Annotated in this window: 52 protein-coding genes (1 of these 52 cut by a window edge); 40 read left to right on the top strand and 12 right to left on the bottom strand. The window is 72.8% G+C overall.

Translation table 11 applies throughout. From position 1 onward, the window contains the following. Positions 1-248, top strand: the end of a protein-coding gene (thiL, locus tag EDF20_RS03875) for a thiamine-phosphate kinase (protein ID WP_133737747.1). The gene continues 811 nt to the left of window position 1, outside the view; the window shows 248 of its 1,059 coding nt (coding positions 812-1,059); its start codon lies off the left edge, out of view; the stop codon is at positions 246-248. Between the two features lie 45 nt (positions 249-293). Here the strand turns inward: thiL and rsmD are convergent, their stop codons facing one another. After that, the gene (gene rsmD, locus EDF20_RS03870) at positions 294-863 is read right to left on the bottom strand and encodes a 16S rRNA (guanine(966)-N(2))-methyltransferase RsmD (protein ID WP_123546454.1); all 570 of its coding nucleotides are present in this window, start codon (positions 861-863) and stop codon (positions 294-296) included. 131 nt (positions 864-994) lie between these two features. Between rsmD and EDF20_RS03865 the strand changes: the two genes are divergently transcribed. The 11 genes from EDF20_RS03865 (at position 995) to smc (ending at position 16,807) form a co-directional block, all read left to right on the top strand. Beyond that, entirely contained in the window at positions 995-2,701 is a 1,707-nt protein-coding gene (locus tag EDF20_RS03865; protein ID WP_133737746.1) for an acyl-CoA dehydrogenase family protein, read from the top strand. Between the two features lie 61 nt (positions 2,702-2,762). After that, on the top strand, positions 2,763-5,006 hold the full coding sequence (locus EDF20_RS03860; protein WP_279586164.1) for an ATP-dependent DNA helicase RecG: 2,244 nt from the start codon (positions 2,763-2,765) through the stop codon (positions 5,004-5,006). Positions 5,007-5,040: 34 nt separating this feature from the next. Next, positions 5,041-5,523, top strand: a complete 483-nt coding sequence (coaD, locus tag EDF20_RS03855) for a pantetheine-phosphate adenylyltransferase (protein WP_133737745.1) — start codon at positions 5,041-5,043, stop codon at positions 5,521-5,523. Between the two features lie 197 nt (positions 5,524-5,720). Further along, positions 5,721-6,686, top strand: coding sequence for a MoxR family ATPase (locus tag EDF20_RS03850; protein ID WP_133738103.1), 966 nt, complete (start codon positions 5,721-5,723; stop codon positions 6,684-6,686). Between the two features lie 2 nt (positions 6,687-6,688). Beyond that, on the top strand, positions 6,689-7,954 hold the full coding sequence (locus EDF20_RS03845) for a DUF58 domain-containing protein (protein ID WP_133737744.1): 1,266 nt from the start codon (positions 6,689-6,691) through the stop codon (positions 7,952-7,954). After that, positions 7,947-10,286: a transglutaminaseTgpA domain-containing protein gene (locus tag EDF20_RS03840; RefSeq protein WP_133737743.1), complete on the top strand. Its 2,340-nt coding sequence runs from the start codon at positions 7,947-7,949 to the stop codon at positions 10,284-10,286. Before EDF20_RS03845 ends, EDF20_RS03840 begins: the two co-directional genes overlap by 8 nt. An 11-nt stretch (positions 10,287-10,297) precedes the next feature. Further along, positions 10,298-10,888, top strand: coding sequence for a DUF177 domain-containing protein (locus EDF20_RS03835; RefSeq protein WP_133737742.1), 591 nt, complete (start codon positions 10,298-10,300; stop codon positions 10,886-10,888). Positions 10,889-10,957: 69 nt separating this feature from the next. Beyond that, positions 10,958-11,161, top strand: a complete 204-nt coding sequence (gene rpmF, locus EDF20_RS03830) for a 50S ribosomal protein L32 (RefSeq protein ID WP_043593937.1) — start codon at positions 10,958-10,960, stop codon at positions 11,159-11,161. A 53-nt stretch (positions 11,162-11,214) separates the two neighbouring features. Then, positions 11,215-11,919 (top strand): ribonuclease III, encoded by a 705-nt coding sequence (gene rnc, locus EDF20_RS03825; protein ID WP_133738102.1) that lies wholly within the window; start codon positions 11,215-11,217, stop codon positions 11,917-11,919. A 3-nt stretch (positions 11,920-11,922) separates the two neighbouring features. Continuing rightward, on the top strand, positions 11,923-12,933 hold the full coding sequence (locus EDF20_RS03820) for an Fpg/Nei family DNA glycosylase (RefSeq protein WP_133737741.1): 1,011 nt from the start codon (positions 11,923-11,925) through the stop codon (positions 12,931-12,933). A gap of 151 nt (positions 12,934-13,084) precedes the next feature. Next, positions 13,085-16,807: a chromosome segregation protein SMC gene (gene smc, locus EDF20_RS03815; protein WP_133737740.1), complete on the top strand. Its 3,723-nt coding sequence runs from the start codon at positions 13,085-13,087 to the stop codon at positions 16,805-16,807. A gap of 33 nt (positions 16,808-16,840) precedes the next feature. Here smc and EDF20_RS03810 read toward each other — a convergent pair whose 3' ends face one another. Further along, positions 16,841-17,407 carry a histidine phosphatase family protein gene (locus EDF20_RS03810; protein WP_123546445.1) on the bottom strand — a complete coding sequence of 189 codons (567 nt, stop codon included), beginning with the start codon at positions 17,405-17,407 and terminating at the stop codon, positions 16,841-16,843. Positions 17,408-17,538: 131 nt separating this feature from the next. Further along, entirely contained in the window at positions 17,539-18,558 is a 1,020-nt protein-coding gene (locus EDF20_RS03805) for a TerC family protein (RefSeq protein ID WP_133737739.1), read from the bottom strand. Between the two features lie 250 nt (positions 18,559-18,808). Here EDF20_RS03805 and ftsY point away from each other — a divergent pair, with 250 nt between their 5' ends. After that, positions 18,809-19,678, top strand: a complete 870-nt coding sequence (ftsY, locus tag EDF20_RS03800; protein WP_123546443.1) for a signal recognition particle-docking protein FtsY — start codon at positions 18,809-18,811, stop codon at positions 19,676-19,678. Positions 19,679-19,721: 43 nt separating this feature from the next. Next, positions 19,722-21,293 carry a signal recognition particle protein gene (gene ffh / locus EDF20_RS03795; protein ID WP_133737738.1) on the top strand — a complete coding sequence of 524 codons (1,572 nt, stop codon included), beginning with the start codon at positions 19,722-19,724 and terminating at the stop codon, positions 21,291-21,293. Between the two features lie 70 nt (positions 21,294-21,363). Here ffh and EDF20_RS03790 read toward each other — a convergent pair whose 3' ends face one another. Further along, positions 21,364-22,509 (bottom strand): glutamate--cysteine ligase, encoded by a 1,146-nt coding sequence (locus EDF20_RS03790; protein ID WP_123546441.1) that lies wholly within the window; start codon positions 22,507-22,509, stop codon positions 21,364-21,366. Positions 22,510-22,761: 252 nt separating this feature from the next. On the opposite strand from EDF20_RS03790, the gene rpsP reads away from it, so the two are divergent. From rpsP to EDF20_RS03720, 13 genes are all read left to right on the top strand, one after another. Further along, entirely contained in the window at positions 22,762-23,184 is a 423-nt protein-coding gene (rpsP, locus tag EDF20_RS03785) for a 30S ribosomal protein S16 (RefSeq protein ID WP_133737737.1), read from the top strand. A 3-nt stretch (positions 23,185-23,187) separates the two neighbouring features. Beyond that, a complete protein-coding gene (locus EDF20_RS03780) occupies positions 23,188-23,424 on the top strand; it encodes an RNA-binding protein (RefSeq protein ID WP_123546439.1) in 237 nt (78 codons plus the stop codon). Between the two features lie 3 nt (positions 23,425-23,427). Next, positions 23,428-24,138 (top strand): ribosome maturation factor RimM, encoded by a 711-nt coding sequence (gene rimM, locus EDF20_RS03775; RefSeq protein WP_243833358.1) that lies wholly within the window; start codon positions 23,428-23,430, stop codon positions 24,136-24,138. Positions 24,139-24,148: 10 nt separating this feature from the next. Beyond that, positions 24,149-24,841: a tRNA (guanosine(37)-N1)-methyltransferase TrmD gene (gene trmD / locus EDF20_RS03770; RefSeq protein WP_123546438.1), complete on the top strand. Its 693-nt coding sequence runs from the start codon at positions 24,149-24,151 to the stop codon at positions 24,839-24,841. Between the two features lie 588 nt (positions 24,842-25,429). Further along, on the top strand, positions 25,430-25,999 hold the full coding sequence (locus EDF20_RS03760) for a hypothetical protein (protein ID WP_133737735.1): 570 nt from the start codon (positions 25,430-25,432) through the stop codon (positions 25,997-25,999). A 230-nt stretch (positions 26,000-26,229) separates the two neighbouring features. Further along, positions 26,230-26,577: a 50S ribosomal protein L19 gene (gene rplS, locus EDF20_RS03755; protein ID WP_043596315.1), complete on the top strand. Its 348-nt coding sequence runs from the start codon at positions 26,230-26,232 to the stop codon at positions 26,575-26,577. 92 nt (positions 26,578-26,669) lie between these two features. Next, positions 26,670-27,395: a signal peptidase I gene (lepB, locus tag EDF20_RS03750; protein ID WP_243833407.1), complete on the top strand. Its 726-nt coding sequence runs from the start codon at positions 26,670-26,672 to the stop codon at positions 27,393-27,395. Continuing rightward, on the top strand, positions 27,395-28,030 hold the full coding sequence (locus EDF20_RS03745; protein WP_123546436.1) for a ribonuclease HII: 636 nt from the start codon (positions 27,395-27,397) through the stop codon (positions 28,028-28,030). The genes lepB and EDF20_RS03745 overlap by 1 nt, the downstream gene beginning before the upstream one ends. A 69-nt stretch (positions 28,031-28,099) precedes the next feature. Then, positions 28,100-28,423: a DUF2469 domain-containing protein gene (locus EDF20_RS03740; RefSeq protein WP_123546435.1), complete on the top strand. Its 324-nt coding sequence runs from the start codon at positions 28,100-28,102 to the stop codon at positions 28,421-28,423. Between the two features lie 105 nt (positions 28,424-28,528). Then, positions 28,529-28,891 (top strand): YraN family protein, encoded by a 363-nt coding sequence (locus EDF20_RS03735; protein WP_123547272.1) that lies wholly within the window; start codon positions 28,529-28,531, stop codon positions 28,889-28,891. Beyond that, complete coding sequence (locus EDF20_RS03730; protein WP_133737734.1) at positions 28,888-30,417, top strand: YifB family Mg chelatase-like AAA ATPase; 1,530 nt, start codon at positions 28,888-28,890, stop codon at positions 30,415-30,417. The genes EDF20_RS03735 and EDF20_RS03730 overlap by 4 nt, the downstream gene beginning before the upstream one ends. Further along, a complete protein-coding gene (gene dprA / locus EDF20_RS03725; protein ID WP_133737733.1) occupies positions 30,414-31,664 on the top strand; it encodes a DNA-processing protein DprA in 1,251 nt (416 codons plus the stop codon). Before EDF20_RS03730 ends, dprA begins: the two co-directional genes overlap by 4 nt. An 83-nt stretch (positions 31,665-31,747) precedes the next feature. Beyond that, positions 31,748-32,689, top strand: a complete 942-nt coding sequence (locus tag EDF20_RS03720) for a tyrosine recombinase XerC (RefSeq protein ID WP_243833357.1) — start codon at positions 31,748-31,750, stop codon at positions 32,687-32,689. A gap of 93 nt (positions 32,690-32,782) precedes the next feature. Here the strand turns inward: EDF20_RS03720 and EDF20_RS03715 are convergent, their stop codons facing one another. Next, a complete protein-coding gene (locus tag EDF20_RS03715; protein ID WP_133737732.1) occupies positions 32,783-33,379 on the bottom strand; it encodes a M23 family metallopeptidase in 597 nt (198 codons plus the stop codon). Between the two features lie 132 nt (positions 33,380-33,511). Between EDF20_RS03715 and EDF20_RS03710 the strand changes: the two genes are divergently transcribed. From EDF20_RS03710 to EDF20_RS03665, 10 genes are all read left to right on the top strand, one after another. Then, positions 33,512-34,978, top strand: coding sequence for a sugar porter family MFS transporter (locus EDF20_RS03710; protein ID WP_233568968.1), 1,467 nt, complete (start codon positions 33,512-33,514; stop codon positions 34,976-34,978). 363 nt (positions 34,979-35,341) lie between these two features. Further along, positions 35,342-36,307: a 30S ribosomal protein S2 gene (gene rpsB, locus EDF20_RS03705; RefSeq protein WP_123546430.1), complete on the top strand. Its 966-nt coding sequence runs from the start codon at positions 35,342-35,344 to the stop codon at positions 36,305-36,307. Between the two features lie 45 nt (positions 36,308-36,352). Continuing rightward, positions 36,353-37,180 carry a translation elongation factor Ts gene (tsf, locus tag EDF20_RS03700; protein ID WP_133737731.1) on the top strand — a complete coding sequence of 276 codons (828 nt, stop codon included), beginning with the start codon at positions 36,353-36,355 and terminating at the stop codon, positions 37,178-37,180. A gap of 169 nt (positions 37,181-37,349) precedes the next feature. Next, positions 37,350-38,069 carry a UMP kinase gene (pyrH, locus tag EDF20_RS03695; protein WP_123546428.1) on the top strand — a complete coding sequence of 240 codons (720 nt, stop codon included), beginning with the start codon at positions 37,350-37,352 and terminating at the stop codon, positions 38,067-38,069. 72 nt (positions 38,070-38,141) lie between these two features. Beyond that, on the top strand, positions 38,142-38,660 hold the full coding sequence (gene frr / locus EDF20_RS03690; protein WP_197980542.1) for a ribosome recycling factor: 519 nt from the start codon (positions 38,142-38,144) through the stop codon (positions 38,658-38,660). Beyond that, a complete protein-coding gene (locus tag EDF20_RS03685) occupies positions 38,661-39,659 on the top strand; it encodes a phosphatidate cytidylyltransferase (protein ID WP_123546426.1) in 999 nt (332 codons plus the stop codon). It abuts the gene before it with no gap. Positions 39,660-39,702: 43 nt separating this feature from the next. Further along, positions 39,703-40,266, top strand: coding sequence for a DivIVA domain-containing protein (locus EDF20_RS03680; RefSeq protein ID WP_347876484.1), 564 nt, complete (start codon positions 39,703-39,705; stop codon positions 40,264-40,266). A gap of 95 nt (positions 40,267-40,361) precedes the next feature. Further along, on the top strand, positions 40,362-41,156 hold the full coding sequence (locus tag EDF20_RS16010) for a lytic transglycosylase domain-containing protein (protein ID WP_243833356.1): 795 nt from the start codon (positions 40,362-40,364) through the stop codon (positions 41,154-41,156). Positions 41,157-41,206: 50 nt separating this feature from the next. Further along, positions 41,207-41,524 (top strand): hypothetical protein, encoded by a 318-nt coding sequence (locus EDF20_RS03670; RefSeq protein WP_123546424.1) that lies wholly within the window; start codon positions 41,207-41,209, stop codon positions 41,522-41,524. Then, positions 41,521-42,291, top strand: coding sequence for an alpha/beta family hydrolase (locus tag EDF20_RS03665; RefSeq protein ID WP_133737730.1), 771 nt, complete (start codon positions 41,521-41,523; stop codon positions 42,289-42,291). The genes EDF20_RS03670 and EDF20_RS03665 overlap by 4 nt, the downstream gene beginning before the upstream one ends. Positions 42,292-42,331: 40 nt before the next feature. Here the strand turns inward: EDF20_RS03665 and EDF20_RS03660 are convergent, their stop codons facing one another. Both EDF20_RS03660 and EDF20_RS03655 read right to left on the bottom strand, forming a co-directional pair. Next, positions 42,332-43,390, bottom strand: a complete 1,059-nt coding sequence (locus tag EDF20_RS03660) for an AI-2E family transporter (RefSeq protein ID WP_123546423.1) — start codon at positions 43,388-43,390, stop codon at positions 42,332-42,334. A gap of 55 nt (positions 43,391-43,445) precedes the next feature. Further along, the gene (locus EDF20_RS03655; RefSeq protein WP_133737729.1) at positions 43,446-45,197 is read right to left on the bottom strand and encodes a hypothetical protein; all 1,752 of its coding nucleotides are present in this window, start codon (positions 45,195-45,197) and stop codon (positions 43,446-43,448) included. Positions 45,198-45,444: 247 nt separating this feature from the next. Between EDF20_RS03655 and EDF20_RS03650 the strand changes: the two genes are divergently transcribed. Further along, the gene (locus EDF20_RS03650; RefSeq protein ID WP_123546421.1) at positions 45,445-47,253 is read left to right on the top strand and encodes a hypothetical protein; all 1,809 of its coding nucleotides are present in this window, start codon (positions 45,445-45,447) and stop codon (positions 47,251-47,253) included. Next, entirely contained in the window at positions 47,250-48,230 is a 981-nt protein-coding gene (locus EDF20_RS03645; RefSeq protein WP_133737728.1) for a tetratricopeptide repeat protein, read from the top strand. Before EDF20_RS03650 ends, EDF20_RS03645 begins: the two co-directional genes overlap by 4 nt. An 85-nt stretch (positions 48,231-48,315) precedes the next feature. On the opposite strand, the gene glgB is transcribed toward EDF20_RS03645, so the two are convergent. From glgB to glgX, 5 genes are all read right to left on the bottom strand, one after another. Next, the gene (gene glgB / locus EDF20_RS03640; RefSeq protein ID WP_133738097.1) at positions 48,316-50,523 is read right to left on the bottom strand and encodes a 1,4-alpha-glucan branching protein GlgB; all 2,208 of its coding nucleotides are present in this window, start codon (positions 50,521-50,523) and stop codon (positions 48,316-48,318) included. A 473-nt stretch (positions 50,524-50,996) separates the two neighbouring features. After that, positions 50,997-52,997, bottom strand: a complete 2,001-nt coding sequence (locus tag EDF20_RS03635; RefSeq protein WP_133737727.1) for an alpha-1,4-glucan--maltose-1-phosphate maltosyltransferase — start codon at positions 52,995-52,997, stop codon at positions 50,997-50,999. Positions 52,998-53,389: 392 nt separating this feature from the next. After that, positions 53,390-53,716 (bottom strand): DUF1294 domain-containing protein, encoded by a 327-nt coding sequence (locus tag EDF20_RS03630; RefSeq protein ID WP_199732313.1) that lies wholly within the window; start codon positions 53,714-53,716, stop codon positions 53,390-53,392. 10 nt (positions 53,717-53,726) lie between these two features. Further along, a complete protein-coding gene (gene ybaK, locus EDF20_RS03625) occupies positions 53,727-54,254 on the bottom strand; it encodes a Cys-tRNA(Pro) deacylase (RefSeq protein WP_133737726.1) in 528 nt (175 codons plus the stop codon). Next, a complete protein-coding gene (glgX, locus tag EDF20_RS03620) occupies positions 54,251-56,305 on the bottom strand; it encodes a glycogen debranching protein GlgX (RefSeq protein WP_133737725.1) in 2,055 nt (684 codons plus the stop codon). Before glgX ends, ybaK begins: the two co-directional genes overlap by 4 nt. 95 nt (positions 56,306-56,400) lie before the next feature. Between glgX and EDF20_RS03615 the strand changes: the two genes are divergently transcribed. Then, positions 56,401-57,567: a cysteine desulfurase family protein gene (locus tag EDF20_RS03615; protein ID WP_133738096.1), complete on the top strand. Its 1,167-nt coding sequence runs from the start codon at positions 56,401-56,403 to the stop codon at positions 57,565-57,567. The last annotated feature ends 104 nt before the right edge of the window (positions 57,568-57,671 follow it).

The raw sequence follows: 57,671 nt of genomic DNA, 5'->3' as shown, positions 1-57,671 counted from the left end.
CCGGCATCGTGCTCGACCTCGAGTCCGCGGCCCTGGGAGCCGACCCGCACGCCGCCCTGGCCGGGGGAGAGGACCACTCCCTGCTCGCGACGTTCCCGGCCGACGCGGACCTGCCCGGCGGCTTCCGCCGGCTCGGCACGGTGCGGGACCTCGCAGGAGGCGCCCCCCGCGTCGCCGTCGACGGCCGCGACCTCGGCGAGCCCGGCGGCTGGGATCCCTACCGCCTCTGGACCGGCCAGCAGGGCTGACCTGCTCCCGCCGCTGCTCGGGCGTCCGGCCTCAGGCGTCAGGCATCAGGCGTCGCGCGTCGCGAACCAGACCGTCGTGTCGCCGTACGACTTGCGGGCGTCGAGCGTGAGCCCGTCGGGCCAGCCGGGCTCCCCGTCACGGGAGGCGCGCTCGACGACGACCAGCGCCTCCTCGGCCAGCGACGGGAGCAGCGCCGCGAGGTCGGCCGCGAGCTCGGCCGCCGACAGCTCGTAGGGCGGGTCGAAGAAGACCAGGTCGACGAGGGCGGCGCCGCCGCTCAGGTACGACCGGACCGGCTGGGCGACGACGTCGACCCGGGGTGCCTTCCCGGCGGGTGCCCGGCCCACGACGGCGTCGACGTTCTTCCGCAGTGCCTTCGCGGCGGCCGGCGCCTTCTCGACGAGCACGACCGAGGCGGCCCCCCGCGACGCGGCCTCGAGCCCGAGCCCACCGGTGCCGGCGTAGAGGTCGAGCACGCGGCGCCCGGTGATCTCGTCGCGCGCGTCGAGCGACGAGAACAGCGCCTCGCGCACCCGGTCGCTCGTGGGTCGTGTGCCCGTCTTCGGCACGGCCAGGGTCAGGTTGTCGGCGAAGCCGGAGATGATGCGGGACACGACCCCATCCTGGTCCATCGCCGCAGCCGTTCGAGCAAGTCGACAACGCGGCCCCGAGGAGGCGCGCGACCGGTCGTGGGACCCGCACAAGCGAGTTGTCGGCCGGCACCCCTGCGGGCACGATCGCCCCCATGACCAGCGTCGATCGTACTGTCAGGCCCTCGTTCACCAAGTCGCTCTTCGCGGGGCGGATCGCGTCCGAGCTGGCGTTCCCGTACCCGCACATGACCACGGCCGAGGCCGCCAGGGTCGAGACGGTCTCGGCGTCGGCCCGCGAGGTGCTGGCCGACTACGACCCGCTGCGGGCCGAGCGCGAGGGCTGGATCGGTGACGACACGGTGCGGGCCCTCGGCGAGCGGGGTCTGATGGGCCTGTTCGTCTCCGAGGAGTACGGCGGGCTGGGGCTGAGCCAGAGCGCCTACTGCCGCGTCTACGAGGAGTTCGGCCGGGTCGACGGCACCCTCGCCACCGTGATGGGCGTGCACCAGTCGATCGGCACGAAGCCGCTGCACCTCTTCGGCACGGACGACCAGAAGGCCCGCTGGCTGCCCGACCTGGCGAGCGGACGGAAGCTCGCGGCCTTCGTCCTCACCGAGCCGAACGTGGGCAGCGACGCCTACGCCCTCGAGACCCGCGCCGAGCGGCAGGCCGACGGCAGCTGGCTGCTGAACGGTGAGAAGCGCTGGATCGGCAACGGCGACAAGGACGTCCTCACGGTCTTCGCGCAGAGCGACCTCGGGCACGTGGCCCTGATCGTCGAGAAGGGCATGGACGGGCTCAGCACCGGCCCCCGCTTCGAGACCCACGGCCTCAAGGCCAACCACCTCCAGCGCGTGCACTTCAAGGACGTGCGGGTGCCCGCCGAGAACCTGCTCGGCGAGCCGGGCGACGGCTTCCGCATCGCGGTGAACACGCTGAACAACGGCCGCATGTCGATGGGCACGGCCATCGCGGGCGGCATGAAGCGGTTCCTCGAGCTGAGCCTCACGCACACGGAGGCGCGTCACCAGTTCGGCAGGCCGCTCGCCGACTTCGAGATGGTCGGCGACAAGCTCGCGTGGATGACGCAGCAGATCTACGGCGTCGAGTCGATGTCGTACCTCACCACCGGGCTCGTCGACCGCGGCGACACCGACTTCGCGCTCGAGTCGGCCATGACGAAGGTCACCGCCAGCGACACCGGCTGGTACGCCCTCAACCGCGCGGTGCAGCTGCACGGCGGCGAGGCGTACATGGAGGGGCACCCGCTGTCGAAGGCCCTGCGCGACTTCCGCATCTTCCCGATCTTCGAGGGCGCGAACGACGTCCTCCGCGCTTTCGTCGCCCTCAACGGGCTCAAGGCCCTCAGCGAGGAGCTGCCCGACGTGGCCTCCCTCAGCATCGGCGACCCCGGCCGGGCGATGGGCGTGCTGGCGCCGTACGTGGCAGGTCGCGTGCAGCGTCGGATCAGGCCCGAGCGGCCGGTGGGCGTGCACCCGCAGCTCGCGCGCGCCGCGGCCCAGGTGGGCGAGCAGGTCTCCCAGCTGCGCGAGCGGGCCGAGGGCGCCCTCCGCAAGCACGGCAAGCGGGTGCAGGAGGCCCAGCTCGTACAGAAACGCCTCGCCGACGCGGCGTCCGGCATCTACGCGCAGACGGCCGTGCTGTCGCGGGCCTCGGTCGCCCTCGAGGAGGCGCGGGCCGACGCCGACGCCGAGCGTCACCTGGCGATCGGGTTCTGCAAGCAGTCCGCACGGCAGGTCGCGCGGCAGCTGCGGGCGCTCGAGGTGAACGACGACCGGCACGTGACCGCGCTCGCGGCGTCGACCCGCGCCTCCGGCGGGTACTCGTTCCGGCTCTGAGGCGCGGGGCCGGCTCCGCGGACGACCCGGCCCTGTCGGGGGCGCGCAGTAGCGTGGGGACGTGCCCGCGCCCCTGCCCGACCCGTCGCCGCTCGACGCCGCGCTCTCGAGCGCCCTCGGCGGCCGCACGGCCCAGGCGATGCAGAAGGCGTTCGGGCTGCGGACCGTCGGCGACCTGCTGTCGCACTACCCGCGGCGCTACGCCCGGCGCGGCGAGCTGACGGCGCTCGACTCGCTGCCGCTCGGCGAGTCCGTGACGATCGTGGCCGAGGTCCTCGACGTGCGCGAGCGCACCATGCGGGCCCGGCGGGGGTCGATCCTCGAGGTGCGCATCGGCGACGGCGAGGGAATCCTCACCCTGACGTTCTTCAACCAGGCCTGGCGCTCGCGCGACCTCGTGCCCGGAGCGCGCGGCATCTTCGCGGGCAAGGTGGGCGACTACCGCGGCCTCCGGCAGCTGGCGCACCCGGACTACGAGCTGTTCGACGCGTCGCACGAGGCGGTGGCCGGGGTCGGCGACGCCGAGGCGCAGGCCTTCGCCCGGCAGCCGATCCCGATCTACCCGGCCAGCGCCTCCGTGGCGTCCTGGCAGGTGCAGAAGTCGGTCGAGGTGGTGCTCGACACGCTGCCGCCGCTCGACGACCCCGTGCCGGCCGCGGTCCGGGCCGAGCTCGAGCTCGTGCCGCTCCGCGAGGCGCTCGAGCTGGTGCACCGGCCCGAGAAGGACAGGGACCACCTGAGGGGCCGCGACGCCCTGCGGTTCCAGGAGGCGTTCGTGCTGCAGAGCGCGCTCCTCCAGCAGCGGGCCCTGCTGCGCACGACGAAGGCGACGGCGCGCTCGGCACGGCCGGGCGGCCTGCTCGAGCGCCTCGACGCGGCGCTGCCGTTCGAGCGCACCTCCGACCAGGTGCTCGTCGGCTCCGAGATCGACCGCGACCTCGCGGCCGACGTCCCGATGAACCGCCTGGTGCAGGGCGAGGTCGGCTCGGGCAAGACCCTCGTGGCCCTGCGCGCGATGCTGGCGGTCGCCGAGAGCGGCGGCCAGTCGGCGCTGCTCGCCCCGACGGAGGTGCTGGCCGGCCAGCACCTCCGCTCGATCGTCCGGTCGCTCGGCCCCGACCTCGCCGCCGAGCTGCGCCCCGTGCTGCTCACCGGTCAGATGAGCACCGCCGAGCGCCGCAAGGCCACCCATGCCGTGGTGAGCGGGCAGTCCCGGATCGTCGTCGGCACCCACGCGCTGATCAGCGACGCCGTCGAGTTCTGGGACCTCGGCCTCGTCGTCGTCGACGAGCAGCACCGGTTCGGCGTCGAGCAGCGCGAGGCGCTCCGCCGCAAGGGCGCGGCACCGCCCCACGTGCTCGTGCTCACGGCGACGCCGATCCCGCGCACCGTCGCGATGACGGTCTTCGGCGACCTCGACGTGTCGACGATCACCGAGCTGCCGGCCGGCCGACAGCCGATCGAGTCGTTCGTCGTGCCCCTCGCCGACCGCCCCGGCTGGGCCGACCGCATCTGGCAGCGCTCCGCAGAGGAGATCGCGAAGGGGCGCCAGGTCTTCGTCGTCTGCCCGGCCATCGACGCCGCGACGGTCGAGCAGGGCGAGCCGGCCGCCGGGGCCGGGGGGCCGGAGGCAGGCAGCGCTAGCTCCGCCGCGACCGACGGGACCGCAGGAGGCGCGCCTCCTTCCCCCGAGCGCGCCAGCGTCGAGGCCGTCACGGCCCTCGCCCGCTCGCTGCCCGTGCTCGCGGGCGCCCGGGTCGAGCCGCTGCACGGCCGCATGTCGGCCGACGAGAAGGACGACGTCATGCAGCGCTTCGCCCGCGGCGAGATCGACCTGCTGGTGGCGACCACCGTGATCGAGGTCGGCGTCGACGTCCCCAACGCCTCGACGATGGTGGTGCTCGACGCCGACCGGTTCGGCATCTCGCAGCTGCACCAGCTGCGCGGCAGGGTCGGCCGGGGCGGTCACCCCGGCCTCTGCCTCCTGGTGACGCACGCGCCCGTCGACTCCACGGCACGCGAGCGCGTCGACGCCGTCGCCGCCACCCTCGACGGGTTCGAGCTCGCGCAGGTCGACCTCGAGCTGCGGCGCGAGGGCGACGTCCTCAGCAGCCTCCAGTCGGGCGGCCGGTCGTCACTGCGCCTGCTGCGGGTGACGACCGACGGCGACCTGATCGGCATCGCCCGCGAGCACGCCGCCGAGCTGCTCGACGCCGATCCGTCGCTGGGGGAGCACCCCGCGCTCGCGGCGGCCATCGCGCGCCGGCTCGACGACTCGAGCCGCGACTTCATGGCGGCGGGCTGAGGGTCTCTCCGGAGCCACCGGCTAGGGTGACGGGATGAGCAGGATCGCCGTCGTCCCGGGGTCGTTCGACCCGGTCACCCTCGGCCACGTCGACGTCATCGCGAGGGCTGCGGGCATCTTCGACGAGGTCCACGTCCTGGTCGTGCACAACCCCGACAAGACGGCCCTCCTTCCTCTCCCGAAGCGGGTGTCGCTGCTCGAGCGGTCCCTCCGCGACGCGGGTCTGCCGAGCAGCGTCTCGGTGCACAGCTGGAGCGTCGGGCTGCTGGTCGACTACTGCACCGAGGTCGGCGCGTCCGTCCTCGTCAAGGGCATCCGCTCCCAGGTCGACGTGGCCTACGAGACGCCGATGGCCATCATGAACCGCAGCCTGGCCGGCGTCGAGACGGTCTTCCTGCTGCCCGACCCGGCCCACGCCCACGTCTCGAGCTCGCTCGTGCGCCAGGTCGCGTCGCTCGGCGGCGACGTGCGGCCCTACGTCCCGACGGCCGTCGCCGACTACCTCGCGACGAGCTGATCGACCCGGCCCACCTGGCACACCGACCCACCTCAGCCGCACCGCACTCCGAACACGACACGACGCACCACGGACCGATCCAGATCACGCCCGGCACCCGAGAGACGACGACGATGACGACGACCACGACCAGCACCCCCGGCAGCGATGCTCGACGCGACCGCCGCAGGCCCGAGGTCGCGGTCGCGGGCCCGCCGATGTCGCTCGACGAGGTCCAGCAGAAGGCGCGCGGCGTCCTCGAGGCCGTGGCCACGGTGATCGACGGCAAGGACGGGGCCATCAGCACGGCCCTCACCGTCCTGCTGGCGGAGGGGCACCTCCTGATCGAGGACGTGCCGGGGGTCGGCAAGACGCAGCTCGCACGCGCTCTCGCGAAGGCTGTCGACGCGACCGTCACCCGCATCCAGTTCACGCCCGACCTGCTGCCGAGCGACATCACGGGCGTCTCGGTCTACGACCGGGAGCGGGGCGGCTTCCAGTTCGTCCCCGGCCCCGTGTTCGCGAACGTCGTGATCGGCGACGAGATCAACCGGGCCTCGCCCAAGACCCAGTCGGCCCTGCTCGAGAGCCTGGAGGAGCGGCAGGTCACCGTCGACGGCATCACGCACCCGCTGCCGCAGCCGTTCCTCGTCGTCGCGACGCAGAACCCCGTCGAGATGGAGGGCACCTACGCGCTGCCCGAGGCTCAGCGCGACCGGTTCATGGCCCGCATCTCGCTCGGCTACCCCGACGCCGAGAGCGAGCTGCGGATGCTCCGCCAGCGCGAGCGGACGAGCCCCCTCGACGTGCTGCAGCCCCTCATCTCGCTCGACGACCTGACCCGCATGATCGCCGCGGTCCGTGGCGTCTACGCCGCCGAGGCGGTCGAGCGGTACGCGGTCCGGATCGTGCAGGCGACCCGGGTGCACCCCGACGTGCGGCTCGGGGCGAGCCCCCGTGCGACGCTCCAGCTGATGCGAGCCGCGAAGTCGTGGGCGGCCCTCAACGGCCGCTCGTTCGTGGTGCCCGACGACGTCGACGCCCTGAGCGGGCCCGTCCTCGGCCACCGCATCATCCTCGCCGGCCGTGCGGGGGCGGGGGCCGTCACGGCGGCGTACGACCTCGTCGCCGACGTGGTCGAGGCCACCGACGTGCCGCTCGGCGACCCCGCCGACGCGCGCTGACCGTGGCTCTCGGGCAGGCGCCGCGCCCCACGGCGCGGGGAGCGGGCGTGGTCGCCGCCGGCGGCGTCGTCGTCGTGTCGGGCGTGCTGCTCGACTCGACGCCCCTCGTCTTCGCGGGGCTCGTGCTCGTGCTCCTGGTCGTCGTCGTGCTCGTCTCCCTCGTCGTCCGCCGCCCCGACCTCGACGTGGCCCGGCGCTTCAGCCCCGGCCGCGGCGTCGCCGGGTGGTCGGTCGTCGAGACGCTCTCCCTCACGCCCCGGGGCAGGAGCCAGGTCGTGGTGCTGCGCGAGGGCCTGCCGTGGAGGGGCGGTCCGTCAGCCGAGTCCGCGACCGTCGCGCTCGAGCCGGGTCGCGCCTCCACCGCCGTGTTCCGCCACGTCGACCTCGTCCGGGGCCGGCACCGGGTGGGCCCGCTGACCGTCGACCTCGTCGAGTCGTTCGGCGTCGGACGGCGCCGGACGACCGTCCCCGGCACGCACGAGCTCGTCGTCGTGCCCGAGGTGCTCGATCTCGGGCTCGCGCGCGAGTCGCGGGCCCTCGGCGACGGGGCCCGCCGCCAGCGCGGGCAGAGCCTCACGGGCGCCGAGGACGACCCCGTGACCCGCGAGTACCGTCGCGGCGACCCGATGCGCCGCGTGCACTGGAAGGCCTCCGCGCGGCACGACGACCTGATGGTCCGCCAGGAGGAACAGCACGGCCTGCCGCACGTGCGCCTCGTCCTGCCGACCTCGCTCGGGTCGTGGGACGACGCGACGACGGGGCCGGGAGGCGCGGGCCGGCACAGCGACGCGTTCGAGTGGGCGCTGTCGGTCGTCGCCACGCTCGCGGTCGAGTGGGGCCACGCGGGGTCCGTCGCCCTCCTGACGACGCCGGACGGCGACCTCGTCGCCCGGCACGACCCCGAGACGACGACCGCGTTCCTCGACGCGCTCGCCGACGTCGTCCTCGACGACCCGGCCGGGCCGCCCGCACCGCCCGCCGCGGCTCGGGAGCCGGTCGTCGCCGTCGTGTCCAGCCTCCGGCGCCGCGACCTCGACGTCCTGCTCCGGTCACGCGCGGTCGGCGCGTCCGCCGTCGCCGTCGTGGTCTCCCCGACCCTCGGCTTCACCCACACGGGGCGGCCGGCCACGGGCGACGCCCGCGACGCGCCGCTCGGCCCCGACGAGGTCGCGGCCGCGCTGCGGAGCTCCCGGTGGCGGGTCGTCGAGGCAGGGGCGGGCGACGCCGTCGCGGACGTCGTCCGAGGGGCAGGTCTGCTCGATGGTTGACGGCACGCGCAACGGAGGCACGGCGACCGGCGGCCGTGCCGGCTCTCCGGCACCCCGGACGTCGAGTCCGCGCCCGCCCGACCGGGTCTCGTCGGCTCGTGGACGCCCGACCTCCCCGCCGACGGGCTGGCTCACCAGCCTGCTCGTCTGGCTCACCCTCGCGGCGTCGCTGGCGAGCCTTTCCTCGCTGTTCCAGGGGGCAGGCTGGTGGTTCACGGGCGCCGGGGTCGCCGCGGTCGTGCTGGGCGCCTCCCTCGGAGCCAGGGCACTCGGGGCCGGGCCGGTGCTCGGTTGGGTCGCCGGGCTCGTCTCGGGCGTCCTCGTCACGTCGGCGCTGGTCTCCGGCGGCACCGCCGTCCTCGGCGTCGTGCCGACGGCCGCGACCCTGCAGCGCCTCCGCGACCTCGGCGACCAGGCGACGACGACGATCGTCGAGGGCACCGCGCCCGTCGAGGTGCAGGACGGCCTCCTCGCCGTCGTCGTGGCCGCCGTGCTCGGCGTGGCCGTGGTGAGCGACCTCGTGTCGACCGTGGGCCGGATGCCCGGCCTCACGGGCGCCTTCCCCGCCGTCGTCCTCGCCGTGCCCTCGTTCGTCCCCGGCACGGCCGTCCGCTGGCCCTGGGTCGTCATCGCCGTGCTCTGCTGGATCGCACTCCTGGCCGTCTCGACCGGGCGGCGCCCCACCCGGGCGACGGCCGTCGGGGGAGTCGCGGCCGTCGGCGTCGCCGCCCTGCTCACGGCGGTGGTGCCCTTCGGCGGCGTCGCCCCGCTGACCGGCGTCGGCACCGGCACCGGGCTCGCGACCGGGGTCAACCCCGTGGTCGACCTGGGCGACGACCTCCGTCGCGGCGCCCCGTTGACGGTCCTCACCTACCGCTCGTCGGACGCCGACGGCACCTACCTGAAGCTGGTCGACCTCGTCGACTTCAGCGGCCGCACCTGGAGCCCCGCCGACGCCGAGATCGACCCCGCCGACGGCCTCGAGGCGATCCCGGACGCGCCGGGCATCGCCGACGGCACCTCGCGTCGCGTCGTCAGCACGGAGGTGCAGATCGGTGCGCTCCGCAGCCCCTACCTGCCGGTGCCCGTGCCGCCGCAGACCATCACGGGCCTCGACGACGGCTGGTCGTTCGTCGACCAGTCGGGCGTGACGGTGCGCAGCACCAGCGAGAGCACCCAGGGCCTCGAGTACACCGTCGAGAGCCGCCCCGTCGACCCGAGCCCTGAGCAGGTCGTCGCCGCGCTGAGCGACCAGGGCACCGACATGTCGACGTACCTCTCGGTCGACGGCGTGCCCCAGACCGTCACCGACCTCGCGGCCGAGGTCACGGCCGACGCCGCGAACCCCTTCGACGCCGCGGTCGCCCTGCAGGACTGGTTCCGCGACGGCGACTTCACCTACTCGGAGGACACCCCGGTCGACGAGGGCTACGACGGCAACGGCCTCGACGCCGTCGAGCGGTTCCTCGAGGTGAAGAGCGGGTACTGCGTGCACTTCGCCTCCGCCATGGCGGTCATGGCGCGAACGCTGGGCATCCCGTCGCGGATGGCCGTGGGATTCCTGCCGGGCACGCCCACGGGCTTCGGCGACGAGACCGCCCGGGCCGTCAGCAGCGACGACCTGCACACCTGGCCCGAGCTGTACTTCGAGGGCCTCGGCTGGGTGCCCTTCGAGCCGACCGTCGGGCTCGGCACGCCGCAGTCGTACCTGCAGGAGACTGGCGTCGAGCCGACGGCCGCGCCCAGCGCGCCCGACGAGGCGACCCCCGAGCCCTCGGCAGACGAGCCCTCCGCCGTGCCGAGCGCGGCCGGCCCGACGCCCGGCGCGGAGGAGACGCAGGGCGCGTCCGCTCAGTCGGGTGCCTCGAGCCCTGTCGCCGTGGCCGGCGGCGCCCTGGGCCTCGCCGTCCTCGCCGCCCTGCTCGTCGTTCCCTCCGGCATGCGCCTGGCCCGTCGTCGACGACGGCTCACGGCGAGTCCGCCCGACCGGGCGCTCGGCGCGTGGCGGGAGGTGCTCGACACCGCCCTCGACCTCGGCGTGGCGCCGCCGGCCGGCGCGACGCCCTCCACGGCCGCAGCCGCGCTCGACGGCGTCCTCCGCTCGGCGACCCGTCCCGACGAGGAGGCGCGGCGCGCCCTGGCCTCGCTGGCGGCGGCGCTCGAGGCGGAGCGGTTCGGCGGCGACCCCGCGGGGGCCGTTGTCGCGGACGACGCTCGACGGGTGCTGCGGGCCCTCCGCGCCTCCTCGCCTCCCGGCCGCCGCGTGGCGGCGACCCTGGCCCCGCGCTCGCTCGTGAGGCCGTCGGAGGCGAGATCGGGCGTGGGCGCGTAGAGTCTTCCCTCGTGCCTCACTACACCAAGACCCCCTGGACGCTGTCGGTCTACGACCTCCTGCACCGAGCGGGCGAGATGCGCGAGCACTCGATCGAGGTCGTCGTCCCCGAGCGACTGGGCGAGGGCCAGGTCGCCGTGCAGGCGGGCGCCGTGCTCGATCTCGACGTGCGGCTCGAGGGCCTGCACGACGGCATCCTCGTGTCCGCGACCGTCAGCGGCACCGCGACCGGCGAGTGCAGCCGCTGCCTCAAGCCCATCGCCGAGCCTGTCGAAGTCGATATCGCCGAGCTTTTCGCGTACGATGTCGACGAAGCTTTTGACTACCAGGTTCACGAAGACCACGTCGATCTTGAACCTGTCGTCAGAGACGCAGTGGTCCTGTCACTGCCCTTCCAGCCGGTCTGTCGTCCGGACTGCCCTGGACTCGACCCGGTGACGGGCGAACGAGTCGAGGACATCCCCGACTACCAGCCCCGTGAAGGCGTCGATCCCCGGTGGTCGGCCCTCGCAGGGTTCCAGGCTGAACAGGCACCGGTCCTCCAAGAACCAGTTGGCAGGGCAGTCACCGACAACGAGTCGAAGCCCGACACGTCTGCCTGAGACCACCCGCGTCACCCACCCACGTCAGACCCAGGCCCCCGCGGGGGCCGCAACAGAGAAGAGAACCTCATGGCCGTTCCCAAGAGGAAGCAGTCACGCTCGAACACCCACGCACGTCGGTCGCAGTGGAAGGCCACTCCCGTCCAGCTGGTGAAGACCATCGAGAACGGCAAGGTCACCTACAGCCTCCCGCACCGTGCCAAGGTCGTCGAGGACAGCGCCGGCACCGCCCTGTACATGGAGTACAAGGGCCGCAAGGTCGCCGACGTCTGAACCCGTCTCCCGTGACCACGTCACCCGTGACACCGTCACACCCCGATCAGCCCGTGTCGAGCCTCCGTGCCGACCGGGCTGATCTGTTGGTGCAGCTGGGCATCGAGGTGCGCCCCGACCTGATCGAGCTCGCCCTCACCCACCGGTCGTACGCCTACGAGCACGGCGGCATCGCCAACAACGAGCGGCTCGAGTTCCTCGGCGACTCGATCCTCGGGCAGGCCGTCACGGTCATGCTCTTCACCGAGAACCCCGACCTCGACGAGGGCGAGCTGGCCAAGCGCCGCGCGAGCCTCGTGAGCACGGTCGCCCTCGCCGAGATCGCCCGCAACATCGGGCTCGGCGCACACCTGCGCCTCGGCCGCGGCGAAGAGCTGACCGGCGGGCGCGACAAGCCGTCCATCCTCGCTGACACGGTCGAGGCCATCATCGGCGCGACCTACCTCGACGCCGGCGGAGAGGTCGCGACCGCCTTCGTGCTGCGCCTGGTGGCGCCGCTCCTCGTCGACCCCGCGCGCTTCGGCGCCGCGATGGACCCGAAGACGAGCCTGCAAGAACTCAGCGCCGCCCGCGGCCGGGGGATGCCGTCGTACCACGTGACCGACAGCGGGCCCGATCACGACAAGCGGTTCCACGCCGCCGTGCGGCTCGGCGACTCGCCGGACGACGTCGCCCACGGCACCGGCAGCAGCAAGAAGCAGGCCGAGATGGCCGCGGCGCTCGAGGCCTGGACACGGCTCTCGAGCACCGACCGCTAGCCCGTGCCCGAGCTCCCCGAGGTCGAGGTCGTCCGTGCGGGCCTCGCGCCCGTCGTGGCCGGCTCCGTCGTCACGGGCGTCACCGTGCTCGACGAGCGCTCGCTCAAGCGGCACCGGGGCCCGTCCGTCGACTTCGTCGACCGCCTCGTCGGCGGCACCCTCGACTCGGCCGTCCGCCGCGGCAAGTTCCTCTGGTTCCCGTTCGAGCCAGCTGAGCGGCACGACCATCCCCTCGCCCTCGTCGCCCACCTCGGCATGAGCGGCCAGGTGCTGCTCCGCAGCTCCGACCACCCGGCCGACCGGTTGATGCGCATCCGGCTCGACGTCGACAGCCCGAGCCTCGGTCGCGTGCGGCTCGCGTTCGTCGACCAGCGGATCTTCGGGTCGATGGCCCTCGACGAGACCGTCCCCACGCCCGACGGCCGTCCGGCCGGCTACGCGGGGACGCACCTGCTCGGGTCGCCGGAGGCGGCAGCCGAGGGCGAGGCAGGAGCCGCCGCCGCAGCTGCCCCCTCGGCCTCGGCCCCCGCCGCTCCCGCGTGGGCGCTGCGGGTCCCGCAGCAGGTCGCGCACATCGCCCGCGACCCCCTCGACCCGGCCTTCGACGAGTCCGCCGTCGTGACCCGCCTCCTGGCCCGCCGCACGGGGGTCAAGCGCGCGCTGCTCGACCAGGGCCTGCTCAGCGGCGTCGGCAACATCTACGCCGACGAGAGCCTCTGGGCGGCACGCGTGCACCCCGAGCAGCCGACGGAGGCGCTCTCGCGGGCCAGGGCGCGCCTCCTGCTGTCCGAGGTCCGGGCCGTGCTGCTCAAGGCCCTCGGGGAGGGCGGCACGAGCTTCGACGCGCAGTACGTGAACGTGAACGGGCAGTCCGGGTACTTCAGCCACAGCCTCGCCGCCTACGGGCAACAGGGGCGGCCGTGCCCGCGCTGCGGCACCGCGATCGTGCGCGAGGCGTTCATGAACCGGTCGAGCCACCTCTGTCCGCGCTGCCAGCGGGTCCGCACGGCCTGAGCCTCCCGCCCTCGCGGACACCGCGCGGCAGCCGCGCCGGCGTGCGCCGCCCTGCCCGCGCCTCCCGGGGCCGGGGCCCGCGCTCGCCTATCCTCGGAGGGACGCCGCAGATCGTGTCGACACGTCACCTGGAGCAGGGGAGGAGGGGCGCGTGCACCTGAAGAGCCTCACCCTCAAGGGCTTCAAGTCGTTCGCCTCGCCCACGACGTTCGCGTTCGAGCCCGGTGTCACCTGCGTCGTCGGCCCCAACGGCTCGGGCAAGAGCAACGTCGTCGACGCGCTCGCCTGGGTGATGGGCGAGCAGGGCGTCAAGTCGCTGCGCGGCGGCACCATGGCCGACGTCATCTTCGCCGGCACGTCGACGAGGGGCCCGCTCGGCCGGGCACAGGTGGTGCTGACCATCGACAACGCCGACGGCGCTCTGCCGATCGACTACGCCGAGGTCACGATCAGCCGCACGCTCTTCCGCAACGGGGGCAGCGAGTACGCGATCAACGGCGAGGGCTGCCGGCTGCTCGACGTGCAAGAACTGCTGAGCGACTCCGGCCTCGGCCGCGAGATGCACGTGATCGTCGGCCAGGGGCAGCTCGACGCCGTGCTGCGGGCCACGCCGGAGGAGCGGCGCGGCTTCGTGGAGGAGGCGGCGGGCATCCTCAAGCACCGGCGCCGCAAGGAGAAGACGCTCCGCAAGCTCGACGCGATGCAGGCGAACCTGACGCGGCTGAGCGACCTCGCCGGCGAGATCCGACGCCAGCTCAAGCCCCTGGGCCGCCAGGCCGAGGTCGCGCGCGAGGCCCAGACGATCGCCGCGGTCGTCCGCGACGCGAAGGCGCGCCTCCTCGCCGACGAGGTCGTGGCGCTGCGCGCCGTGGTCGCCCGCCAGTCGAGCAGCGAGGCCGAGCGCCGCAGCGAGCGGAACGTGCTGCAGGAGCAGCTCGACCAGGCGAAGGCGCGTGAGCAGCGGCTCGAGCAGCAGATGGTCGGCGACGCCGTCGACGAGGCGCGCCGGGTCGCCTTCGGCCTCGAGTCGGTCGAGGAGCGGCTCCGCGGCACGTCGAGCCTCGCGCGGCAGCGCCTCCAGCTGCTCGCCGAGCAGTCCGACCAGCCCGAGCTGCCCAGCACCGTGAGCGCCGGCATGGTCGCCGACGCGCGTGACGAGGCCGAGAGGCTCCAGGGAGGCGTGGCCGAGGCGGAGCAGGCCCTCGCCGAGGCGCGGGCCGCCACGGTCGCCGCCCGGGCCGTGCTCGAGGCGCTCGACGACGAGATCGCCGCCCAGAGCGCCCTGATCTCCCGCCACGACCTCCTCCTCGGCCAGCTCCGCGGCGCCCTCGAGGTCGCGCAGTCGCGGCTGGCGGCCGTCCGTGGCGAGGTCCTCCGCCAGGGCGCGGCGCGGGAGGCGGCGGTCGCGCGCCGGGACGCGGGCCGGGCCGAGCTCGCCCAGCTCGAGGAGGAACTCGCGGGCGCGTCTGCGGGTCCCGACGACACGGACGAGGACACGAGCGACGCGGACGACACGGCCGGCGGGGTCGGCGAGGGGGCCGACGGGGCAGGCGGCGACGCCGTCGACCACGAGGCCGTCCGCGCCGAGGCCGAGCGTGCCTCCGCCGAGCTGCAGTCCGAGGTCGACGCCCTTCGCGGTCGCCTGCACGCGGCCGAGCGCGAGCGTGACGCGCTGGCCGCCCGACGCTCCGCGCTGACGATGGCCCTCGACCGTGCGGACGGCACGACGGCCCTCGTCGCCGCCGGCCGCCCGGGCGTGCGCGGCGCCGTCGCCGAGCACGTGCAGGTGCGGCCCGGCTACGAGGCCGCCGTCGCCGCGGCGCTCGGCAGCGTGGTCGATTCCGTCCTCGTCGACGACCTCGACGCGGCCTTCGCCGCCGTCGCGCACGCGACCGACGCCGAGCTGGGGCGCGTCGAGGTCGTCGTGGCGGCGCCCGAGCGGGTCCTGCCCGCGCTCGCCGTCGACCTGCCCTCGGGAGCCGTGGCCGCCTCCTCCGTCGTCGACGCGCCTCCGGGCGTCCTGGGCCTCCTCGCGAGCACCGTCGTCGCCGACGACCTGACGACGGCCCGGGCCGCCTGGGCCGCGCTCTCGGCGCACCCCCTGCCGGTCACCGTCATCACGCGCTCGGGCGAGGTACTCACCGACTTCGTCCTCCGCGGCGGCTCGGGCGCCGAGCGCTCGCGCCTCGAGCTGGTCGCCGAGCGCGACGCCGCCGCCGAGCGCCTCGGCGAGGTCGAGGCCGCGGCGAGCCGGCTCTCCGCCCTGCACACGACCGCCGAGGAGGCGCTGGCCTCGTCCCGGGCACAGGCCGCGGAGGCCGCCCGCCTGGCCCGCGAGCAGGCCGCGGAGGAGGCTCGGGCGGCCGCGGAAGCCGCCCGGGCGGCCCGCGAGCAGCAGGCGGCGGCCGCGGCCGTCGAGCAGCAGCTGGCACGCCTGCGGGCCCAGGTCGACGCGGCCGAGGCCGAGGAGGCACGCCTCGGCGAGTCCCTGGCGGCCGCCGAGCAGGGAGCCGTCGCGGCCCAGGCCGCGGTCGACGCGGCACGGGCCGAGCACGACGAGCAAGCCTCGCGTCCGCGTCCGATCCTCGACGCCGCGGCCCGCGACGGGGTGCTCGCCGAGGTCGAGCAGGCGAGGGCCGCGGAGATCGAGCGCCGGGTGCAGCTCGAGACCGTCCGCGAGCGGGTCCGTGCCGAGGCCGCCCGCGCCGTCGACCTGAAGCGTCAGCTCGACGAGCAGCGGGCCGCCGCCGACGAGCACGCCCGGCGCACCGTCGTCCGGCAGCGCGAGATGCGGCGTACCTCCGCAGTGCTCGCGGGGCTGCCCTCGGTGCTCGACGCCGTCGGTCGGTCGCTGGCCGAGGCCCGGCAGGAGCTCGCCGCGCAGGAGGCGGCACGCACGCAGCAGAACGACGAGCTCGCGGCGCTGCGACGAGACGAGCGAGCCCTCCGGGAGCGACTGCACGGCGTGACCGAGGACGTGCACGGCCTCGAGATGGAGATCTACGAGAAGAAGCTGCACCTCGGGCAGCTGCTCGAGCGCGCTGCGTCCGAGCTCGGGCTCGACGACGAGGTGCTCGTGGCCGAGTACGGCCCCGACGTGCTCGTGCCCGAGGACGTCACGTCGGGGAACGACTCCGGGGCGTTCGACGGCGACGCGGCGGCGGGTACGCCCTTCGACCGCGCCGAGCAGACCGCCCGGCTCGAGGCCGCGAGCCGCAAGCTCGCCCAGCTCGGCCGGGTCAACCCGCTCGCGCTCGAGGAGTTCTCTGCCCTCGAGCAGCGCCACGCGTTCCTCACCGAGCAGCTCGCCGACCTCACGCGGACGCGGCGCGACCTGCTCGCGATCATCGACGAGATCGACGAGAAGATGCAGACCGTCTTCGCGAGCGCGTTCGCGGACACGCAGGCCGCGTTCGACCGGGTGTTCCCGGTGCTGTTCCCCGGCGGCAGCGGGTCCTTGCTGCTCACCGACCCCGACGACCTCCTGGCCACCGGCATCGAGGTCACGGTGCGACCGGCCGGCAAGAAGATCGAGCGCCTGTCGCTGCTGTCGGGCGGGGAGCGCTCGCTCGCTGCCGTGGCGCTCCTCATCGCCATCTTCAAGGCCCGGCCGAGCCCGTTCTACATCATGGACGAGGTGGAGGCGGCACTCGACGACGCGAACCTCGGCCGCCTCCTCGCCATCTTCGAGGACCTGCGCGAGACCAGCCAGCTCATCGTCATCACGCACCAGAAGCGCACGATGGAGATCGCGGACGCGCTCTACGGCGTCACGATGCGCCAGGACGGCGTGAGCGCCGTCGTCGGCCAGCGGGTCGTCACCGACCGCACGCCGGACCAGCGGACCGCGGCCGCGACGGGCTCCGTGGCCTAGACGGCGTGCGCCGGCCTCGACGGGCTCCGCGGCCTAGACGGTGCGGTCGTTGATCGAGACGACCTTCCAGGCCGACCCGTCCCACTCGACCGTGTTGGCGGCGGCGTTCTCGATGTGCGGCACCTCGGCGCCCATGATCGCGGCCAGGGTGAAGCGGATGATCGTGCCGTGGCAGACGACGACGATGTGCGCGTCGGGGCCGTCGAGGGGCAGGCGGGTGTCGCGGATCATCTCGAGCGCGCCGAGGCCGCGCGCTGCGACCGACTCACGCGGCTCGATGTCGGGGAACGACTCGTTCGGCTCGTCCGGGATGGGGGAGTCGGGCACCCAGCCCTCGCGCGACGCGTAGTCGCGCTCGATCAGCTCGTCGTAGGCGTCGCCGAGCTCGATGCCGAGCTCGCTCGCGATGATCTGAGCCGTCTCGCGTGCGCGCATCAGCGGCGACGACACGATCGCCGACCACTCGGCGCCGGCCAGCACGCGCGCGGCCTCGAGGGCCTGCCCGCGGCCGGTGTCGTTCAGCGGGACGTCCGACGACCCCTGCAGCTTGTCCTGGCTGTTCCAGTCGGTCTGTCCGTGTCGGATGAGCTCGAGTCGCATGTGCCTGTGTTTCCGTCCTGGTGTCGCGGTCGTGGTGGTGCGGTGTCGCGGTCGTGTGGTGTGGCTGTGCTGCAGCTCAGCCGAGGAGGCGGTGCGCGCGTCCCGGGGACGCGCGCACCGCCTCCCGCGCCCTAGCGCTCGTCGGCCTCGGCCTCTGCGGTCGTCGCCGGCAGCGTGTCCGGGATGCCGTCGCGCTTCGTCTTGCGGAGGCTGAGGACCGTCGCGACGGCGATGGTCAGCAGGATGAAGCCGAGCGAGAACCAGATCGGGATCTCGGGGATCCACTCGATCGGCTGGCCGCCGTTGATGAACGGCACCTCGTTGACGTGCAGGGCGTGGAACACGAGCTTGACGCCGATGAAGGCGAGGATGACCGCGAGGCCCTGGGCCAGGTAGACGAGGCGCTCGAGCAGGCCCGAGATCAGGAAGTACAGCTGGCGGAGGCCGAGCAGCGAGAAGGCGTTGGCGGTGAAGACGATGTACGCCTCCTGCGTCAGGCCGAAGATCGCGGGGATCGAGTCGAGCGCGAACAGCACGTCGGTGAGGCCGATGGCGAGCATCACCAGGAACAGCGGCGTGAAGAGGCGCTTGCCGTTCACCTTGGTCGTCAGGCGGTCCTCGTCGTAGTCGTCCGACGTCGGGACGATGCGGCGCAGCGTGCGGATGAGCTTGCTGTCCGCCTGGTCGCCCTCGTCGTGGCCGCCGCGGACCTGGCTGTAGGCGAGCCAGAAGAGCAGGGCGCCGAAGAGGTAGAAGACCCACGAGAAGTTGTCGATGATCGCGACGCCCGCGGCGATGAAGAGGCCGCGCGAGATCAGGGCGATCGCGATGCCGACGAGCAGCACCTTCTGCTGGTAGATCCGCGGCACGGCGAAGCTCGTCATGATGATCAGGAAGACGAAGAGGTTGTCGACCGAGAGGGCCTTCTCGGTGATCCAGCCGGCGAAGTACTCGCCGCCGTAGGTCCAGTTCGAGAAGACGCCGACGCCGACGCCGAACAGGATCGCGATGCCGATGTAGACGATCGACCAGAAGGCCGATTCGCGGATGGTGGGCTCGTGCGGGGTCCTGACGTGGCTGTAGAAGTCGAAGATCAACAGCCCGAGGATGCCGGCGATGGTGATCGCCCAGGTGAGGAAGTGGACGTCCATGGTGTACCTCCAGTACGCGACGGGTACTGAAGGTCTCTTCCGCCCAGGCGACCGTCCAGCGCTGCTGGTGGGTCGAGGACCGGCGCACCGGGTCGAGATCGGTCTCTTCCGTATTGACGATGGCACCGCGAGGGAGTACTCCCCTTCAACCCGCTGAGCTTACATCCACTGCAACGGTCCGGGCGGTCGTCGGCCCGAGAACGAGTCTGCGAGGCCCGTGTGGTCCGTGCGGCTCGTTAGGCTGTGGCCCATGGCTTCCCCCTGGTCCCTCTCCGGTGCCCTCCGCGGCATGTTCGCGAAGAAGACGATCGACGACACCACCTGGGACGAGCTCGAGGAGGCGCTGATCGGCGCCGACTTCGGTCCCGACGTCACCGAGCAGGTCGTCGACGACCTCCGCGAGAAGGTGCAGCGCTACGCGACGACCGACCCGGCCGACCTCAAGCGCATGCTGCGCGAGACCCTGGAGGAGCGGCTGTCAGTGCTCGACTCGACGCTCAAGCTCAGCGCGCGTCCCGCCGTCGTGCTCATGGTCGGGGTCAACGGCGTCGGCAAGACGACCACGATCGGCAAGTTCGCCAAGTTCCTGCGCAACTTCGACCGGTCCGTGGTCGTGGGCGCGGCCGACACCTTCCGGGCCGCCGCGGTCGAGCAGGTGGCGACCTGGGCCGAGCGCGCGGGCGCGCAGATCGTCCGGCCGCAGCAGCCGGGCCAGGACCCGGCCTCCGTGGCCTTCCAGACGGTCGAGTACGCGATGCGCGAGGGCATCGAGATCGTCCTGATCGACACCGCCGGCCGCCTGCAGACCAAGTCCGGCCTGATGGACGAGCTCGGCAAGATCAAGCGCGTCGTCGAGAAGCAGACCGAGATCGCCGAGGTGCTGCTCGTGCTCGACGCGACGACCGGCCAGAACGGCCTGGCCCAGGCTCAGGCCTTCATCGAGCACGCTGGCGTCACGGGCCTCGTCCTCACGAAGCTCGACGGCTCCGCCCGCGGTGGGTTCGTCCTCGCCGTGCAGGAGCAGACCGGCATCCCGATCAAGCTCGTCGGCCAGGGCGAGGGCATCGCTGACCTCACGGGCTTCACGCCGCACGTCTTCGTCCAGAACCTGATCGGCTAGTCCGCAGGGCACCGGTCTCGCGGTCCGTTAAGCTGAGGCCACCATGGCCACATTCGGAACCCTCTCTGACCGCCTCGCGGACACGTTCAAGAACCTCCGCAACAAGGGCAAGCTCACGCCCGCCGACGTCGACGGCACCGTCCGGGAGATCCGGCGCGCCCTGCTCGACGCCGACGTCGCGTTCGAGGTAGTCAAGGCGTTCACCACCAAGATCCGCGACCGCGCCCTGGGCGACGAGGTGAACAAGGCCCTCAACCCGGCCCAGCAGGTCGTCCAGATCGTCAACGAGGAGCTCATCGAGATCCTCGGCGGCCAGCAGCGCCGCCTCGAGTTCGCCAAGAACCCGCCGACCGTCATCATGCTCGCCGGCCTCCAGGGCGCGGGCAAGACGACCCTCGCCGGCAAGCTCGCCAAGTGGCTCGCGAAGGACGGCCACACGCCGCTCCTCGTGGCCTGTGACCTGCAGCGCCCCAACGCCGTGCAGCAGCTCCAGGTCGTGGGCGAGCAAGCGGGGGCCGCCGTGTTCGCCCCCGAGCCGGGCAACGGCGTCGGCGACCCGGTGAAGGTCGCCAAGCAGGCCATCAAGTTCGCCCGCGACAAGGTCTACGACACGGTCATCGTCGACACCGCCGGCCGTCTCGGCGTCGACGCCGAGCTGATGAAGCAGGCCGCGAACATCCGCAAGGCGATCGATCCCGACGAGGTGCTCTTCGTCATCGACGCCATGATCGGACAGGACGCGGTCGCGACGGCCAAGGCCTTCCAGGCAGGCGTCGACTTCACGGGCGTCGTGCTCTCGAAGCTCGACGGCGACGCGCGGGGCGGTGCGGCGCTGAGCGTCGCCTCGGTCACGGGCCGGCCGATCATGTTCGCCTCGACGGGCGAGACGCTCGACGCGTTCGAGCCGTTCCACCCGGACCGCATGGCGAGCCGCATCCTCGACCTCGGAGACATCCTCTCCCTGATCGAGCAGGCCCAGGGCGCCTTCGACGAGGAAGAGGCCCGAGCCGTCGCGGAGAAGATCGCGACCGACAACTTCACCCTCGACGACTTCCTGAAGCAGATGCAGCAGCTGCGCAAGATGGGGTCGATCAAGGGCATGCTCGGCATGCTCCCCGGGGCGAAGGGCATGCGCGAGCAGCTCGAGAACTTCGACGAGCGTGAGATCGTGCGCACCGAGGCGATCATCCAGTCGATGACCCCTCAGGAGAGGGCGCTGCCGAAGCTCCTGAACGGCTCCCGCCGGCTGCGCATCGCGCGGGGCTCCGGCATGACCGTCACCGACGTGAACCAGCTCGTGCAGCGCTTCGAGCAGGCCTCGAAGATGATGAAGACCGTGGCGAAGGGCGGCGTGCCGCAGGTGCCCGGCATGGGCCCGATCCCCGGTGCGTCGTACGGCGGCAAGAAGCAGCAGCCGAAGAAGAAGGGCTCCAAGGCCGGCAACCCGGCCAAGCGTGCCGCGCAGAACGCTGCCCTCGCCTCCGGCGGGTCGGCAGGTGCCTCGGGCGGATCGGCGGGCGGCTCGGGCTTCGGCCTCGGCGGCGGCGCCGGTGCCGGCAAGGCGCCCACCGAGGAAGAGCTGGCGTCGCTGCAGAAGATGCTCGGTCGCGGCTAGCGGCCTGTCAGGGGCGCAGGCCCTCGAGAGCGCAGGAGGCGCGGGTCGGCCGACCCGCGCCTCCTCTCGCTCACGAGGCGGGCGCGATCCCCTCGCGGAGCTCGCGCACGAGCGACGAGACGACGGGTCGCAGGTCGCCCCCGTGCTGTGCGGAGACGGTGAGCTGGCGCTGGTAGCTCGCGCCGCGCTCGATGATCGTGTCCACCCCGCGGAGCTGGTCGAGGCAGCCGAGGCGGTCGGCGACGGGCTCGAGGTCGACGAGCAGGTCGCGGAGGTCGTCGGTCACCAGGCGCTCGTCGCCGGCAGCGTCGAGGATGACGATGGCGTCCATCCCGTAGCGGGCTGCCCGCCACTTGTTCTCGCGGACGAACCACGGCTGCATCTGGGCGGGTTCGTGTCCCTCGTCGAGCTTCGCGGACATGTCGTCGACGAGGCACTGCACCAGCGCCGCCATGGCGCCGACCTCCTCGAAGGTGGAGATGCCGTCGAAGACGCGCGTCTCGAGGGTGCCCCACTTCGGCGACGGACGGATGTCCCAGCGCAGCTCGCTGTGGTCGTCGATGACGCCGGTGTGGGTCATGTCGGCGACCATCTCCTCGTAGTTCGCCCAGGCGCCGAACTGCGGGGGGAGGCCGGCGGTGGGCAGCTGCTGGAACATGAGGGCGCGGTTCGAGGCGTAGCCCGTCTCCTCGCCCACCCAGAACGGGCTCGACGCCGTGAGCGCCTGGAAGTGGGGCAGCCACGTGAGCAGGCCGTTGAGGATCGGCAGCACCTTGTCGCGGGAGTCGATGCCGACGTGCACGTGGACGCCCCAGATCATCATCTGGCGGCCCCACCACCGGGTCCGGTCGATGAGCGTCGCGTACCGCTCCTTGTCGGGGGTGACGTCCTGGTCGGCGTACCGGCTGAACGGATGCGTGCCCGCGCACATCAGGTCGGCGCCCAGCAGGTCGGCGCTCGCCTGGACGTGGTCGATGGTCGAGCGGAGGTCGTCGACGGCGTCGGAGACCCGGCGGTGCACGCCCGTCACGACCTCGACGGTGTTGGTGAGCAGCTCTCCCGTGAGGCGCTCGGGCCCGTCGTCGTTGAGGTGGGCGAGGTCGGCCAGCACGGCCGGGGCGTACGGCGCGAGCTCGCCGCTGCCCTGGTCGACGAGGGCCAGCTCCCACTCGACGCCGAGGGTCGACGGCTCGGAGCTCGTGAAGTCGATGCGCATGGTGCCTGCTCTCTCGCCGGGGGTGCGGGTCCTCGGCTGCACCATCCTGGCAGCCGCACGTGATCGGGGTCCGCCGACACGATCTCGAGGGATTGGCAGATCGGCAGTCCGGTCTGCAACAATGGTGGGTCGAGTCTTCGGTCGTCCGACCCTCTAATCAGGTGACCGCAAGACCTCATAGAGCTTTCGAGCCGAGTGTGCCCCCACGCTCACGGCTAGCAACTCGCCCACATCACATCACACAGGAGAATTGTGGCTGTCAAGATCCGTCTCAAGCGCATGGGCAAGATCCGTGCTCCGTACTACCGCATCGTCGTCGCCGACTCGCGCACCAAGCGCGACGGTCGCGTCATCGAGGAGATCGGCAAGTACCACCCCACCGAGGAGCCCTCGTTCATCGAGGTCGACTCCGAGCGTGCGCAGTACTGGCTCGGCGTGGGCGCCCAGCCCTCCGAGCAGGTCGCCGCCATCCTCAAGCTCACGGGCGACTGGGGCCGCTTCAAGGGCGACGCCGACGCCGTCAGCACCGTCAAGACCAAGGCTCCGAAGGAGTCCTTCGTCGCCGACGAGAAGAAGAAGCCCGTGCTCGTCCCCAAGTCGGAGAAGCCCGCCAAGGCCGAGCCCGCCGAGGCCCCGGCCGAGGCTGCTGACGACGCCGAGACCACCGAGGCGTAGTCAGTGCTCGCACCTGCACTCGAACACCTCGTCCGGGGGATCGTCGATCACCCGGACGAGGTGCAGGTCGTCGAGTCGTCGTCGCCCCGCGGCGACGTGCTCGAGGTGCACGTCCACCCCGACGACCTCGGGCGTGTGATCGGCCGTTCCGGCCGGACCGCCAAGGCCCTCCGCACGCTCGTGACGGCGATCGCCGACGGCAAGCGCGTCCGGGTCGACGTCGTCGACAGCGATTCCTGAGCCGTGGCTCCCACTGACAAGACCCAGCTCCGCGTGGGGCGGCTCACCAAGGCCCACGGCCTGAAGGGCGCGCTCAAGCTCGAGCTGTTCACCGACACCCCCGAGCAGCGCTTCACGCCCGGCGCGTCGTTCACCCTGCAGGTCCCCGAGACCAGCGAGTGGAGCGGCAAGACCTTGACCCTGGGCGAGCTCCGGTGGTACAACGGCCACCCCGTGGGCTTCTTCGAGGGCGTCGACGACCGCACCGCGGCCGAGTCCCTCGTCAAGGCCATCCTCTGGGTCGACCAAGATCTCGACGAGCTCCCCGACGAGGACGACGCCTGGTACCACCACCAGCTGGTCGGCCTCCGGGTCGAGCGCGACGGCGTCGTCGTCGGCACGGTGGCCCGCGTCGACCACCTGCCCGCACAGGATCTGCTGGCCGTCGAGACGGAGCACGGCGAGGTCCTCGTGCCCTTCGTCAATGCACTCGTGCCCTCGGTCGACATCGAGGCGGGCGTCGTCACCGTGACGCCGCCTCCCGGGCTCTTCGAGGAGCTCGCAGACGACACGGCCGACGCCGACACGGCCGAGGCCGACACGGCCGACGGTGGCACGACTGAGGCCGACACGGCCGACGGTGGCACGACTGACGGTGGCACCGAGGCCGAGGCCGAGGCCGAGCCGGCGTCGAGCGAGGCCGACGACGCAGCGCGTCCCGCCGACGAGAACTGACGGCGGCGCGGTGCGCATCGACATCGTGTCGATCTTCCCGGAGTTCTTCTCCGTGCTCGACATCTCGCTCCTCGGCAAGGCCCGGCAGCAGGGCCTCCTCGACGTCGCGGTGCACGACCTCCGCGACTTCACCCACGACCGGCACCGCACCGTCGACGACACCCCGTACGGCGGCGGCGCCGGCATGGTGATGAAGCCCGAGCCGTGGGGCGAGGCGCTCGACCTCGTGCTCGGCGACGACGCCGACCCGGCGACGACGACGGTCATCGTCCCGTCGCCGGCGGGCACGCCCTTCACCCAGGCGCTGGCGCGCGAGCTCGCCGCCGTGCCGCACCTCGTCTTCACCTGCGGGCGCTACGAGGGCATCGACCAGAGGGTCGTCGAGCACGCGGCGAGTCGGGCGACCGTGCGTGAGATCAGCCTCGGGGACTACGTCCTCAACGGGGGAGAAGTGGCCGTGACCGCGATGATCGAGGCCGTCGGCCGTCTCGTCCCCGGAGTCGTCGGCAACCCCGAGAGCCTCACGGAGGAGAGCCACGAGGGCGGCCTGCTCGAGTACCCCAGCTACACGAAGCCCGCCTCGTGGCGCGGGCTCGACGTGCCCCCGGTGCTCATGGGCGGCAACCACGGAGCGATCGCCTCGTGGCGCCGCGAGCAGCAGCTCGAGCGCACGCGGCGCGTCCGGCCCGACCTGCTCGGCTGAGCCCCACCTCCTGCTGCTGCGGGTGCTGCTGCTCTCGGATGTGAGAGTGATCCGGCACCGAGCACCGAGCACCGAGCACCGAGCACCGAGTTCCGAGCACCGAGCACCGAGCTCCGAGCTCCGAGTTCCGAGCACCGAGCTCCGAGCCCCCAGCCCCGTCCCGTCCCAGCCCGTCAGCCGATCTCTCTCGCTCCGTGATGCGAGCCCGGTCCGTCCGTCCGCAAATGCCGACCGGCTGGCCTGCAATACATGGATATCCGGGTAGCAGAGGGCGTTTCGGGCCCGTTCTGTCGGGTTCTGCGGTGTCCAGCGGTGTTCGGTCCGCGCCTCCCGTGCCCGCCACTGGATCACTTTCGGATCCGAGAGCGCTCGGGCGCGCCGTGACCATCGAGCCCAGGAGGCGCGGTCGAGCTGGCCTGGATCTCTCTCGCTCTGCAGACGGGAGGGGCAGCGCCGGCAGGCGGGGCGCGGCGCGGTGATCCGGCGCAGCAGGGCAGGCGAGGTGCGAGGTCCAGGCGCAGCGCACGGCGCGCACGTGGAGCCGCCCTTCGCAGCCAGTTCTCCGCCGGCCGCCCGTACCCTCGAGGCATGGCGATCCGTCGAGTCCTGTACCGCCTCCTCTGGCCTGCCGTCTTCGTGCTGCCCCTCTGGGTGCTCTTCGGGCGCGCTTTCTTCGGCGTCCCCCTGGGGCTGCAGGTGCTCGGCCAGCTCGTGCTGGTGCCCCTGCTCTTCGTCGGGCAGGCGATGGCCGCCGGCGTCGTCACCGCCCGTCGCAGTGTCCGCCACGACCGGGCGGTCTCGTGGATCGACGCCGGCCTGCTCGCCCTCACGTGGGCGGCCCAGCTCGCCCTCGGCTTCTTCCTCGTCGACGGCTCGGCCGCCTCCTCGGCGTCGTCGGCCTTCACCCGTGTGGTGCCCGGCGGCGACCTCGACCTCTCGAGCGCGCTGTTCGGGCTGTCGGCCGTCGTGACCGTCGCCGGGGGCCTCGGCCTGCTCGCGGCGGCCGTGTGGCAGTTCCTGGCGGAGGCGCGGCGTCGGGTGGCAGCGTCGCTGGCCGATCTCGACAGGGTCGCCACGGCTGCCAGGGTCGACGCCCGCGCCGGGGGAGTCGCCGCGGGCGACCCCGCCCGTGTCATCCGCATCTCGCCGCGGGAGTAGCGCCCGGTCCGATCGCCCGGTCCCGCCGCCGGTCGCTCTGCCGGCCCGCCGGTCCGGCCGTCGCGGTGGCGACGGGGTGCGCGGCTGTGGCATGATTGACGCTTGTGCCTGGGCACGACTCTGCCTCAGGGGAGTCTGCCTCTCCAGAGCACGTCTTCTTCATCACCAGATGGTGGGCAACCCACCACGAACGGCAGTCGACCTGTGGCGGCTGCAGAGAGCGAACGACTATGCACATCCTCGACGCGGTTGACTCCGCCAACCTCCGCTCGGACGTCCCCGACTTCCGCGCCGGCGACACCGTCAAGGTGCACGTGAACATCATCGAGGGCACGCGCTCGCGCGTCCAGGTCTTCCAGGGCGTCGTCATCGGCAAGCAGAACGAGGGCATCCGCGAGACCTTCACGGTCCGCAAGGTCAGCTTCCAGGTCGGCGTCGAGCGCACCTTCCCGGTCCACTCGCCGGTCATCGACCACATCGAGGTCGTCAGCCGTGGTGCCGTCCGTCGCGCCAAGCTGTACTACCTCCGCGAGCTCCGCGGCAAGAAGGCCAAGATCAAGGAGAAGCGCGACAACTGACCCCGTCGCACGATCTTCTCCGAGCTCCCCGCCCTGTACGATGGCGGGGAGCTCGGGCGGTTAAATTGTCGAATGCATCCCTGCGGCGCCGTCTGCGCCGCCCCCGTCGTGACGACGACCGCAAGCGCGGCGTCGGCACGTTCCTGCGCGACGTGGTGGTCATCTTCCTCGCCGCGCTCCTCATCTCGTTCCTGATCAAGACGTTCCTGATCCGGTCGTTCTACATCCCCAGCGGGTCGATGGAGGACACGCTGCAGATCAACGACCGCATCATCGTCAACGAGCTCGTCCCCGACCTCGTCGACGTGAAGCGCGGCGACATCGTGGTCTTCACCGATCCCGGCGGCTGGCTCGAGGGCACGGCCCCCGTCGCGCCCGCGTCGGGCGGTCCCGTCTCCGACGGTCTCTCGTGGTTCCTCACCCAGGTGGGCCTCGGCGCACAGGACAGCAACGACCACCTGATCAAGCGGGTCATCGGGCTGCCGGGCGACACCGTCGAGTGCTGCAACGACTACGGCCAGCTGTCGGTCAACGGCGTCCCCGTCGTGGAGCCCTACGTCAAGTTCCCCCCCGGCGAGACGCGCGTGTCCGGCGACGACTTCTCCGTCACGGTGCCCGAGGGGTCCCTCTGGGTGATGGGCGACAACCGCTACAACTCGAAAGACTCCCGGTACAACCGCGAGACGCCGAGCCAGGGCTTCGTGCCGATGTCCGACGTCGTGGGCCGGGCGTTCGTGATCAGCTGGCCGTCCACGCGGTGGACGTGGCTCGGCGACTACCCCGACGTCTTCCGCGGCACCGAGCGCGACGGCGAGTGATGGCCGTCGTCGATCCCACCCTCGACGTCGAGCGCGAGCTGCACGCCCGTGGCGCCACCTGGGTGATCGGCTGCGACGAGGTCGGCCGCGGCGCCATCGCGGGCCCCGTAGCCGTCGGCCTCAGCGCCGTCCACGCCGAGTGCGGCGAGATGCCCCTCGGCCTGCGCGACAGCAAGCTGCTCAGCGAGAAGCGCCGCGAGGCGCTCTACCCCGTCGCCACCAGCTGGGTGCAGGCGCACGCGGTCGGACTGGCCGAGGCGCACGAGGTCGACCGGATCGGCATCGTGGCCGCCCTCGGCCTCGCCGGTCGGCGTGCCCTGACCGCCCTGCACGAGGCGGGGGTGGGCATCATGAGCTCGGTCGTCGTCCTCGACGGGAACCACGACTACCTGTCCCCGGCGCTGACGACGGTGCCCCGCATCACGACCCGGGTCAAGGCCGACCGTGACTGCGCCTCCGTCGCCGCCGCCTCCGTCATCGCCAAGGTCCACCGCGACCGCATGATGATCGAGGCCGACGAGGTTCATCCCGGCTACGGCTGGGCAGGCAACAAGGGCTACGGCTCGGGGGCCCACTACGCGGCCCTCGGCGAGCTCGGGCCGTCGCCCCTGCACCGCCTCACCTGGCTGCACTGAGACTCGACCGGCTGCGGTGACGAGTCCACGGCGTGCTGCCCGTCCGCAGCCGCGTAGGATGGCTTCTCGATGGACGAGGACGAGTTCGAAGACTACGACCGTGAGGTCGAGCTCGCGTTGTACCGCGAGTACCGGGACGTGGTGTCGCAGTTCCGCTACGTCGTCGAGACGGAGCGGCGCTTCTACCTGGCCAACGAGGTCGATCTCGTGCGCCGCGACACCGAGCACGACTTCTACTTCGAGCTGACGATGACCGACGTCTGGGTGTGGGACGTCTACCGCTCCGACCGCTTCGTGAAGTCGGTCCGCGTGCTCACGTTCAAGGACGTGAACGTCGAGGAGCTGACGGCGCGCGACCTCGAGCTGCCCAAGGAACTCGCACTCGACGAGTAGCTCGTCCCTCCCCAGCTGATCGGTGCTGGGGACCCGTCCCCAGCACTCTGTCCCGGAGCAGCGACCTCGACCCCGCCTCCGGCACAGTCCGTGCAGGAGGTCGAGATGGCGAAGAAGGACGAGACGGGCCGGCACGGCGAGGTGCTCGCGGCCCGGTGGCTCGAGGACCACGGGCTGAAGGTGGTCGAGCTGAACTGGCGGTGCCGCGAGGGCGAGATCGACGTCGTCGCGCTCGACGGCGACGAGGTCGTGGTCGTGGAGGTGAAGACGCGGCGCGGCATCGGCTGGGGCCATCCTCTCGAGGCGGTGACGCCCGTGAAGCTGGCCCGGCTGAGGCGCCTGGCCGGGGCGTGGCTCGAGGCGCACCCCGGCACGGGCAGGCGGGTGCGCATCGACGTCGTCGGCGTCGTCCTCGGCCGCACCCCGGCCGACGACGAGATCTCGCACGTGCGGGGAGCCGGCGCGTGAGCGTCGGCCGTACGAGGGCCGTGTCCCTGCTCGGGCTCGAGGGTGCGCTGGTCGAGGTCGAGGCGGACATCGGCCCCGGCCTGCCGGCCTTCGTCATCATCGGGCTCCCCGACGCCTCGCTCGGCGAGGCTCGTGACCGTGTGCGAGCGGCGGCCACCAACGCCGGGTGCGCCCTCCCGGCGCGCAAGCTGACGGTAAACCTGTCGCCGGCGTCGCTGCCGAAGCACGGCTCGTCGTTCGACCTGGCCATCGCGATGGCGGCACTCGCGGCCTCGGGTCTCGTCTCGGCGCAGTCGGTGGAGGAGGCGGTCCACCTCGGCGAGCTCGGGCTCGACGGTCGTGTCCGACCGGTCGACGGCGTGCTCCCCGCCGTCCTCGCCGCTCGGCGGGCGGGCGTCCGCACCGTCGTCGTGCCCGTGGACGCGGTCGACGAGGCGTCGCTCGTTCCTGGCATCACCGTGGTCGGGGTCGCGAGCCTGCGCGAGGCGGCCATCCGGCACGGCGCCGACCTCGTCCCCGAGCCCGTCGACGCGATCCGCAGGGCCCGGCTCGACGACCCGGGGCGCGCGGACGTCGACCTCGGCGACGTCATCGGCAACTCGGACGCCGTGGAGGCGTTGGTCGTCGCCGCGGCCGGCGGTCACCACCTGCTCATGGTGGGCCCGCCGGGGGCAGGCAAGAGCATGCTCGCTGCACGCCTGCCGGGCCTCCTGCCCGACCTCGACGTCGACGAGGCGCTCGAGGTCAGCTCCGTCCGCTCGTTGTCCGGCAGGCCGGTCGACGGCGAGCTCGAGCGACGCCCGCCCTTCGAGGATCCCCACCACACGTCGAGCGCCGCGGCCATGGTCGGCGGCGGCAGCAGCGTGATCCGCCCGGGCGCCGTGACCCGTGCGAGCCGCGGCGTGCTCTTCCTCGACGAGGCCCCCGAGTTCTCGCAGTCCGTCCTCGACTGCCTCCGCCAGCCCCTCGAGTCCGGGCAGGTGGTGATCCACCGATCCCGTGCCGTCGCTCGGTTCCCGGCCCGGTTCCAGCTGGTGGCCGCCGCGAACCCGTGCCCGTGCGGACAGCACGGCACCCGGGACGGCGACTGCGTCTGCACGCCGATCCAGCGGCGGCGCTACCACGCGAAGCTCTCGGGTCCGCTCGTCGACAGGATCGACATCCAGCTGCAGGTCGCCCGCATCAGCTCGGCGCAGTTCCGCCTCGCCGAGACGGCCGAGGTCGTCACGACGGCGGTGGCGCGGGCGCGGGTCGAGGAGGCGCGGCGTCGGTCTGCCGCTCGGCTCGCCGACACCCCGTGGCGGCTCACCGCCGAGGTCTCGGGCACCTGGCTGCGGTCCCCGGGCCGCCGCCTCCCGCTGTCCGCGACCCGACCGATCGACCGCGCCCTCGAGTCGGGCGCCCTCACCATGCGGGGCTACGACCGCGTGCTGAAGGTCGCGTGGACGCTCGCCGACCTCGACGGGGCAGACGTGCCGGGCCACGGGCACGTCGCTCGGGCGCTCGGCCTGCGGAGGTCGCTGTGAACGCGCTGCTCTCGGCCAGCACGGCCGATCTCGTCGACCTCGCCGCCGGGGTGCGGGCCGACGAGCCGTCCCGGTGCGATCCCGTCGACGCCTTCGGGCTCGCGGCCTGGAGCGGCGTCGCGTCCGACGGCGACGCCGCGGCGGGTGCCTGCCGCAGGGCCCTGGGCCCCGCCGTGTCGCTCCGGCTGGTGCTCGAGTCGCTCGCGGCGCGGCGCTCGGAGCTCGACCCCGGGGTCCTCGGGGCCCGGATGGTCGACGCCGGGTTCCCCGACGTCGATCGCCTCGAGCTGCACCGGGCGCTGAGCCGGTGGGCGCCACGCGTCGAGGCCGCGATGGTCCGAGGCTGGTTTCGGTCCGCGACGGCCCTGGGTGTCCGTGTCGTGGTGCCGGGCGACGCCTCGTGGCCGTCGGCTCTCGACGATCTCGGCGACCACGCGCCCGCAGCCCTCTGGCTGCGCGGCGGCGGGCAGCTGCCCGAGACGCGGACCGGCGTGGCCCTCGTCGGAGCGAGGGCGGCGACGTCCTACGGCGAGCAGGTCGCCGCCGACCTGTCGAGCGGGCTCTCCGACCGCGGGCTCGTCGTGGTCTCGGGCGGCGCGTACGGCGTCGACGGCATGGCGCACCGAGCCGCCGTCGCGTCGGGCGCCGGCACGGTCGCCGTGATGGCGGGCGGGGTGGACCGCTTCTACCCGACCGGGCACGACGACCTGCTCCGCGCCGTCCTGCGCGACGGCCTCATGGTCTCCGAGTCGCCGTGCGGCACCATGCCCCACCGGTTCCGGTTCCTCAGCCGCAACAGGCTGATCGCCGCCCTCAGCGCCGCGGTCGTCGTCGTCGAGGCCGGTCGGCGCTCGGGATCGCTCAACACGGCCGGACACGCGACCGCGCTGGGGCGTCCCGTCGGGGCCGTGCCGGGGCCGGTCACGTCGCCGCTCTCGGCCGGCTGCCACGCGCTGCTCCGCTCCGGCCTCGCGACGTGCGTCACGGGGCTGCCCGACGTCGTCGAGCTCGTGGGCGGCGAGGACGACCTCGTCGAGCAGGCCTGGCAGGCCGAGCAGCCCGTCGACATCGGCCGCGTGCAGGACGCCCTCAGCACTCGGGTCGAGCGCAGCACGGACGAGGTCGCCGCCGCCTCCGGCCTCTCGGTGGCGACGGTGCGGACCCTCCTCGCCGAGATGGAGGCCGGCGAGCTGGTCGAGAGGCGGCCCGCCGGGTGGCGCCGTCGTCCCGCCCCGCGACGTGGGTAGCCTGGCCCGGTGCGAGCGACGACGGACAGCGTGCTCGGGGCGCAGGAGGCGACCGGGGCCTCCCGCGACGGCTGGGTCAGCCCGTGACGCGCCTCCTCGGCGACGTCGAGCGGTTCCTCGCCCACCTCCGTGACGGGCGGGGGCTCAGCGAGCACACGGTCCGGGCCTACGCGTCCGACCTCGACGCCCTCGACGCCCACGCCGCCGAGCGGGCCGGCCGGCCGCCGGTCACCGCCGACCTCGACCTCGAGCTGCTGCGCGACTGGCTCTGGCGCTCGACGGAGTCGGGGCTCGCCCGGACGACCCTCGCGCGACGAGCCTCGAGCGCGCGGGCGTTCACACGCTGGCTGGAGGAGACGGACCGCACCGCCTCCGACGTGGGCGTGCGGCTCCGCGCCCCGAAGGCCGAGAGCCACCTGCCGCGCGTCCTCACGTCGCCTCAGATCGACGGCGTGCTGCGGTCGCTGGCCGTCCGCGCCGACACGGCCGACCCCGGGGCCCGACGCGACCTCGCCGTCGTCGAGTTGCTCTACGGGTCAGGCCTGCGCGTGTCCGAGCTGGTGGGCACCGACGTCGGCGACCTCGACCTCGAGCGGCGCACCGTGCTCGTGACGGGCAAGGGCGCCAAGCAGCGGGTCGTGCCCTTCGGGGTGCCGGCGGCGGAGGCGCTCGACCGCTGGCTCACGCTCGGGAGGCCGACGCTCGCCGAGGCGGCCCCCGTCGAACCGTCGGGAGCCGACGACGCGCGTCGAGCGGCGTTCCTCGGCGCGAGCGGGGCGCGGCTCGGCACCCGCGCCGTGCACCGGCTCGTCGCGGGGCTGCTCGCCGACCTGCCGGGCGGCGGCCCGGCGGGGCCGCACGCGCTGCGGCACACCGCAGCGACCCACCTGCTCGACGGCGGTGCCGACCTCCGGGCCGTGCAGGAGCTGCTCGGGCACGCGAGCCTGGGAACCACGCAGATCTACACCCACGTGTCGACCGAGCGGCTCCGCGAGAGCTACCGGACGGCCCACCCGCGGGCCTGACCCGCCGACTCGTCGTCCACCCCGACCCGTCGGTCCACCCCCGTCCACACGGCCGATCGCCCGCAGGGTAGACCGCCCGCACGGTCGGCGCGGTCACCCGGGTCGACGTGTCGGCAGCAGCACCGACGGCCGTCCGAGCCCGAGCATCATGAGCGGCGACACGTACTCACCGTCGATCCGCGCTCCGAGGTGGACGCACTCGACGTCCGGGCAGTGCCCCGCCTGGACCGTCCCGACGACCTGCCCGCGCACGACGGTCTCGCCCGCGGCCAGCTCGCTGACGACGGGCTCCAGGCTGCTGAGCAGGCCGTCGGCGTGGCGCAGCGACAGCACGGGACGATCGACGACCACGCCCGCGAAGTGCACGACGCCGTCGTCCGGTGCCGTCACGGCCGAGCCGATCGGCGTGCCGACGTCGATGCCCCGGTGCCCCGGCGACCAGCGGTGCTCGGGCGCGGTGAAGGCCCGGACGACAGGGTGCGGCGGGGCCGCCGGCCACGACCACGGCACGGCTGGCGCCGACGACGTCCCGGCCGTCGTCCCGGTCGACGTGGCGCTCGCCGTGACGTCGGTGCCCGAGACGTGCACGAGCAACAGTGCCGGCAGCGCGACCAGCAGGCCGAGGAGGCGGCGGAGGCGGGGGAGGGGGCGGCGCGGCCGGGTGCGACCCCGGCGACAGGCGGTGTCCATCGTGAGACTCTGCCGAGCGTGCACCGATCCCGCACCGGGCGTACTGTTCACGCGTGCACGAACACCTGTGCACGACGGATGTGGGGGAGCGAGGACACGAGCCCGCTCCCCGAGCAGTGGAACGGAGACCCAGTGTCGAACGCGGCGCGATCACCAGAGACGACGAAGAGCCTGAACAGACGGGTGACGGCTCTCGCGGTCGCCGCGGCCGTCGGCGGCTTCCTCTTCGGCTTCGACTCGTCAGTCATCAACGGAGCAGTCCAGAGCATCACCGACGAGTTCGGGCTCACCGAGTTCGCCTCGGGCTTCGCCGTGGCCTCGGCCCTGATCGGCTGTGCGATCGGCGCGTACGTCGCCGGCCGTCTCGCCGACAAGATGGGCCGCATCAAGGTCATGCTCATCGGCGCGGCCCTGTTCCTCATCAGCTCGATCGGTGCCGCGTTCGCCTTCGCGGTCTGGGACCTCGTCCTGTGGCGCGTCATCGGCGGCCTCGGCATCGGCATCGCCTCCGTGATCGCTCCGGCGTACATCTCGGAGGTCTCGCCGAAGGCGATCCGGGGCCGGCTCGCGTCGTTCCAGCAGCTCGCCATCACCCTCGGCATCTTCGTCGCCCTGCTCTCGGACCAGCTCTTCGCGGTCACCGCGGGAGGCGCCTCCGAGCCGTCGCTCTTCGGCCTCGCCGCGTGGCGCTGGATGTTCCTCGTCGGCATCGTCCCCTCCGTCGTCTACGGCTTCCTCGCCTGGCGACTGCCCGAGTCGCCGCGCTACCTGGCCGGTGAGGGGCGGGAGGACGAGGCGAAGGACGTGCTGAAGAGCATCGTGCCCGCCGAGACCGTGGACACGAGCCTGAAGGAGATCACGGACTCCATCGCCACCGAGGCCGCCCTCGACAAGAAGTCGAGCATCCGCGGCACGAGGTTCGGCCTGCAGCCGATCGTCTGGGTCGGCATCATCCTCGCCGTGCTGCAGCAGTTCGTCGGCATCAACGTGATCTTCTACTACTCGACGACCCTGTGGCAGGCGGTCGGCTTCCAGGAGAGCGACTCCTTCACGATCTCGACCATCACGGCCGTGGTCAACGTCGTCGTCACGTTCGTGGCGATCGGCCTGGTCGACAAGGTCGGTCGTCGCCCGCTGCTGCTGGCCGGCTCGATCGGGATGTTCGTCAGCCTCGCCGTCACGGCGATCTCGTTCAGCCAGTCGGTCGTCGACTCCAGCGGCGACCCCCAGCTGCCCGGTGCCTGGGGCCCGGTCGCTCTCGTCGCGGCCAACCTCTTCGTCGTGTCGTTCGGCGCCACGTGGGGTCCGCTCATGTGGGTCCTGCTCGGCGAGATGTTCCCGAACAGCATCCGTGCGACGGCGCTCGGCGTCGGCAGCATGGCCAACTGGATCGCCAACTTCATCGTCACGGTGTCGTTCCCGTCGCTCGCCGCCGTCAGCCTCACGCTGTCGTACGGCATCTTCGCGGCCTTCGCCCTCATCTCGTTCTTCTTCGTGCTCGCGAAGATCCCCGAGACCAAGGGCCGCAGCCTCGAGGAGATGGGCGTGTCCGCGGTCGAGTCGAGCTCCGGCAAGCCCGCCAGGGGCGCTCGCGCCTGATCTCCGGCTGCTCGGACGAACGCCCTGCCCGGCTCCGGGCGGGGCGTTCTGCACGAGCGGCTCGACGCGTCGCATCGCTCCTCCGGGGCGCGCCTCGTCGGTGGTACCATGAGCACGCAGCCTGCTCAGCAGGCTGACTTCGCGTGCCCGTGCGTCTCGACGCACCTCGCCCTCGCAGCCCAGTTGCCCCACAGCTCGGCCGCCCGTGGCGTGACACCGGCCTCCGCATCCACTCGGTCCGATCGTGCTCCGGCACGGGCGGCGGATGCGCGCCCGGGCACCAGGCAGCGGCGGCCGTCCGGCCGCCCAGACAACCGACAACAGGCTCGCGTCCGCGCGTGCCGCAGAACTAGGAGAACGACCATGGCCGTCGTCACCATCCGCCAGCTGCTCGACAGCGGCGTCCACTTCGGACACCAGACCCGCCGCTGGAACCCGAAGGTGAAGCGATTCATCCTCGCCGAGCGCTCCGGCATCCACATCATCGACCTGCAGCAGTCGCTCGGCTACATCGACCAGGCGTACGACTTCGTCAAGGAGACGGTCGCCCACGGCGGCACCGTCCTCTTCGTCGGCACCAAGAAGCAGGCCCAGGGCTCCATCGCCGAGCAGGCGAACCGCGTCGGCCAGCCCTTCGTGAACCAGCGCTGGCTCGGTGGTCTCCTGACCAACTTCCAGACGGTCTCGAAGCGCCTCGCCCGCATGAAGGAGCTCGAGGACATCGACTTCGACGACACGACGCAGGGCTTCACCAAGAAGGAGCTCCTGATCAAGAAGCGCGAGCTCGACAAGCTGCACAAGACGCTCGGCGGCATCCGCAACCTCACCAAGACGCCGTCCGCCCTCTGGGTCGTCGACACCAAGAAGGAGCACCTCGCGATCGACGAGGCCAAGAAGCTGGGCATCCCGGTCATCGGCATCCTCGACACGAACTGCGACCCCGACGAGATCACCTTCCCGATCCCCGGCAACGACGACGCCATCCGCTCCGTCGGCCTGCTGACCCGCATCGTCGCCGACGCCGCCGCCGAGGGCCTGGTGCAGCGTCACCAGAAGCCGGAAGACGCTGACGCTCCCGTCGAGCCCCTCGCCGAGTGGGAGGCCGAGCTGCTCGCACAGGGCGAGGCGAAGGCCGCCGAGTCGGCTCCCGCCGAGTCCGCGCCCGCCGCCGAGACGCCCGTCGAGGCCGTTCCCGTCGAGGAGAACGACGCCGACGCCCAGGTCGCCGCGAAGCCCCTGGGCGAGCCGGTCGTCGAGCCCGTCGCCGAGCCCCGCGACGAGACCGCTGCGGAGCCGGCCGACGCCGACGCCGCCGCGGACGCGAAGTAGAACCCCCCACCTCCCCCTTCCGACTCCACGAAAGGAAGTCAGACAATGGCGAATTTCTCCGCCGCTGACGTGAAGACCCTCCGTGACCGCCTCGGCGCGGGCATGATGGACAGCAAGAACGCGCTCGTCGAGGCCGATGGCGACATCGAGAAGGCCGTCGAGATCCTGCGCGTCAAGGGACTGAAGGGCGTCGCCAAGCGCGAGGGCCGTCAGACCACCGCGGGCCTCGTCGCCGCCAAGGCGTCGGGCGGCTACGCCACCCTGATCGAGCTCGCCAGCGAGACCGACTTCGTCGCGAAGAACGAGAAGTTCATCGCGCTGGCCGACTCCGTGCTCGAGGCCGTCGCGGCCTCCGGCGCGAAGGACGCCGCCGAGGGCAACGCCGCCGCGATCGGCGGCCAGACCGTCGAGGCCTTCGTCAACGACGAGGCTGCGCTCATGGGCGAGAAGGTCGAACTCCGCACGGTCGCCCGTATCGAGGGCGCCGAGTTCGCGATCTACCTGCACAAGACCTCGAAGGACCTGCCCCCGCAGGTCGGCGTGGTCGTGGGCTACACCGGCTCCGACGCCGAGACCGCTCGCTCGATCGCCCAGCACGTGGCCTTCGCCGCTCCGACGTACCTGTCGCGCGACGAGGTCCCCGCCGAGGACGTCGCCAAGGAGCGCGCCATCGTCGAGGAGACCGCGAAGAACGAGGGCAAGCCCGAGGCCGCCCTGCCGAAGATCATCGAGGGTCGCCTGACCGGCTTCTTCAAGGAGATCGCCCTGCTCGACCAGGCCTACGCGAAGGACAGCAAGCTGTCGGTCGCGAAGGTCGTCGAGCAGGCCGGCATCGAGATCCAGGGCTTCGCCCGGATCAAGGTCGGCGCCTAGCCAGCCACGGGACGGGGTCCGGGACGCACGCGTCCCGGACCCCGTTCGTGCGCCCGCCGCCGTCCCGGCCCGTCGAGGTCGAGGAGGTGCGCGCCGGGCACCAGACGATCGGGCACCTGCGCCGCGACTCGCTACCCTGGCTACGGCCACGACACGAGGGAGACCCCACATGACGACAGACACCACCACACGACGACGCGTCCTCCTCAAGCTCTCGGGCGAGGCCTTCGGGGGCGGGCAGCTCGGCGTCAACCCCGACGTCGTCGGAGCCATCGCCCGCGAGATCGCCGAGGCCGCGAAGGACGTCGAGATCGCCATCGTCGTGGGCGGCGGCAACTTCTTCCGCGGCGCCGAGCTGAGCCAGCGCGGCATGGACCGGGCCCGGGCCGACTACATGGGCATGCTGGGCACCGTCATGAACGCCCTCGCCCTGCAGGACTTCCTCGAGCAGGCCGGCGCCGCCACGCGCGTGCAGAGCGCCATCGAGATGACCCAGGTCGCCGAGCCGTACATCCCGCGCCGCGCGGAGCGCCACCTCGAGAAGGGCCGCGTCGTCATCTTCGGCGCGGGCGCGGGGCTGCCCTACTTCTCGACCGACACCGTCTCGGCGCAGCGCGCGCTCGAGATCGGGGCCGCCGAGGTGCTGGTCGCGAAGAACGGCGTCGACGGCGTCTACTCGGCGGACCCCCGGCACGACCCGTCCGCCGTCAAGCTCGACCGCCTCACCTACCAGGAGGCGCTGGTCCAGGGCCTCAAGGTGGTCGACTCGACCGCGTTCAGCCTCTGCATGGACAACGGCATGCCGATGCACGTCTTCGGGATGGAGGGCGAGGGCAACATCGCCCGCGCCATCCGGGGCGAGCGCATCGGGACCCTCGTCAGCAACTGACGACTAAGCTCGACGACGAACCAAGGGAGCATCGTGACGATCACTGACGTACTGACCGAGACACGCGAGAAGATGGACCGGGCACTGGAGTCGGCCAAGACGGACTTCGGGCAGGTGCGGACCGGGCGGATCAACCCCAGCCTGTTCCAGAAGATCCCGGTCGACTACTACGGGACGCCCACGCCGCTGGCGCAGCTCGCGTCGCTGCAGGTGCCCGAGGCGCGCACCATGATCGTGACGCCGTACGACAAGTCGGCCCTGAAGGAGATCGAGAGGGCCATCGCGACCTTCCCGAACCTCGGTGCCAGCCCGACCAACGACGGGACGCTCGTCCGCGTGACGATCCCCGAGCTGACGCAGGACCGCCGCAAGGAGTTCGTCAAGATCGTCCGAGGCAAGGGCGAGGACGCCAAGGTCCAGATCCGCAACGTCCGACGCAAGTCGAAGGAGTCGCTCGACGCGCTCAAGACCGAGGTCGGCGACGACGAGGTCGCACGGGGCGAGAAGGAGCTCGAGGCGGTCACGAAGGGCTACATCGACCAGATCGACGACGCCCTGAAGAAGAAGGAAGCGGAGCTGCTCGAGGTCTAGATGAGCGACGCTCCCGACGGCGCACGTCCCGACGAGTCGGTGCCGACACCCAAGACCACCCTCGGCAGCCGTCGCGCCGACTTCGACGCCAGGGCGCAGGCCGCACGGCACGACCTCGAGAACCAGATCCGCAGTCGCCGTGCCCAGCTCGGTGCCCGCAACGAGAAGCTGACGGCCCGGACGGGACGCAACCTCCCCGCAGCCATCGCGGTCGGCGTCGGGCTCGGCGCGGCGGTCCTGCTGAGCCTGATCTTCGAGCCGGCGTTCTTCATGATCGTCGCCGGCGCCCTGATCGGGTCGCTGTGCTTCGAGCTGACGAGTGCCCTCCGCTTCGCCGGGCGCGACGTGCCCCGGCTGCCGAGCGTGCTGGTGGGCCTGGCCATGGTCCCGCTCTCCTTCGTCTTCGGGGTGCAGGGCCAGTGGCTCGGCCTCGTCGGCGGGGTCCTCGTCGTGTCGCTCTGGCGCGTGGCCGAGCTGGTGCGTCCCTCGCACCGCAAGCCCGCCTCCGTCGTCTGGCGTGACATCGGCGCCGGCGCGTTCGTGCAGATCTACTGCTCGTTCCTCGGCAGCTTCATGCTCGTCCTCGCGGCCGAGCCGAACGGGGCGAACTGGACGCTGGCGACGCTCATCATCGTGATCGCCGTCGACACCGGCGCGTACGCGACCGGTCTCAACTTCGGCAAGCACCCGATGGCGCCGCGCATCAGCCCCAAGAAGACCTGGGAGGGCTTCGCCGGGTCCGTGGCCGCGAGCCTGATCGCAGCCGTGCTCACCTCGTGGCTGATGCTCGACGAGCCCTGGTGGTTCGGCTTCGTGCTCGGCGGGGTGATCATCGTCACGGCGACGATCGGCGACCTCTCCGAGTCGCTGATCAAACGCGACCTCGGCATCAAGGACATCAGCACCTGGCTGCCCGGCCACGGAGGGTTCCTCGACCGCCTCGACAGCACGTTGCCGTCCGCGGCGGCTGCCTACGCGCTGTACCTGCTGGTCACCTGACCCGGCCGAGGGTCCCACCGTGGGCCTGCGAGGTCGATGCGGCATGATGGACAGCGTGAGCTCAACTTTCCCCACGGTGCCCAAGGGCCAGCGCGGCTACGACGTGTCCGAGGTCGAGGCGTTCCTCGCCGAGGCGCGAGCCGCCTACACGGGCGGTGCCGAGGCGGCGTCGCCGGTCGACTCGGCTCGCATCCGCCGGACCGCGTTCGCGATGCGGAAGGGCGGCTACTCCCCGGCGCACGTGGACCAGGCGCTCGAGCGCCTGGAGGACGCCTTCGCGAGCCGCGAGCGTGACCGGGCAGTGACCACCGCGGGCGACGAGGGCTGGTACGGCGAGGCGCGCAGCGCGGCCGAGGAGATCGTGGCCAGGCTCGACCGCCCGGTGGGTCACCGGTTCGACCGCGTCAGCGTGCTGACCGTCGGCTACCACCCGAAGGACGTGGACCGTCTGGCGCGGCGACTGCAGGGCTACTTCACCGACGGCAAGGCCCTCAGCATCGACGACGTCCGGGGATCAGTCTTCCGCGCCCGGCGCGGGGGGTACCGCGAGGCCCAGGTGGACGTGCTCCTCGATGCCGTGGTCGACGTCATGCTCGCCGTCCGCTGACGGAGGTACCGCGGGGCTCGGCGACCTGGCCGTCCACGACGCGCCAGGGAGGGCCCTGGCCGATCCGTGACGGATCCGTTACCCTGGACGGACTCATGGGCAGGCACTCAGCGAACGCGACCACGGGCCACTCTCTCTCCGAGCAGCGGCTGGTCGTCAGTCGACCCCGCACGATCGAGAGGCGTCGCGTCCCCGCCTCGCTCGTCGCGCCTCCTGCGTCACGGCCGGCCCCTGCGCCTCGTGCCTCGGTCGGACGCCGCTATGCGCTGCCGCTGGTCGGCTTCGCCGCGACCTTCGCCTTCCTCTCCGCCTCTCTCGTGAACCCGCTGTCGGGTGCCGAGGCGGCGACGACGAGTGTGGGAGGGGCCGCCGCGTTGGTGGCACCGGGCCAGTCGTTCGTCGTGGGCGCCGGCGTCGTCCTGGCTGCTGACCGTGACCAGTACGGCGTCACCCTGCCGCCGCCCCCGCCGCCGCCCGCACCGGTGGTCGAAGAGGCCTCGGCTGACGAGCCTGCGGCCGATGCCGCCTCCGGCACCGCCAAGAAGGCACCGTCGTCCAGCGCGGCGCCCGTGGCGGGCGTCCCCGACCCGGGCACGGCGAAGGCCATCGCCGCCGAGATGGTGGCCGCACGCGGCTGGGGCACCGGCGAGTACGACTGCCTGGTCTCGTTGTGGAACAAGGAGTCGGGCTGGAACATCAACGCCCACAACAAGTCCAGCGGGGCGCACGGCATCCCGCAGGCCCTGCCGGGCAGCAAGATGGCCTCGGCCGGTGCCGACTGGCAGACCAACCCTGCCACGCAGATCACCTGGGGCCTCGGCTACATCCAGGGTCGCTACGCGACGCCGTGCGGTGCGTGGGGCCACTCGAAGTCCGTCGGCTGGTACTGAGCCAGGACCGCTGAGTCCAGGCCGCTGGCCGTCCGGCTACGCTGGAGGGCATGCCCCGCAGCAACCGACCGCGTCGTCCGCGCGACCGAGCGGAGCGGAACCGTACAGAAGAAGTCCGCGACGAGCGCGATCTCGCACGCTCCCTCTTCGGGGGACCACGGACCGAGACGCGACGCGGGCGTGAGTTCGTCGTCCAGTCGGTGTCGGCCTCCTCGGCGGTCAAGGACTACACCTGCCCCGGCTGTGCCCTGACGGTCTCCCCGGGCACGCCCCACCTCGTCGTCTGGCGTGCCGACGGGCTCTTCGGCGAGCAGGACGACCTCGCCTCGCGCCGACACTGGCACACCCACTGCTGGAGGATCTCGTGACCCTGCCCTCTGCCTCTGCCTCTGCCTCTCCCGTGGACGTCCGCGGCGGCGTCGAGCTCCCGGCCCGCCGCTCCGACGTCGAGCTCCGCACGGCGGACGGGCTCACGCTGGTGGGCGAGCTCGCACTGCCGCTCGACCGCGACCCGGTCGCCACCCTGGTCACGCTGCACCCCCTCCCGACGGCCGGCGGGTTCATGGACTCGCACGTGATCCGGAAGGCCGCGGCCCGGCTGCCGGCGCTGGCCGACGTCGCCGTCCTCCGCTTCAACTTCCGCGGCGTCTCGTCGCCCCGGGGGCGTTCCGAGGGGGCGTTCGGCGAGGGCGAGGCCGAGGCAGCCGACCTGACGGCGGCCGTCGCCCTCGTCCGGGGCGCCGGCCTGCCCACGCCGTGGCTGCTCGGCTGGTCGTTCGGCACCGAGGTCGCGCTCAAGCACGGCCGCGGCGTCGACGTCGCGGGGCTCCTCCTGCTCTCCCCGCCCCTGCACCGCACGACGGACGCCGAGCTCGCGGCCTGGAACGACTCCGAGGTGCCGATCGTCGCCGTCGTCCCCGAGCACGACGACTACCTGCAGCCCGAGGAGGCGCGGGCACGGTTCGCCGCCGTGCCCCGCGCCGAGGTCGTCGCGGTCGAGGGCGGCAAGCACCTCTGGGTGGGCGAGAAGCAGACGTCGAGGGTGCTCGACGAGATCGTGCGGCGCGTGGCGCCCGGTGCGCTCCCGCTGCCGACCACGTGGCCTCCCTCGGAGGGCCAGCAGGCCGCCTCCTAGGGGAGCCCCGCCTGCGGCTCGTCTGCGGCGGGTCCTGCCCTCAGCGGGCGTCCTGCCGGGGCACGACGACCTGCCGGATGATCAGGAGGATCGAGGCGGCGACCGGGATGGCGATCAGCGCCCCGAGCACGCCCAGCAGGGTGCCGCCGGTGAGCGCGGCGATGACGACGACGACCCCCGGGACCTTGACCGCACGGCGCATGATGCGAGGGCTGAGGACGTAGGCCTCGACCTGCATGTAGACGAGGTACCAGATGGCGGCGGTGACCCAGGTCGCGGGGGAGTCCGGCAGCAGCACGATCTGCGCGAGCACGATGACGGCCGACCCGCTGATGGTGCCGACGAGCGGGATGATCGAGCCGAGGAACGCGATGAAGGCGAAGACCGCCGGCTGCTGCGCCCCGATGGAGCTGAGGAACACGAAGCTGAGGACGCCGTTGATGGCGGCGAGCGTGAACTGGCCGATCACGTACCGGCCCACCGACTGGCTGATCTGCTCGGCGATGTCGGCGAACCGCACGCGCTTGGACGCAGGGACGAGCTGGTAGATGCCGGCCTTGAAGGTGTTGATCGACGAGGTGAAGTAGAGCACGAGGATGACCACGACGACCGTGGCGAAGACCCCGTTGCCGATGGCCACGCCGACGGCCAGCACGCCGCCGCCGATGGTGACGACGTTGTCGGGGTTCGTGAGGAAGTCCAGGACCGAGTCGAGTGCCTGCTGGACGTCGAAGAAGTTCTGGGGCACGAGTGCCTGGAGGTTGTCGACGAACTCCTGCGTGGTGACGCTCTGCAGGTACGTGACGAGGTTCGTGATCAGGGCGGTGGCCTGGCTGACGATGACGGGCACGATCGCGAAGACCACCCCGACGAAGGCGCCGATCGCGACCGTGAAGACGATGACGATGGCGAGCCAGCGCGGCACCGAGCGGTTCTCCAGCCACGACACGACGGGGTCGAGGCCCAGGGCGATGAAGATCGCGGCCCCCACGTAGGTGAGGATCGTCGACAGCTCGCTGAGGGCACCCCCGATGACGAGGGCGGCGATGACGCCGAGGCCCGCCAGCAGCCCGAGGCGGAACGGATCGTGGATCTTCACGCGGGCGGCTCCTGTCGACGACCGGTGCGCCGTTCAGCTCGACGCCACCGACTGCCTACTCTGACGCACCCTGTGCCTGCGGGGCCAACACGGCGCGCAGGTTCTCGAGGTACCCCGCGACGGCGTCGCGTTCCTCCCGGATCTCGGCGAGCCGGCGCTCGGCGTCGTCCGTGAGCTCGGCGGACCGGCGCTCGGCGTCGTCGACCAGGCTCGCGGCGCGCTGCTCTGCGTTCGTGAGGACGTCGTGGGCCGTGGCGTCGGCCTCGGACCGGACCGTGCGGGCGTGCTCCTGCGACGTGCGCTCCAGCTCGTCCGCCTCGCGTCGCGTCTCGACGGCGCGCTGCCGCGCCTCCTCGAGCTGGCCCGCGGCGTCGTCGAGGTAGCCCTGCGTCTCGGCCACCGCGGCGTGGTGCCGCTGCACCAGCTCGCGCTCGGCCTCGTCGCGTCGGGTGCGCAGCTCGACCTCCGCGTCGCTGCGGCGCTCCTCGAGCTCCCGGGCGAGCTCGGCGACGGCGGTCTCGCGGTCGGCGACGAGCCTCGCCTGCTGGGTCGCGGCCTCGGCTGCGAGGCGCACGCGCTGCGCCTCCTCGTCGTCGACGAGCTGCGCCTGGCTCTCGGCCACCTCGGCGTCGAGGTCGGCCCTCGCGTTGACCGTCTCGGCCTCGACGACAGCCCGTGCCTCGGCCGCCTCGCGCTCGAGCCGGTCCCGTTGCTGCTGCACCTCGCGCTCGAGGCGCTCGTGGGTGGCGGCGACCTCGGCGGAGAGGGCGTCGCGAGCAGTCGTGAGCTCGTGCTCGAGGTCGGCCCGGGCGGACTCGACCTCCCTCCGCACCGCGAGGCGCGCCTCCTCGACCTCGCGCTCCAGGGCGGCGCGCGTCTGCGCGACGTCCGCGTCGAGCTCTGCCCTGGTGACCGCGACGTGCTCCGCGAGCTCCGCACGGCCGGTGTCGACGTCGTCGTCGAGCTCGGCGCGGACAGCCTCGACCTCACGGGCGAGGTCGTCCCGTCGGGTGGCGACCTCGAGCTCGAGATCGGCGCGGGTGGTCTCGTCGAGGCGCGCCAGCTCGGCACGGACCGTCTCGGACTCGCGGGCGAGGTCGGCCCGCACGCGCTCGTCCTCGGCGACGAACTCGGCTCGTGCGAGCTCGGTGTCCCGTGCCAGCGCCGTGGCGCCGTCCCGGGCGTCGGCGACCTCGCGCTCGACCTGGGCCCGCAGCTCGGCGACCTCGCGCTCGGCCGTCGCGTGCAGGGCGGCGACCTCGTGCCGTGCCGTGCTGACGTTCTCGGCCGACTCGGTGGCTGCGGCGCCCCGCATGGCGGAGGAGTCGCGCTGGGCCTCCTGCAGCAGCGAACGCGCCTCGCCGCGCGCCCTGGCCACCATGCGGTCGGCCTCGCCGGTGCTCTCGGCGACCTGGGCGGCGGCTCGGCCCCGGGCGTCCTCGAGGAGGGCATCGGCGCGCTCCCGGGCGTCGGAGAGCACCCGGCGTGCCTCGCTCGTCGACGAGGTGCGGAGTTCCTCGGAGTCGATGTCGGCCTTGCTGACGAGGGCGGTCGCCTGCTCCTCCGCGAGCCGGAGGGTCTGCTCGAGCTTGCTGCCCAGGCCGGCGTAGGTGGGCGTCCCGGCCTCCTCGAGCTCCGTCTGCAGGTCGTCGAGGCGCGTCTGCAGATGCTTGACGGACCCCGCCATCTCGGCACGGTCGGCGTTGGCCTTGATCAGCTCGCGACGGAGGTCGCTCAGGGCCGCATCGACGTCGTCCTTGCGGTAGCCGCGCAGCTCGGTCCCGAATTCCGTGTCGTCAGCAGCCACTGTGTCTCCCTCGCGTCCGTGGCGGGCACTGCTCACGTGCCCGGCGCGACGATTTTAGCGGCCGGAGGAGGGCGTGACGGTCCGCGACGAAGGCCGAGGTGCGGCACTCAGGCTGGTCGGATACGCTGAGCCGTCTTAAATACCCGCCGCCGTGCCCGGCCTCCCGGCCAGGCCCGCGCGAGCTCCGTCGGCGTCTGCCGCGGCGCTCCCACCCGACCGGGATGGCGGCACGGAGGGAGAAAACAACGTGCGTTTCATCATCGCTGTCGTCGTCGTCGTGCTCGCGGCGCTGATGGTGGCCCTCGGGTTCGCCCAGCGCACGGTGTTCGCGCCTCCGTCGAGCGTCTCGTCCTCGGTGTCGACCAGCTCCTCCGAGGCGACCGTCACCGTCGTCCCCGCCAGCGCCCTGCACGGGCGCGAGGGGCGTCAGGCAGTCTCGATCGACGGAGCCGACACGGCGTTCGCGGCCACCGGCCGCACCTCCGACGTGCTCGGCTGGGTCGGCGACGCCGACTACAACCTCGTCGAGTGGGACGCGGACGCGGGCGAGCTGACGACCCGCACGGTCGCCGGCGACGAGACGGCGGTGCCCGACCCGGCCGACTCCGACCTCTGGTACGACCAGTACAGCGGCAGCCCCCTGACCTTCTCCCTGGACGCGCCAGACGACGTGTCGCTCGTCGTCGTCTCGGACGGGACCGCGCCGGCCCCTGCGGACCTCGCGGTCACCTGGCCGCTCTCCCAGGCGACCCCCACCGCCGGTCCGTTGATCGTGGGCGGCCTCCTGACGCTGCTGATCGGCGTGCTCCTCTACATCTGGGCGATCGTGCACCACCGCCGGACCCGCGGCCCCCGCCGCACCTCCAGCGACGGCTCGCGCCCGAAGCTCTCCCGGCCGTCCCGCCGCCGCGCGCTCAAGGCGGGGACCCCCGAGTCGATCGACGCCTCGGCGTCGTCCGGCGCGCGTCGCGGCCGGACGCGCCGATCGGTCGCCGTCGTGCCCGTCCTCCTCGTCGGCTCGCTGGCCCTCGCCGGCTGCTCCGCCGACTACTGGCCGGCCCCCGCCGAGGGCGCGGGCGCGAGCTCGTCCGCGACGGCGACCCCGACGGCCACCCCGACCGACGGCGCCGACGCCGAGGACGACGCCCCGAGCGTGCAGCCCCCGGTCGTCACGGTCGCCCAGGCCGAGCGGATCGTCGAGCGCATCGCGGCGGTCGCGGCGCAGGCGGACGGCGCGCTCGACGCCGCGCTGGCCGAGACGCGGTTCACCGGTCCCGCGCTCCAGCAGCGCCAGGCCGACTACGTCATCCGGGCGAAGGACGCCGCGGCCGCCGGCCCCCTGGCCATCCCCGCCGGCGACGTGACCCTCACGCTGCCCCAGCAGTCCGACACGTGGCCGCGCACCCTCTTCACGGTCGTCCAGGACGCCGACGCGACGAAGGCGCCCGTCGCCCTGACGCTGCTCCAGGAGACGGCTCGCGACCCGTACAAGGTCGAGTACGCCCAGTCGCTGGAGGCGCAGGCCACCCTGCCGACGGTCGCGCCCGCCACCATCGGGGCCGCGAGGCTCGCACCGGACGTCAAGCTCCTCACCCTGCGGCCGGACCAGCTCGCCGAGGCCTACGGCGACATCCTCCGCAACGGCGACGAGAGCCAGTGGGCACCGCAGTTCCAGGGCGAGGGCGACACGCTGCGGGACAAGATCGGCAAGGCCTACAAGGACGCGAAGCGGACGGCCCTGCCGACCACCGCCTCCATCGAGTTCTCGTCGACCCCCGTCGAGGACGACGCGGTGGCCTTCGCGACGAACGACGCCGGGGCGCTCGTCTCGGTGGCGCTGAACGAGGTCGAGACGGTCAAGCCGACCGCCGAGGGCGCGAGCGTCGAGCCGCAGGGCGTCGTCAAGTCCCTGCTCGGCCTCGACACGTCCAAGAAGGGCATCGAGGCGACCTACGGTGTCCAGTTGTTGTTCCAGGTGCCTCCCGTGGGCAGCGACGACAAGATCGTCCTGCTCGGCTTCAGCCAGGCACTCATCCAAGCGAAGGAGCTGCCGTGACCGGCCTTCCCCCCGTCCCCGCCGGCCTCCGAGGGGCGGTCGACCTGTCGTCCCTCGTCAACCGGCCCGCACCGTCCGCCGCTGGCGCTCCTGCGCAGCCGACGGCACCCGGCCAGCCTGCCGGCGCCCCGGGCGCCGCCGTCGCGGTCCCCGCGCTCGTCGTCGACGCGACCGACGCGACCTTCTCCCAGGTGCTCGAGCTGAGCAACACGGTCCCCGTGATCGTCGACCTCTGGGCCGAGTGGTGCGGGCCGTGCAAGCAGCTCTCGCCCGTCCTCGACAAGCTCGTGGCCGAGTACGCGGGCCGCCTGCTGCTCGTCAAGGTCGACGTCGACGCGAACCCCCAGCTGACCGAGGCGTTCCAGGCGCAGTCGATCCCCGCGGTGGCTGCCGTCATCGGTGGTCGGCCCGTGCAGCTGTTCGTGGGCGCGCTGCCCGAGGCTCAGGTGCGCGACGTGTTCGAGCAGGTGCTCCAGCTGGCCGCCCAGAACGGCGTCACCGGGACGGCCGTGGTCGACGGTGCCGCGGCCTCCGAGGACGGCCAGACGCCCGAGCCCGAGCCCCTGCCGCCGCACCACCAGGACGCCTACGACGCGATCGACCGGGGCGACTACGACGCGGCGATCACCGCCTACCGCACGGCCATCGCCCAGGACCCGCGCGACCAGCTGGCCGTCGCGGGCCTCGCCCAGGTGTCGCTGATCGCCCGCCTGCAGGGCGTGACGATCGCCGACGTCCGTGGCGCGGCCGCCGCGGCGCCGACCGACGTCGACGCCCAGCTGGCCGTGGCCGACCTCGACGTCAGCGGCGGCCACGTCGACGACGCCTTCGACCGCGTGCTGACGGTCTTCCCGTCGCTCGACGCGGCCGGCAAGGACGCAGCCCGCACCCGCCTCCTCGACTACTTCGAGATCGTGGGGCTGGACGACCCCCGCGTCGCCGCCGCCCGGCGTCGGTTGACGATGCTGCTGTACTGATCCGCAGCGTGCACGAAGGGCCCCGACGACCAGGTCGTCGGGGCCCTTCGCGCACGTCGCCCCGGGGGAGGAGCGACGCGGCCGCTCAGCGGCGGAGCTTCAGCCAGACGACACCGAGCGGCGGCAGCTGGACGTCCGCGGAGGCGGGACGCCCGGCCCACGGGCTGTCGACCGCCGTGACGGCGCCGAAGTTGCCGACGCCCGAGCCGCCGTAGATCGTCGCGTCGGTGTTCAGCACCTCGTCCCACGTGCCGGCCTCCGGCAGGCCGAAGCGCATGCGCTGCGGCTGGCCGGAGAAGTTCGCCAGCACGGCGAGCGAGTCGCCCGAGCCCGACTTGCGGAGGAACGCGACCACGCTCTGCTCGCCGGCACCGCCGTCGATCCACTCGAAGCCCTCGGTGTCGAAGTCATGGGCCCAGAGTGCGCTCTCGGACTTGTACACCTGGTTCAGTCGGCTGACGAGGTCGAAGACCTGCTGGTGCTGCGGTCGGTCGAGCACCGACCAGTCGAGGCCGAGCTCCTGGCTCCACTCCGTCGGCTGGCCGAACTCGGATCCCATGAAGAGCAGCTGCTTGCCAGGGTGCCCCCACATGTAGGCGAGGTACGCGCGGAGGTTCGCGCGCTTCTGCCAGTCGTCGCCGGGCATCTTCTCGAAGAGCGAGCCCTTGCCGTACACGACCTCGTCGTGGCTGATCGGCAGCATGAAGTTCTCGCTCCACGCGTAGTGGAACGAGAAGGTGATCTCGCCGTGGTGGTACGAGCGGTACAGCGGGTCCTTCTCGACGTAGTCGAGGGTGTCGTGCATCCAGCCCATGTTCCACTTGAGGCCGAAGCCGAGGCCGCCCTCGCTGGTGGGTCGCGAGACGCCGGGCCAGCTGGTCGACTCCTCGGCGATCATCACGATGCCGGGGTGTCGGCGGTAGGCCGTGGCGTTGGTCTCCTGCAGGAACGAGATCGCCTCGGTGGCCTCGCGGCCCCCGTGCTCGTTCGGCAGCCACTGGCCGTCGTCGCGGCTGTAGTCGAGGTAGAGCATCGAGGCCACGGCGTCGACGCGGAGGCCGTCGACGTGGAACTCCTCGAACCAGTACAGCGCGTTCGCGACCAGGAAGTTCCGCACCTGCGAGTCGCCGAAGTTGAAGACGTAGGTGCCCCAGTCGGGCTGCTCGCCACGACGCGGGTCGGAGTGCTCGTAGACGCTGCGGCCGTCGAAGCGGCCGAGCGCCCACTCGTCCTTCGGGAAGTGGCCGGGAACCCAGTCGACGATCACGCCGATGCCGGCCTGGTGCAGCCGGTCGATCAGGTAGCGCAGGTCGTCGGGGGAGCCCCAGGTGCTCTGCGGCGCGTAGTAGCCCGTGACCTGGTAGCCCCACGAGCCGCCGAACGGGTGCTGGGCGAGCGGCATGAACTCGACGTGCGTGAAGCCGAGCGCGGTGACGTAGTCGACGAGCGGGTCGGCCAGCTCGCGGAACCCGAGGCCGGGCTTCCACGAGCCGACGTGCAGCTCGTAGACGCTCATCGGGCCGGCGTGCTGGTCGCTCGCCGCACGGCGCTCGAGCCAGGCGTCGTCGCCCCAGTCGTGACCGGCCTCGGTGATGACGGAGGCGGTGGCCGGGGGGACCTCGGCGCGTCGGGCCATCGGGTCGGCCCGCTCGACCCACTCGCCGTCGGGCGTGAGGATCTGGTACTTGTACGAGCCCTGGTCGACGCCGGGGACGAACAGCTCCCACACGCCGTTGTCGTCCAGGCGGCGCATCGCGTGACGGTCGCCCCACCAGCCGTTCAGGTCGCCGACGACGCGGACCGCCTGCGCGTGCGGGGCCCAGACGGCGAAGGAGGTGCCGCGGACGCCCTCGTGCTCGCGCACGTGGCTGCCCAGCACGGTCCAGAGCTGCTCGTGACGGCCCTCGCCGAAGAGGTAGAGGTCGAGGTCGCCGACGGTGGGGGAGAACCGGTACGGGTCGTCGGCGACCCAGGGGGCGCCTCCGTCGTACTCGGCGGTCACCTGGTAGCCGCCGAGCGGCGCCGGGGCGACGCCCTGCCACAGCCCGTGCGCGTGGTGCTCGAGGACGACGGCCTCGCCGGAGGCGCCCGTCACGCTGACGGAGCCGGCGAGCGGACGGACGACGCGCACGACCGTGACCCCGTCGACGGTGTGCTCGCCGAGGACGGCGTGCGGGTGGGCGTGGCGGCCCTCGGCCGCGGCCAGCACCTCGGCGTCGTCGAGCACGGGGAGCTGCGGGGCCGACGCCGTGGGCTCGCGGCGCACGTCGGGAGGAGTCGGGTCCTCGTGCATGAGCGTGCGCTCATCGGCTGGCTCGGCCGGCTCGGCCGGGCTCGCCGGTCCGAGGTCGAGGACGGGGCGCTCCTCGGTCGGGACCGGGGCGGGCACGGGCGAGGCCAGGAGCGGCTCGTCGGCCTCCGCCGGGTCGGACGGCTCGTCGGGGTCGTCGGCGGTGGACGGCTCGTCGGGCTCGGCGCTCGTGGACAGCTCGTCGGGCTCGTGGCTCTTGGACAGCTCGTCGGGCTCGTGGTTCGTTGCCGGCTCCTCCGCGGGGAGCGGGGGCTCGGCCGTGACGGGCGGGTCGTTCTCGTCGGCCACCGAGGTGACCGGCTCGGCGGCGACGGGCTCGGCAGCGGCGTGCTCGGGTGCGACCGGCTCGGCGACGACGGGCTCTGCGGCTGCAGGCTCGGGCTGGACGGGCTCGCGGCGGTCGTCGTCTCGGGAGGAGCCGTGGCGGGAGAAGATGCTCATGGTGGGTCGCCTTCCTACGGCGCTCGGGTGAGGTCGACGGACAGCACGTGCACGGGCTCGACGAAGGCGTCGAGGCGCACGTAGTTGTCGTCGCCCCAGGTCCACGACTGGCCGGTGATGAGGTCGCGGACCGTGTACGTGCCGCCGGGCACGAGCCCGAACTTCGTCACGTCGAGGTGCACGGTGGTCTCGCGGGCCGAGTGGGGGTCGACGTTGGCGACGACGATGATCGCGTCGGCGCGGCCGCTGCGCGTGTGCGCCCGCGACAGGTACTTCGAGTAGACGAGGACGGCGTCGTCGTCGCTCGAGTGCAGGTCGAGGTTGCGGAGCTGGCGGAGGGCCGGGTGCGAGCTGCGGATGCGGTTGAGCTGGGTCAGGTAGGGGGCGAGGGTCGCGCCCTCCGCCTCCGCGCCGGCCCAGTCGCGCGGCTTGTACTCGTACTTCTCGTTGTCGATGTTCTCTTCCGAGCCCGGGCGGGCGACGTCCTCGAAGAGCTCGTAGCCCGAGTAGACGCCCCAGGTCGGTGACGCCGTCGCGGCGATCGCGGCCCGCACCTTGTACGCCGGGCGACCGCCGTACTGCAGGTAGGGGGTGAGGATGTCGTGGGTGTTGACGAACAGGTTCGGGCGCAGCCAGGCGCTCGTCTCCTTCGACAGCTCGTCGAGGTACTCCTCGAGCTCCCACTTCTCGTTGCGCCAGGTGAAGTACGTGTACGACTGGTGGAAGCCGACGCGGGCGAGCGCCTGCATCATGGCCGGCTTGGTGAAGGCCTCGGAGAGGAACACCACCTCGGGGTTCGTCTGCCGCACCTCGTGCAGCAGCCACTCCCAGAAGCGGACCGGCTTCGTGTGCGGGTTGTCGACGCGGAAGATCGTGACGCCGAGCTCGATCCAGTGCCGCACGATGCGCAGCACCTCGCGGCTGACGCCCTCGTAGTCGTTGTCGAAGTTCAGGGGGTAGATGTCCTGGTACTTCTTCGGCGGGTTCTCGGCGTAGGCGATCGTGCCGTCGGGCAGCGTCGTGAACCACTCGGGGTGCTCGGTGACCCACGGGTGGTCGGGCGAGCACTGCAGAGCCAGGTCGAGCGCCAGCTCGAGGCCCGTGTTCTTGGCGGTGTCGACGAACCAGCGGAAGTCGGCGAGCGTGCCGAGGTCGGGGTGCACCGCGTCGTGGCCGCCGTCGGGCGAGCCGATCGCGTAGGGCGAGCCCGGGTCGTTCGGCCCGGCGGTGAGCGTGTTGTTCGGCCCCTTGCGGAACGTCGTGCCGATGGGGTGCACGGGCGGGATGTAGAGCACGTCGAAGCCCATCCGCGAGATGGCGGGGAGGCGGCGGGCGGCGGTGCGGAACGTCCCGCTCTTCCACGTGCCGTCGGGCAGCTTCTTGGCGCCCTCGCTGCGGGGGAAGAACTCGTACCAGCTGCCGACCGCGGCGCGGCTGCGCTCGACGCGCAGCTCCTCGGGGGCGCTGCGCGTGACCAGGCTGGCCATCGGCTTCGCGGCGAAGACGGCGGCGAGGCGCGCGTCGGTCGCGACGCGGAGTCGCGAGCCGGGCGAGAGCGCCTCGTTGGCGAGGGCCTTCGCGGCGTCCCGCACGAGGGTCGTGTCGGGGTAGCCGGGGGCGGCGGCGGCGAGGAGGCGGCTGCCGAGCGCGAAGGTGACCTCGACGTCCAGCTCGGCCGGGACCTTGATCTCGGCGGTGTGCAGCCAGGTCGCCCAGTCGTCGGTGTACGCCTCGACCTGCCAGGTCCAGTCGCCCTCCGTCTCGAGCTGCACCTCCGTCGTCCAGCGGTCGGTGCCGGGCAGGCCCGCGACGAGCGGGTGCCGGGACTCGGACCCGGAGGGGTCGGTCAGGACCAGGTCGGCGCCGACGACGTCGTGCCCCTCGCGGAAGACGGTCGCGCCGAAGGGCACGACCTCTCCGGCGAAGGCCTTCGTCGGGAAGTCCCGGTCGGGGGTGGTCGGGGAGAGCGCCGTGACGGGGATCCGCCCGACTCTGGGTTCGTATGCTGTCGCCACGGGGGCGACGCTACCCGGTCTGGAGGCCCCGCGTACCGCCTCCCTCGGGGACGGCGGGGGCGGCCGGGTGGAGTGCGACGCCCAGCCGGCGACGAACCCCCTGGCCCCTCAACTGGGTGGATGCGATCGCATCGAATTGTCTTGTCCGCCATCAGGGGGACCAGTACAGTCGGATCTGTCGACGCGGCCTGCCCGCCCGGGGTGCGATCCGCCCCGAGAGCCCGGCGCCCTCGACACGCTCGTCAGCACGACGGGCACCGTCCTGCCGTCACCCCGGTCGATCGCCGTGGGTGCCGTCACGGGACGCTGCTGCAGCGCGCCCGGACCCGGCCCGAACCGGTCCGGTCGCCGGCAGCGGCCCCCGCTCGCCCTGATCGCCGTGCCCCGCGGACTCAGCCGGCGAGCAGGCGGACGACGAGCACCGCGACCACGACGATCGCGAGGTTGAGCGCGATCGTCAGCCGGAACGACGATTGGAACGACCGCTTGCGGTTCTTGTGCCGCAGCCGCCGCTGCGCCACGATCGCGCCCGGCCAGCCTCCAGCGAGGCCGAGCGTCAGCAGCGTGCGCTCGGGCACCCGACGGGCCCCTCGCCGGGCGGCCCGCTTGTCGAGCGCGTAGACGAGGACGGTCACGCCGTTGAGCGCGAGCAGCGCCGCGGCGACGGCCACGACGGCCCAGAGGGTCGTGGGGTCCGTCATGCTGGCCGGGTCGGTCACGGTGGCCAGGTCAGTCGCGGGCGATCGGCAACAGCCGCGCCCCGGTGGCGCGCACCAGGTCGTCGGGGGCGATCTCGAGGTCGAGCCCGCGCCTCCCGGCGCTGACGAAGACGCTGTCGAATGAGGCGGCGCTCGCGTCGACGACGGTCGCCAGCGTCGTGCGCTGCCCCACCGGGCTGATGCCGCCCACGACGTAGCCGGTCCGCCGCTCGGCCACGGCAGGGTCGGCGAGCCGGGCCTTCTTCGCGCCGACCGCGGCGGCGAGTGCCTTGAGGTCGAGCCGCCGGGCGACCGGCACGACCGCCACGACGAGCTCGTCGTCGGCAGAGGCCACGAGCGTCTTGAACACGCGGTCCTCCGACAGGCCCAGCTCGGCCGCCGCCTCCTCGCCGAAGTTCGTCGCGGTGTCGTGGTGCTCGTAGGCGTGCGCCGTGAACGGGACGCCCGCCGCGGTCAGGGCGACCGTCGCCGGGGTGCCGGCGCCCGACGGCGCGCGGTGGCTGCTGCCGCGGCTGCCGCTGCTGCGGCCTTCGCTCATGGCACGGCCCGGAAGATCACGACCGTGGGGCCCGACACCAGCACCTCGTCGCCCGGCTCGAGGGGGTTCAGCTCGGCGGAGTCGTCGCTCGACCAGAGCGGCTCCCAGCCGGCGACGCCCTCGGCGGGGGCGAGCCGCACGGACGCCGACGACTCGGCTCCGTGCACCAGCACGAGCACCGTGTTCGGGGCCTCGTGCTCGGGTGTCGACCGGGCCACGTACTGCAGGGTGCGGACGTCCGGGTCCTCCCACTCGTCCTGCCGCATCTCGGCGCCGGACGCGTCGGCCCAGGTGATGTCGTTGGCGCTGAGGGTGCAGGCGCCCTCGAGGCCGAAGCGGATCGGACGCAGCGCGGGGTTCTCCCGGCGGATCCGCGCGAGCGCGGCCACGTCGTCGTGGATTCCCTGCTGCCAGGGCTGCGTCGCCCAGTCGACCCAGGTCAGCTCGCTGTCCGTGCAGTAGCCGTTGTTGTTGCCGCGCTGGGTGCGGCCGCGCTCGTCACCGGCCGTCAGCATGGGCACTCCCGCCGAGACGAAGAGGGTCCCCAGCAGGTTCCGCATCGAGCGGCGTCGCGCGTCGCTGATCCACGGGTTGTCGCTGTGGCCCTCGACGCCGTGGTTGAACGAGCGGTTGTCGTCGGTGCCGTCGCGGTTCTGCTCGCCGTTGCTCAGGTTGTGCTTGGCGTCGTGCGAGACGAGGTCGAGCAGGGTGAAGCCGTCGTGAGCGGTGACGAAGTTGAGCCCGGCGAGCGGCCCGCGGTCGTGCGCGAAGACGTTGCTCGACCCGCTCAGCTTCGAGGCGAAGCTGCCGACGCCGGTCGGGGGAGTGCCCTGCGCCCTGGCGGTCGAGACGTCGGTCAGCCAGAAGTCGCGGGCCCGGTTGCGGAACCGGTCGTTCCACTCGATCCACCCGTCGGGGAACGCGCCGGTCTGCCATCCGCCGGCGCCGACGTCCCACGGCTCGGCGACCATCTTGACGCCCGCCAGGGCCGGGTCGGAGACGATGTCGTGCAGCAGCCGGTGCTCGGGGTCGAAGACGTGGCCCGCGTCGCGGCCGAGCGTCGCGGCGAGGTCGAAGCGGAAGCCGTCGATCTGCATCTCGTTCGCCCAGTAGCGCAGCGAGTCCAGCACGAGGCGGTGCGCGGCAGGGTGGCTCGTGTCGAGCGAGTTGCCGCAGCCGGTGACGTCGACGGGGCGGCCCTCGGAGTCGTGCCGGTAGTAGGCGGTCGAGTCGAGGCCGCGGAGGCTCGTGACGGGCCCGCCGTCCTCGCCCTCTTCTGCGGTGTGGTTGTAGACGACGTCGAGCCAGACCTCGATGCCCGCCTCGTGCAGCAGACGGACCATGCCCTTGAACTCGCGCACGACAGCGGAGGCGCCCGCCAGCTGGGCGTCGCGGCTCGCATAGGCGGCGTGCGGCGCGAAGTAGGACAGCGTGTTGTAGCCCCAGTAGTTCTCGAGGCCCTGCGCGACGAGGCGCTGCTCGTCGACGTGCTGGTGCACCGGCAGCAGCTGGAGGGCGGTGACGCCGAGGCCCTTCAGGTAGGCGATGGTCGTGTCGGCGGCGAGCCCGGCGTAGGTGCCGCGCAGCTCGTCGGGGACGAACGGCGCGAGCCGGGTCAGGCCGCGGACGTGGGCCTCGTAGACGACCACCCGGTCGAGCGGGGTGCGCGGCTTCTCGATGCCGCCCCAGTCGAACGACTCGTCGATCACGGTGGTGCGGTGCTCGCCGCGGCCTGTCCGGCCGAGGCCGCGGGCATAGGGGTCGAGCAGGGCGGGCGGTTCGACGCCGTCGGCACGGGCCGTGTCGCCCGCCGTCCCGTCGGCGTGGTCGGCCCCGTCGACGCGGAGCCAGTAGCGCCGGCCCGGCGTCAGCGCCGCGTCGGTCGCGCTCCACACGTCGTGCTCGTCGCAGGTCAGGGGGACGACCCGGTCGTGCGGCGCGTCGTCGATCACGACCTCGAGGCGCTCGGCGGACGACGAGAAGACGCGGAGCGTCGGCCCGTCCGGCCCCTGGCGCACTCCGAGGTCGGCGAGGGGGTCGATGTCGGGCACGGGACCTACAGTAGATGAGGGCCGACACGGGCCCGCGACGAGGGTCGGCACGGCCCTCGCGCCGACCGAACGACCGACCGACAGGAGGCGCCCCCATCGTCGTCTACCTCGACCACGCGGCGACGACGCCGATGCACCCCGCGGCGATCGCCGCGTACGCCGCGGCCCTCGGCACGGTCGGCAACCCCTCGTCGATCCACTCCGCCGGCCAGGGCGCCAAGCGCGTGCTGGAGGAGGCACGCGAGCGCGTCGCCGCCTCCCTCGGCTGCGAGCCGATCGAGGTCGTCTTCACCTCCGGCGGCACCGAGTCCGTGAACCTCGGGGTCAAGGGCCTCTGGTGGGCGAGGCAGGCCGACCGGCCGCGCCCGCGCCTCCTCGTGCCCGCCGGCGAGCACCACGCCACCGTCGACGCGGTCGAGTGGCTCGAGCGGCACGACGGCGCCGTCGTCACCTGGCTCCCGCTCGACGAGCACGGCCGGCTCGAGGTCGACGCGCTCGCGGCAGCCCTCGACGAGCACGACGACGTCGCCCTGGTCAGCCTGCTCTGGGCCAACAACGAGGTCGGCACGCTGCAGCCCGTCGACGAGGTCGTGGCGCTCGCCGCCGCCCACGGCGTCCCCGTGCACTGCGACGCGGTGGCCGCGTACGGCCAGGTGCCGATCGACTTCCGCTCGAGCGGCCTCGCCGCCCTGAGCGTGTCCGCGCACAAGATCGGCGGTCCGATCGGCATCGGCGCCCTCGTGCTCGCCCGCACGGCGACCGTCGAGCCGCTGATCCACGGGGGCGGCCAGCAGCGCCAGGTGCGCTCGGGCACCCAGGACGGCCCGGCCGCGGTCGCCTTCGCCGTCGCCGCCGAGCAGCCGCACCACGCGTACGAGCCGCTGCGCGACCGCCTGGTCGCGGGGGTGCAGGCCGCCGTCCCGTCGGCGGTGCTGCGCGGCGATCCGGTCGACCGCCTCCCCGGCAACGCGCACTTCACGTTCCCCGGCTGCGAGGGCGACTCGCTGCTGTTCCTCCTCGACGCGGCCGGCGTCGCGGTGTCGACGGGGTCCGCCTGCCAGGCGGGCATCCCCGAGGCGTCGCACGTCCTGCTCGCGATGGGCCTCACCGACGAGGAGGCGCGGGGCGCGCTCCGCATGACGGTCGGGCACACGAGCACGGAGGCCGACGTCGACGCGCTGCTCGCCGCGCTGCCGGGCGCGGTCGCCCGCGCGACCAGGGCCGGCTACGCCGCGCACGCGCCCGCGACCTTCGCCCGCTAGCGCGCGCGCCCGCGCCCGCGCCCGAACGATGTGACGCGTCGAGGGGGTGCGCCGCCCGAGCACTCCTCCGTGGCGTCACATCGATGTGCTGCCGTGGGTCGCGC

Source organism: Frigoribacterium sp. PhB116, from assembly GCF_004364285.1.
In the GTDB taxonomy this organism is placed as follows: Bacteria; Actinomycetota; Actinomycetes; order Actinomycetales; family Microbacteriaceae; genus Frigoribacterium.
The sequence above is the reverse complement of the archived record's forward strand: the minus strand, read 5'-3'. Positions and strand labels throughout refer to the sequence as shown.

What these genes read in the sequence shown, in the direction of transcription:
- EDF20_RS03685 (WP_123546426.1), top strand. Translation starts at nt 38,661, where the DNA reads ATGAGCGACGCTCCCGACGGCGCACGTCCCGACGAGTCGGTGCCGACA.
- EDF20_RS03850 (WP_133738103.1), top strand. Translation starts at nt 5,721, where the DNA reads ATGTCGCTCGACGAGGTCCAGCAGAAGGCGCGCGGCGTCCTCGAGGCC.
- EDF20_RS03865 (WP_133737746.1), top strand. Translation starts at nt 995, where the DNA reads ATGACCAGCGTCGATCGTACTGTCAGGCCCTCGTTCACCAAGTCGCTC.
- EDF20_RS03840 (WP_133737743.1), top strand. Translation starts at nt 7,947, where the DNA reads ATGGTTGACGGCACGCGCAACGGAGGCACGGCGACCGGCGGCCGTGCC.
- rpmF (WP_043593937.1), top strand. Translation starts at nt 10,958, where the DNA reads ATGGCCGTTCCCAAGAGGAAGCAGTCACGCTCGAACACCCACGCACGT.
- EDF20_RS03715 (WP_133737732.1), bottom strand. Translation starts at nt 33,379, where the DNA reads ATGGACACCGCCTGTCGCCGGGGTCGCACCCGGCCGCGCCGCCCCCTC.
- coaD (WP_133737745.1), top strand. Translation starts at nt 5,041, where the DNA reads ATGAGCAGGATCGCCGTCGTCCCGGGGTCGTTCGACCCGGTCACCCTC.
- ybaK (WP_133737726.1), bottom strand. Translation starts at nt 54,254, where the DNA reads ATGAGCGAAGGCCGCAGCAGCGGCAGCCGCGGCAGCAGCCACCGCGCG.
- EDF20_RS03745 (WP_123546436.1), top strand. Translation starts at nt 27,395, where the DNA reads ATGGCCGTCGTCGATCCCACCCTCGACGTCGAGCGCGAGCTGCACGCC.
- EDF20_RS03740 (WP_123546435.1), top strand. Translation starts at nt 28,100, where the DNA reads ATGGACGAGGACGAGTTCGAAGACTACGACCGTGAGGTCGAGCTCGCG.
- glgB (WP_133738097.1), bottom strand. Translation starts at nt 50,523, where the DNA reads ATGCACGAGGACCCGACTCCTCCCGACGTGCGCCGCGAGCCCACGGCG.
- tsf (WP_133737731.1), top strand. Translation starts at nt 36,353, where the DNA reads ATGGCGAATTTCTCCGCCGCTGACGTGAAGACCCTCCGTGACCGCCTC.
- frr (WP_197980542.1), top strand. Translation starts at nt 38,142, where the DNA reads ATGGACCGGGCACTGGAGTCGGCCAAGACGGACTTCGGGCAGGTGCGG.
- rplS (WP_043596315.1), top strand. Translation starts at nt 26,230, where the DNA reads ATGCACATCCTCGACGCGGTTGACTCCGCCAACCTCCGCTCGGACGTC.
- pyrH (WP_123546428.1), top strand. Translation starts at nt 37,350, where the DNA reads ATGACGACAGACACCACCACACGACGACGCGTCCTCCTCAAGCTCTCG.
- EDF20_RS03735 (WP_123547272.1), top strand. Translation starts at nt 28,529, where the DNA reads ATGGCGAAGAAGGACGAGACGGGCCGGCACGGCGAGGTGCTCGCGGCC.
- EDF20_RS03790 (WP_123546441.1), bottom strand. Translation starts at nt 22,509, where the DNA reads ATGCGCATCGACTTCACGAGCTCCGAGCCGTCGACCCTCGGCGTCGAG.
- EDF20_RS03810 (WP_123546445.1), bottom strand. Translation starts at nt 17,407, where the DNA reads ATGCGACTCGAGCTCATCCGACACGGACAGACCGACTGGAACAGCCAG.
- EDF20_RS03680 (WP_347876484.1), top strand. Translation starts at nt 39,703, where the DNA reads ATGATGGACAGCGTGAGCTCAACTTTCCCCACGGTGCCCAAGGGCCAG.
- EDF20_RS03805 (WP_133737739.1), bottom strand. Translation starts at nt 18,558, where the DNA reads ATGGACGTCCACTTCCTCACCTGGGCGATCACCATCGCCGGCATCCTC.
- EDF20_RS16010 (WP_243833356.1), top strand. Translation starts at nt 40,362, where the DNA reads ATGGGCAGGCACTCAGCGAACGCGACCACGGGCCACTCTCTCTCCGAG.
- ftsY (WP_123546443.1), top strand. Translation starts at nt 18,809, where the DNA reads ATGGCTTCCCCCTGGTCCCTCTCCGGTGCCCTCCGCGGCATGTTCGCG.
- EDF20_RS03670 (WP_123546424.1), top strand. Translation starts at nt 41,207, where the DNA reads ATGCCCCGCAGCAACCGACCGCGTCGTCCGCGCGACCGAGCGGAGCGG.
- ffh (WP_133737738.1), top strand. Translation starts at nt 19,722, where the DNA reads ATGGCCACATTCGGAACCCTCTCTGACCGCCTCGCGGACACGTTCAAG.
- rpsB (WP_123546430.1), top strand. Translation starts at nt 35,342, where the DNA reads ATGGCCGTCGTCACCATCCGCCAGCTGCTCGACAGCGGCGTCCACTTC.
- EDF20_RS03760 (WP_133737735.1), top strand. Translation starts at nt 25,430, where the DNA reads ATGGCGATCCGTCGAGTCCTGTACCGCCTCCTCTGGCCTGCCGTCTTC.